Annotated in this window: 47 protein-coding genes and 4 pseudogenes (2 of these 51 running past the window's edge); 23 read left to right on the top strand and 28 right to left on the bottom strand. The window is 64.1% G+C overall.

The features are described 5' to 3' along the window. Positions 1–72: the 5' portion of a glycosyltransferase gene (locus J0X27_RS05630; RefSeq protein WP_207271424.1), read on the bottom strand. Its footprint begins 912 nt before the window's first position; the window shows 72 of its 984 coding nt (coding positions 1–72); it begins with the start codon at positions 70–72; the stop codon falls past the left edge of the window. Positions 73–236: 164 nt separating this feature from the next. Here J0X27_RS05630 and J0X27_RS17870 point away from each other — a divergent pair. Beyond that, a pseudogene (locus J0X27_RS17870) lies at positions 237–575 on the top strand (hypothetical protein); the annotation flags it as partial. Between the two features lie 48 nt (positions 576–623). Here J0X27_RS17870 and J0X27_RS18210 read toward each other — a convergent pair. The 5 genes and pseudogenes from J0X27_RS18210 to J0X27_RS05605 all read right to left on the bottom strand — a co-directional run. Then, positions 624–968 (bottom strand): annotated as a pseudogene (locus J0X27_RS18210) (DUF7282 domain-containing protein); the annotation flags it as partial. Between the two features lie 482 nt (positions 969–1,450). Then, positions 1,451–1,951 (bottom strand): helix-turn-helix transcriptional regulator, encoded by a 501-nt coding sequence (locus J0X27_RS05620; RefSeq protein ID WP_207271423.1) that lies wholly within the window; start codon positions 1,949–1,951, stop codon positions 1,451–1,453. Between the two features lie 387 nt (positions 1,952–2,338). Next, positions 2,339–3,322 carry an NAD-dependent epimerase/dehydratase family protein gene (locus tag J0X27_RS05615; protein ID WP_207271422.1) on the bottom strand — a complete coding sequence of 328 codons (984 nt, stop codon included), beginning with the start codon at positions 3,320–3,322 and terminating at the stop codon, positions 2,339–2,341. A gap of 168 nt (positions 3,323–3,490) precedes the next feature. Then, positions 3,491–4,801, bottom strand: coding sequence for a molybdopterin molybdotransferase MoeA (locus J0X27_RS05610; protein WP_207271421.1), 1,311 nt, complete (start codon positions 4,799–4,801; stop codon positions 3,491–3,493). 273 nt (positions 4,802–5,074) lie between these two features. Then, positions 5,075–5,413: a DUF7957 family protein gene (locus J0X27_RS05605; RefSeq protein WP_207271420.1), complete on the bottom strand. Its 339-nt coding sequence runs from the start codon at positions 5,411–5,413 to the stop codon at positions 5,075–5,077. A gap of 211 nt (positions 5,414–5,624) precedes the next feature. Here J0X27_RS05605 and J0X27_RS05600 point away from each other — a divergent pair, with 211 nt between their 5' ends. The 6 genes from J0X27_RS05600 (at position 5,625) to J0X27_RS05575 (ending at position 11,945) form a co-directional block, all read left to right on the top strand. Continuing rightward, the gene (locus J0X27_RS05600) at positions 5,625–5,987 is read left to right on the top strand and encodes an Hsp20/alpha crystallin family protein (protein WP_207271419.1); all 363 of its coding nucleotides are present in this window, start codon (positions 5,625–5,627) and stop codon (positions 5,985–5,987) included. Positions 5,988–6,063: 76 nt separating this feature from the next. Further along, a complete protein-coding gene (locus J0X27_RS05595) occupies positions 6,064–7,710 on the top strand; it encodes an ABC1 kinase family protein (protein ID WP_207271418.1) in 1,647 nt (548 codons plus the stop codon). 115 nt (positions 7,711–7,825) lie between these two features. Continuing rightward, positions 7,826–8,899, top strand: a complete 1,074-nt coding sequence (locus tag J0X27_RS05590; protein WP_207271417.1) for an enolase-like domain-containing protein — start codon at positions 7,826–7,828, stop codon at positions 8,897–8,899. A 181-nt stretch (positions 8,900–9,080) separates the two neighbouring features. After that, a complete protein-coding gene (locus J0X27_RS05585) occupies positions 9,081–9,455 on the top strand; it encodes a translation initiation factor IF-5A (protein WP_097378127.1) in 375 nt (124 codons plus the stop codon). Further along, positions 9,455–10,345 carry an agmatinase gene (gene speB, locus J0X27_RS05580; protein ID WP_207271416.1) on the top strand — a complete coding sequence of 297 codons (891 nt, stop codon included), beginning with the start codon at positions 9,455–9,457 and terminating at the stop codon, positions 10,343–10,345. Before J0X27_RS05585 ends, speB begins: the two co-directional genes overlap by 1 nt. A gap of 1,099 nt (positions 10,346–11,444) precedes the next feature. Continuing rightward, complete coding sequence (locus J0X27_RS05575; RefSeq protein WP_207271415.1) at positions 11,445–11,945, top strand: 8-oxo-dGTP diphosphatase; 501 nt, start codon at positions 11,445–11,447, stop codon at positions 11,943–11,945. A 42-nt stretch (positions 11,946–11,987) separates the two neighbouring features. Here J0X27_RS05575 and J0X27_RS05570 read toward each other — a convergent pair whose 3' ends face one another. Further along, complete coding sequence (locus J0X27_RS05570; RefSeq protein WP_207271414.1) at positions 11,988–12,962, bottom strand: quinone oxidoreductase family protein; 975 nt, start codon at positions 12,960–12,962, stop codon at positions 11,988–11,990. Positions 12,963–13,190: 228 nt separating this feature from the next. Between J0X27_RS05570 and proS the strand changes: the two genes are divergently transcribed. Then, positions 13,191–14,672: a proline--tRNA ligase gene (gene proS, locus J0X27_RS05565; protein ID WP_207271413.1), complete on the top strand. Its 1,482-nt coding sequence runs from the start codon at positions 13,191–13,193 to the stop codon at positions 14,670–14,672. A 514-nt stretch (positions 14,673–15,186) separates the two neighbouring features. Beyond that, positions 15,187–19,743, top strand: coding sequence for a glutamate synthase large subunit (gene gltB / locus J0X27_RS05560; protein ID WP_207271412.1), 4,557 nt, complete (start codon positions 15,187–15,189; stop codon positions 19,741–19,743). Positions 19,744–19,872: 129 nt separating this feature from the next. Here the strand turns inward: gltB and J0X27_RS05555 are convergent, their stop codons facing one another. The 3 genes from J0X27_RS05555 to J0X27_RS05545 form a co-directional block, all read right to left on the bottom strand. Next, positions 19,873–20,493: a peroxidase-related enzyme gene (locus tag J0X27_RS05555; protein WP_207271411.1), complete on the bottom strand. Its 621-nt coding sequence runs from the start codon at positions 20,491–20,493 to the stop codon at positions 19,873–19,875. 48 nt (positions 20,494–20,541) lie between these two features. Continuing rightward, the gene (locus J0X27_RS05550; protein WP_207271410.1) at positions 20,542–20,949 is read right to left on the bottom strand and encodes a GIY-YIG nuclease family protein; all 408 of its coding nucleotides are present in this window, start codon (positions 20,947–20,949) and stop codon (positions 20,542–20,544) included. Positions 20,950–21,021: 72 nt separating this feature from the next. Continuing rightward, entirely contained in the window at positions 21,022–22,017 is a 996-nt protein-coding gene (locus J0X27_RS05545) for an RAD55 family ATPase (protein WP_207271409.1), read from the bottom strand. Positions 22,018–22,194: 177 nt separating this feature from the next. Between J0X27_RS05545 and J0X27_RS05540 the strand changes: the two genes are divergently transcribed. After that, positions 22,195–23,184, top strand: coding sequence for an NAD-dependent epimerase/dehydratase family protein (locus J0X27_RS05540; RefSeq protein WP_207271408.1), 990 nt, complete (start codon positions 22,195–22,197; stop codon positions 23,182–23,184). Here the strand turns inward: J0X27_RS05540 and J0X27_RS05535 are convergent, their stop codons facing one another. Then, entirely contained in the window at positions 23,185–24,264 is a 1,080-nt protein-coding gene (locus J0X27_RS05535) for a M48 family metalloprotease (RefSeq protein ID WP_207271407.1), read from the bottom strand. It abuts the gene before it with no gap. 182 nt (positions 24,265–24,446) lie between these two features. On the opposite strand from J0X27_RS05535, the gene J0X27_RS05530 reads away from it, so the two are divergent. After that, on the top strand, positions 24,447–25,508 hold the full coding sequence (locus J0X27_RS05530; RefSeq protein WP_207271406.1) for an NAD(P)-dependent glycerol-1-phosphate dehydrogenase: 1,062 nt from the start codon (positions 24,447–24,449) through the stop codon (positions 25,506–25,508). A gap of 15 nt (positions 25,509–25,523) precedes the next feature. Here J0X27_RS05530 and J0X27_RS05525 read toward each other — a convergent pair whose 3' ends face one another. From J0X27_RS05525 to J0X27_RS05515, 3 genes are all read right to left on the bottom strand, one after another. After that, complete coding sequence (locus tag J0X27_RS05525) at positions 25,524–26,345, bottom strand: ABC transporter permease subunit (RefSeq protein WP_207271405.1); 822 nt, start codon at positions 26,343–26,345, stop codon at positions 25,524–25,526. Continuing rightward, on the bottom strand, positions 26,342–27,280 hold the full coding sequence (locus J0X27_RS05520) for an ABC transporter ATP-binding protein (protein WP_207271404.1): 939 nt from the start codon (positions 27,278–27,280) through the stop codon (positions 26,342–26,344). The genes J0X27_RS05525 and J0X27_RS05520 overlap by 4 nt, the downstream gene beginning before the upstream one ends. 75 nt (positions 27,281–27,355) lie before the next feature. Continuing rightward, positions 27,356–29,176 (bottom strand): S9 family peptidase, encoded by a 1,821-nt coding sequence (locus J0X27_RS05515; protein ID WP_207271403.1) that lies wholly within the window; start codon positions 29,174–29,176, stop codon positions 27,356–27,358. Between the two features lie 197 nt (positions 29,177–29,373). On the opposite strand from J0X27_RS05515, the gene J0X27_RS05510 reads away from it, so the two are divergent. The 3 genes from J0X27_RS05510 (at position 29,374) to J0X27_RS05500 (ending at position 31,663) form a co-directional block, all read left to right on the top strand. Next, positions 29,374–30,033, top strand: coding sequence for a hypothetical protein (locus J0X27_RS05510; RefSeq protein ID WP_207271402.1), 660 nt, complete (start codon positions 29,374–29,376; stop codon positions 30,031–30,033). Between the two features lie 94 nt (positions 30,034–30,127). Then, positions 30,128–31,189, top strand: coding sequence for a glycosyltransferase family 4 protein (locus tag J0X27_RS05505; protein WP_207271401.1), 1,062 nt, complete (start codon positions 30,128–30,130; stop codon positions 31,187–31,189). A gap of 66 nt (positions 31,190–31,255) precedes the next feature. Beyond that, positions 31,256–31,663: an HIT family protein gene (locus tag J0X27_RS05500; RefSeq protein ID WP_207271400.1), complete on the top strand. Its 408-nt coding sequence runs from the start codon at positions 31,256–31,258 to the stop codon at positions 31,661–31,663. Positions 31,664–31,723: 60 nt separating this feature from the next. Here the strand turns inward: J0X27_RS05500 and trpB are convergent, their stop codons facing one another. From trpB to J0X27_RS05480, 4 genes are all read right to left on the bottom strand, one after another. Next, positions 31,724–32,875 carry a tryptophan synthase subunit beta gene (gene trpB / locus J0X27_RS05495; protein WP_207271399.1) on the bottom strand — a complete coding sequence of 384 codons (1,152 nt, stop codon included), beginning with the start codon at positions 32,873–32,875 and terminating at the stop codon, positions 31,724–31,726. Positions 32,876–33,037: 162 nt separating this feature from the next. Then, on the bottom strand, positions 33,038–34,021 hold the full coding sequence (locus J0X27_RS05490; protein ID WP_207271398.1) for a YeiH family protein: 984 nt from the start codon (positions 34,019–34,021) through the stop codon (positions 33,038–33,040). Beyond that, on the bottom strand, positions 34,021–34,164 hold the full coding sequence (locus J0X27_RS05485) for a hypothetical protein (protein ID WP_207271397.1): 144 nt from the start codon (positions 34,162–34,164) through the stop codon (positions 34,021–34,023). Before J0X27_RS05485 ends, J0X27_RS05490 begins: the two co-directional genes overlap by 1 nt. 295 nt (positions 34,165–34,459) lie before the next feature. Then, positions 34,460–36,145, bottom strand: coding sequence for an NADH-quinone oxidoreductase subunit D (locus J0X27_RS05480; RefSeq protein WP_207271396.1), 1,686 nt, complete (start codon positions 36,143–36,145; stop codon positions 34,460–34,462). 181 nt (positions 36,146–36,326) lie between these two features. On the opposite strand from J0X27_RS05480, the gene J0X27_RS05475 reads away from it, so the two are divergent. Beyond that, a complete protein-coding gene (locus tag J0X27_RS05475; RefSeq protein WP_207271395.1) occupies positions 36,327–37,262 on the top strand; it encodes a phosphatase PAP2 family protein in 936 nt (311 codons plus the stop codon). 65 nt (positions 37,263–37,327) lie between these two features. On the opposite strand, the gene J0X27_RS05470 is transcribed toward J0X27_RS05475, so the two are convergent. After that, positions 37,328–38,392, bottom strand: a complete 1,065-nt coding sequence (locus tag J0X27_RS05470; protein ID WP_224214651.1) for a PAS domain S-box protein — start codon at positions 38,390–38,392, stop codon at positions 37,328–37,330. Positions 38,393–38,686: 294 nt separating this feature from the next. Then, a complete protein-coding gene (locus J0X27_RS05465; protein WP_207271394.1) occupies positions 38,687–39,466 on the bottom strand; it encodes a prolipoprotein diacylglyceryl transferase in 780 nt (259 codons plus the stop codon). A gap of 385 nt (positions 39,467–39,851) precedes the next feature. Here J0X27_RS05465 and J0X27_RS05460 point away from each other — a divergent pair, with 385 nt between their 5' ends. The 4 genes from J0X27_RS05460 (at position 39,852) to J0X27_RS05445 (ending at position 46,136) form a co-directional block, all read left to right on the top strand. Beyond that, entirely contained in the window at positions 39,852–41,438 is a 1,587-nt protein-coding gene (locus J0X27_RS05460) for a sulfatase (protein ID WP_207271393.1), read from the top strand. Positions 41,439–41,576: 138 nt separating this feature from the next. Beyond that, positions 41,577–41,867, top strand: a complete 291-nt coding sequence (locus J0X27_RS05455; protein WP_207271392.1) for an Hsp20/alpha crystallin family protein — start codon at positions 41,577–41,579, stop codon at positions 41,865–41,867. 178 nt (positions 41,868–42,045) lie between these two features. Further along, entirely contained in the window at positions 42,046–43,422 is a 1,377-nt protein-coding gene (locus tag J0X27_RS05450; protein WP_207271391.1) for a beta propeller repeat protein, read from the top strand. Positions 43,423–43,589: 167 nt separating this feature from the next. After that, complete coding sequence (locus J0X27_RS05445; protein WP_207271390.1) at positions 43,590–46,136, top strand: heavy metal translocating P-type ATPase; 2,547 nt, start codon at positions 43,590–43,592, stop codon at positions 46,134–46,136. Between the two features lie 21 nt (positions 46,137–46,157). On the opposite strand, the gene J0X27_RS05440 is transcribed toward J0X27_RS05445, so the two are convergent. Continuing rightward, positions 46,158–46,643, bottom strand: coding sequence for a deoxyuridine 5'-triphosphate nucleotidohydrolase (locus J0X27_RS05440; RefSeq protein ID WP_097378154.1), 486 nt, complete (start codon positions 46,641–46,643; stop codon positions 46,158–46,160). 277 nt (positions 46,644–46,920) lie between these two features. Between J0X27_RS05440 and J0X27_RS05435 the strand changes: the two genes are divergently transcribed. Then, positions 46,921–48,894, top strand: a complete 1,974-nt coding sequence (locus J0X27_RS05435) for an aconitate hydratase (RefSeq protein ID WP_207271389.1) — start codon at positions 46,921–46,923, stop codon at positions 48,892–48,894. Positions 48,895–49,067: 173 nt separating this feature from the next. Continuing rightward, positions 49,068–49,991, top strand: a complete 924-nt coding sequence (locus tag J0X27_RS05430; protein ID WP_207271388.1) for an LLM class oxidoreductase — start codon at positions 49,068–49,070, stop codon at positions 49,989–49,991. A 4-nt stretch (positions 49,992–49,995) separates the two neighbouring features. On the opposite strand, the pseudogene J0X27_RS05425 reads toward J0X27_RS05430, so the two are convergent. Next, positions 49,996–50,388 (bottom strand): annotated as a pseudogene (locus J0X27_RS05425) (hypothetical protein). A 58-nt stretch (positions 50,389–50,446) separates the two neighbouring features. Then, positions 50,447–50,797, bottom strand: a pseudogene (locus J0X27_RS05420) (MBL fold metallo-hydrolase RNA specificity domain-containing protein); the annotation flags it as partial. A gap of 1,015 nt (positions 50,798–51,812) precedes the next feature. Between J0X27_RS05420 and J0X27_RS05415 the strand changes: the two are divergent. Further along, positions 51,813–53,594 (top strand): ATP-binding protein, encoded by a 1,782-nt coding sequence (locus J0X27_RS05415; protein WP_207271387.1) that lies wholly within the window; start codon positions 51,813–51,815, stop codon positions 53,592–53,594. 126 nt (positions 53,595–53,720) lie between these two features. Then, positions 53,721–54,605 carry an IS1595 family transposase gene (locus J0X27_RS05410; protein WP_207271075.1) on the top strand — a complete coding sequence of 295 codons (885 nt, stop codon included), beginning with the start codon at positions 53,721–53,723 and terminating at the stop codon, positions 54,603–54,605. 97 nt (positions 54,606–54,702) lie between these two features. Here J0X27_RS05410 and J0X27_RS05405 read toward each other — a convergent pair whose 3' ends face one another. The 5 genes from J0X27_RS05405 to J0X27_RS05385 all read right to left on the bottom strand — a co-directional run. Next, positions 54,703–55,935, bottom strand: coding sequence for an MBL fold metallo-hydrolase (locus J0X27_RS05405; RefSeq protein ID WP_207271386.1), 1,233 nt, complete (start codon positions 55,933–55,935; stop codon positions 54,703–54,705). A gap of 112 nt (positions 55,936–56,047) precedes the next feature. Continuing rightward, positions 56,048–56,347 carry a hypothetical protein gene (locus J0X27_RS05400; protein ID WP_207271385.1) on the bottom strand — a complete coding sequence of 100 codons (300 nt, stop codon included), beginning with the start codon at positions 56,345–56,347 and terminating at the stop codon, positions 56,048–56,050. Positions 56,348–56,385: 38 nt separating this feature from the next. Continuing rightward, positions 56,386–56,730 carry a hypothetical protein gene (locus J0X27_RS05395; protein WP_207271384.1) on the bottom strand — a complete coding sequence of 115 codons (345 nt, stop codon included), beginning with the start codon at positions 56,728–56,730 and terminating at the stop codon, positions 56,386–56,388. After that, on the bottom strand, positions 56,730–56,969 hold the full coding sequence (locus J0X27_RS05390; protein WP_207271383.1) for a hypothetical protein: 240 nt from the start codon (positions 56,967–56,969) through the stop codon (positions 56,730–56,732). The genes J0X27_RS05395 and J0X27_RS05390 overlap by 1 nt, the downstream gene beginning before the upstream one ends. Before the next feature lie 471 nt (positions 56,970–57,440). Beyond that, positions 57,441–57,671 carry the end of a hypothetical protein gene (locus J0X27_RS05385; RefSeq protein WP_207271382.1) on the bottom strand. Its footprint extends 276 nt past the window's final position, so the window shows 231 of its 507 coding nt (coding positions 277–507); its start codon lies beyond the right edge, outside the window; it ends in the stop codon at positions 57,441–57,443.

Here is a 57,671-nt window from a genome sequence, read left to right as displayed (position 1 = left end):
CTCCTCGAGTGCGTCAACCTGCTGGGTCAGGAACGGGGCGTCCTCGTTCGTCGTCACCGTCAGAACGTGCATCTCGAGTCGTCCGCAGGGACGAGCCGGAGCCGTTTTGTTAGCCACCTCGCTCCGGGATTGTTCTTCACGTACAGCTAGACGTGTCTCTCGTAGCCGGTACTTTCCGACCGTGGTCCCCCGTAGCGATACGATTACAAAGGGTCGAGGGGGTGTAGGTGTGGCCGATGCGGATCCTCGTCCTGGCCAATACGCCCGCACACGTCCACCTGTACCGACACGCCGTCGACCGCCTCGAGCGGGCGGGACACGACGTGCTCGTGCTTACTCGGGAGTACGCCTGTACGACCGATCTCCTCGACTATTTCGGCGTTCCCTACCGGGTGTACGGCGACCACGAAACGGAGGGCTACTCGACGCTCGCGTTCGGCCGCGAACTGGGTGGCCAGTTCCTCTCGATCGGGCTCCAAGCGATCCGGTTCGATCCCGACGTCGTCTTCGGTCGCGGTCCCTACGCGGCCGTCGCCGGCACGCTCACGCGGACGCCGGTCGTGCTCGTCCTCGAGCGACTCGTCGAGCGTGATCTCGACGTTCTCGTAGGTGCCGGCTTCGAGATACTCCGAGGTCCCGATGACGCTCTCGAGGACGTTTCCTTCGAGAAGACTGCTATCGTGAATCGTCACGAAGCCTGGACTCGCCAGCGAGACGTTCTCGACGACGACCGTATCGTCCTCGATCGTCTGGTCGTTAAACGTCACGTACGCGCCTTGTGAGCCATCCGACTCGTTTTCGGAGTCGGCGTCGGGCTCCAGTTCAGCGTCCGTGTCGTCTGCCGTTTCAGCTACCTCCTGTTCGTCTGCCGTTTCCTCTGTCGATTCGTTGTCTGCGGTGTCGTACTCGTCCTCGCTGACGTCGCTGCTCTGATCGATGGTGTCGCCGGATGTCGCGGCTGCCACCATCGCCCCGCTCGAGCAAACGAGCATCAGCGCGGTAAGGACGACGAGTAACTGGTTGCGTGCGTTCATAGTTGCCCGTGTGGGCATCCGTCTCTGACGTGAGTAGCGCGGATAAACCGGGAGAACCATTACGTTGAGAAATCGAATACTACGACCCTTCGGTGACCGCTTCAGTGGTAGCTTCGACCACGGAAACCAACGATTGTTGACATGAACGAGCGGTCGCCGACCCCACCGGTCTCTCGACGACCGAGCGTGGACGTTGGCTCCGCTCTCGGGTCTCTGAGCGATCGACCACCGATCGGTGCCGCTCACGCGTCGGCTGTAGGATCGAACTACTCACGAGGGGCGGGCTGGGCATCCCCAGCCACCTTCGACCATGGGATATCGACGTGGGACGCCACCAGTCCCTTCCGACGCGTCGGCTACAGGCCGAACTCGAGACCCCCAGCCGGATTCGACTCCGTGCAGTTCTGGGACGTTCGCTAGTCGTCGTTTGCCTGCTCGGGCGATTTCGAAGCCGTCGGTTCGTATCCCGGGAGACAGACCAGGTTCTCCCGCCCGAGTCGAAGTTTCGTGATCTGGTCGTCCTCCTCGAGGTCGGCGAGCAGTCGGCTGACCTTCGCTTTCGACCAGTCGACGGAATCAACGATATTCGATTGCTTCATCCGGCCGCCGTTCTCGCTGAGGAGTTGCCGAATGCGCTCCCGATCGGTCACGAACTCCTCGCCGGGATGGTCGCTCTGGTTCGCGAACGAGGGCGGTTCCTCGTATCGATTCCGAGCGACGAGTAGCCCGCCGAGCACTGCGAGGGCGATCATCCCGGCGAGGGCCGCGACGTGGGCACTCCCCTCTCCCTGAAGCGGCCGCAGGGCCTCCGAGCCCAACCCGAACCGGGAACTCGCCGTAACCGCGGATGCGACCACACCGTCGGTCGACGATTCGAGCGCCTCGGTCGGAGTGAGACCCCACCATCCGATGCTCATGGCTGTGGAGCGGTCGTATACGCGTGGTTCATGTCCTGTACCCTCGTGAGCGCTCTACAAATCGTTTTTTATACCTCATGTTCTGTTACTCTCCAGACAGTATCTCACGCCGATCCGGCATTCCGTTTCACCGACGGATTTTCGGTGAGCTGTCCGCATACGGCAGACACTGACCGACAACCGGACCGCGACTCCAGCGCGTGGTCACTCACGGCGGAACACGTGCCGGACATGGTACCGCTACGCTTTGCTCGAGGAACCGAATAAACTCGAGCGGACGTTCGGAACGGCTAGCGCGGATTTGCCCCGGATTTAGCCAGTAAAAATACGTTGGCGTTACTCTCCCTCGATCGAACACGACGACGGGTGACAGTGCCTTCTACGCCACTACCCGAACCGTTCTTCGGGTTCCTCGAGCCCGGCACCGGCGGTTTCGTCGGTCGACCTCTCCCGTCGATCACCGACCAGCGATCGAACCCCCGACTCGAGACCGACGCGAGCGGTGAACCCGAGGTCGCGCGTCGCCTTCGACGTGTCCGCACTGCTGTGTCTGATGTCGCCGGCACGGGGTTCGCGATGGACGATCGGCGACGACGAGCCGGTCGCCGAGCGAATCGTCTCGGCGAGGGTCAGAATCGACGTTCGCTGGCCCGTGCCGATGTTGTACGCCTCGCCGACCGCGTCGGTCGTCGCCGCACGCATGTTCGCTCGGACCACGTCGCTGACGTGGACGAAGTCCCGGCTCTGCTGGCCGTCCCCCTCGATGGTGATCGGGTCGCCCGCCCGTGCCTGCTCGAGGAACGTCGAGATGACGCCGCTGTAGGGCCCTTGCTGGCGCGGACCGTAGACGTTGAAGTATCGCAGTGCGACGGTGGGGAGTCCGTACAGGTCCTCGTAGAGACGGGTGTACTGGTCGGTCGCGAGCTTCTGGACGCCGTAGGGTGTGGTCGGGTTCGTCGGTGCCGTTTCAGTGAGCGGGAGTTCCTCGGGGTGACCGTACACGGCTGCGCTCGAGGCGACGACGACCCGCGCGTCCTCCTGGCGGGCCTGCTCGAGGAGCAGCAGGCTCGCCTCGAGGTTCGTGCGATTGCTCTGTCGGGGTTCGTCGACGCTTCGCGAGACGCTGACGACGGCGGCGTGGTGGAAGATGACGTCGACCCCGCGGGCCGACTGCTGGAGAGCGATGGGGTCTCGAACGTCGCCGTCGATCACCGTCACGTCGTCGGGGAGGTGGGTTCGGTCACCGGTCGTGAAGCTATCGAGCACCCGGACCTCGTTGTGGGGAACGAGGGCATCGACGAGGTGGCTGCCGATAAACCCCGCACCGCCGGTCACGAGCACCGTCTCGTCGCGAATCGGAGGGGAATCCATCTCCCGTCTCGACGGGGTCCCCGCTGTTTAGTATCGGACACCTACCGCATCTCGTCGGCTGCTGGCTTCCCGTAATGCAGTGCTTACAGCTCCCGCGTCGGCCGATCCGGTCGACCGCCCCCGGCTCCCGGACGTCACGACCGGTCGGCCGCCACTGATCCAGCAGCGCTACGGTGTGTATTCCCAGTTCTCGACGGGAACCGTTTCACCCGCCGGAATCCCCTCGCGGTCGTCGTCGACGACCACCCAACCGTCCGCCAGCGCGACGCTCGAGAGCACGCCCGAGCCGCTCGCACGCGTCGGGATCGCCGTGTACGCCGGCCCGTCGGCCCCGGTTTCCCCCCGGCCATCGCGTGGCTCGAGCTGGACCCGCGCGAACGTCCGGGTCCCCGGTTCGCTCGGGAGCTTGCGCTCGAGGCGGGCCCGCGTCGTCGGGTGGGGTTCGGGGGTCGTTCCCTCGAGCCAGCGCAGGACCGGCCGGAGGAACTGGACGGCGTTGACGATACAGGCGACGGGGTAGCCCGGCAGCGCGAGCACGGGCGTGTCCTCGACGAGCCCGAGACAGACGGGATGGCCGGGTTTGAGCCCGACGCCGTGGACGAGCACCTCGCCGAGGTCGTCGATCACTTCCGGCAGCAGGTCGCGTTCGCCGACCGAGGAGCCGCCGGTGGTGACGACCACGTCCTTCGTCAAATCCCGCTGAATCGCCACGCGCAGTGACTCGGGATCGTCGGTGACCACGTCGCGGTAGGTCGCGCGAGCGCCCCACCGCTGGGCCAGCCGCGAGACCGTCAGCCCGTTCGTCTCGATCACCTCGCCGGGACCGGGATCCCCCGCGACGAGTTCCTCGCCGGTCGGGACGACGCCGACGGTCGGCTGCTGGGCGACCGCGACGCGGCCGTAGCCCGCCGACCGCAGCAAGCCGAGGTCCGACGGCCGAAGCCGGTGGCCCGCCTCGTAGAGCGCCTGCCCCTCCTCGACGTCTTCGCCGACGGGCGCGACGTTTTCCCCCTCTGCGACGGCGTCCTCGACCTCGAGTTCGCCCGCCGACTCGAGTTCGGTCACCCGTTCGATCATGACGACGGCGTCGGCCCCCGCCGGGAGCGCGCTGCCGGTGTGGACCCGCGCGGCCGTCCCGGGAGCGATACTGTCGGCGGTCGCGTGCTCGCCGTTGGCGGCGGGCTCGGCGATCCGCAACACTTCGGGCGACCGATCGCTGGCCCCGAACGTGTCCGCGGCCCGGACGGCGTAGCCGTCCATCGCCGCTCGCTGGTAGTGGGGGACGTCTCGAGCCGACGTGACCGGGGCGGCGAGGACGCGGCCGTCCGCGCGATCGACGTCGACGGTTTCGGTCCCGCAAGGGATGTCCGCGTCCGCTGCGTCCCCCGTCACTGCCTCCCTCAGAACGTGACGCGCCTCGTCGACCGGCGTCCGCACCTTGAACCCGGCCTCCGTGCGCTCGCGGTCGGCTCCTTCCATACGGTGACTCGAGTCGCCGGAGGGCAAAAACGTGGGGGAACCCGTCGTCGGATCGTGCTATTCGTGGGTGGGTCGGGCTGTCAGCCACCCGCTTTCTCGTCCCGACGAACGTTCTACAGGAGGCACAGTTACCGCAGTGACCGTCGCTATTCCCGGTACCTGTCAAGTGTGTGGTGAACGGAGAACATGCCGTCAGCAGGTTCGCGTCGCCGTTGGCTGACGGTTGAATACACTGCTTCGATTTCGCCAACCAACGAACGACACACCTGTTCCCTACTTCCTGAACTCGCGTTCGAGAAGTTCACCGGTCTCGGGATCGACTCGGTGTGTCCATCCTCGCCAGTCCCCCACCCAGAGCTCGCCGTCACGTAAACTGAGACTCATATACGGGTTGTCTTCGACGGACCCGAGAGGGCTTTCGGGAATCGTCCACCGTCTAGCGCCTGTCTTATCGATCCCGACTACGTTTCGATTGTGAGCTTCGTCCGGAGGGATACCGAGGCGAACGACGATCACGCTGTCACATTCGATAACGTCCTCGATCTCGTAGTCAAAGGTAACCTCGTTAGAGTCGCTAGCAAGTTTGTTATCCTCAATTGAGAGATCCGGCATATCACAGAGCGATACTCCCCAAATAAATGAGTACACCGGAAGAGGACTGCTCTGGATCGCCACCGATGTCGAACCAGGACCGCTCCGACCGACCGTCGACGGGGGCGACCCCCCTGTGGATATGGTATCGGTGACGGCTCACTCCCACTCACGGAGCCGACGGATCGCCGCGACCGCGGGGTTTTTCGTATCGGCGTTCGAACCTGTGTCCATGTCAGCGCTCCGCGACGCGTTGCGGGACCTCTCGGAGGACGTCTTCTTCGATCTGCTCGAGAGCGAGGAGGCGTATCTGCTCGTGCTCGACGTGCCCGGCGTCTCCGCCGAGTCCCTCGAGCTCGCGATCGAGGACGGGCGGATCTCCATCGATGCCACCCGGGAGAAAGAGCCCGGCGGCGACTACCGCTACCTCGAGGAGAACCGCTCGCTGTTTTTCGACGTCGACCTCCCGCTACCCGACGACGCGTCCGACGCAGGTGCCGAGGCGACGGTCGACCGGGGCGTCCTCGAGTTGACGCTTCCGAAACGCGGGGCCAGCGGGGAAACGACGATCGATATCGTCGACGAGGACTCCTAACACGGGGTGACCGAGGCTGGCTTCCCTCCGCGCGTACAAGCGATTCGTCATCGTCGCATGGCACTTCCTGCCGCTGTTGCTCTCCTACGCCCGCGACCGACGGCGGTTCCTCCTCTTTGGCCGGCCCCGACGGGTCGACCCCGAGACCCACCGCCACCGGGCCGAAGTACTGCTCGAGTCGCTGTTGACGCTTGGTCCGACGTTCATCAAACTCGGCCAGTTGCTGTCAACTCGCCCCGACGTCTTGCCACCGGCGTACATCGACGTGCTCGCGTCGTTGCAAGACGATGTGCCGCCAGCTCCCTGGTCGGAGGCCAAACGGGTGCTCGAGGACGAACTCGGTCCCGTCGACGAACGTTTCGCCGCCTTCGATACCGACCCGATAAGCGGCGCGAGTCTGGGGCAGGTCTATCGGGCGCGTCTCGACGCTGCGACCGAGCGCACGCGGGAACCGGCGGCGGACGAGGCCGGCCGTGACGTCGCGGTGAAGATCCGCCGGCCCGAGATCGAGGATCTCGTCCGGGCCGACCTGCGGGTCATCAAGTGGTCGCTCCCGATCTTGCTGTACTTCGTCGACGACGCCCGGTCGTTTTCCCTCGAGAATCTCGCCGAGGAGTTCTCGAAGACGATCCGCGAGGAGATGGACTACGAGCGCGAGGCCGAGATGCTCACCGAGATCAAGGCGAACTTCGCGGACGACGATCGGTTTCGCATCCCCAGCGTGATCGAGAGCCACTCGAGCCCGCGCGTGCTCACGATGGAGTACATCGAGGGGACGAAGATCAACGACCTCGAGGAACTCGATCGCAAGGGAATCGATCGGACGGAGATCGCGGAGAACTTGGAGCGGTCGTACCTGCAGATGATCATCGAGGACGGCGTCTTCCACGCGGATCCGCATCCGGGGAACCTCGCGGTGACCGACGACGGGAAAATCGTCTTCTACGACTTCGGGATGTCGGGGCGGGTCGACTCGTTCGTCCAGGAGAAGATCGTCGAGTTCTACATCGCCGTCGCCAATCAGGACATCGACGGCATCCTCGACGCGCTGGTCGAGATCGGCACGCTCAGTCCCGACGCCGATCGAGGAGTGATGGCCGAGGTGATGGAGATCGCCATCCAAGACGCCCGCGGCGAGGACGTCGAACAGTACCGGGTCAACCAGATCGTCGGCCAGGTCGAGGACTCGATCTACGAATTCCCCCTTCGCCTCCCGAAGAACCTCGCGCTCGTCCTTCGGGTCGCAACCGTCGTCGAAGGGGTCTGTGTCACTCTCGACGAGGACCTCGATTTCATCTCGACGGCGACCGATTACCTGACCGAACAGGGGTACCGCGAGGAGTCGATCCGAAAATACCTCGATCAGACCGGCCAACAGCTCCGCCGAACCGGCGAGTCGCTGACCCGGATCGCACCCAAAGCCGAGCGGGCACTCGACCGGCTCGATCGCGACGACCTCTACGTCCGGATCGGCGTCGAAGACGAACAGAACGTCTTCGAGGATCTCGCCAAGCGATTGGTCTACGGCATGCTACTCACCATGTCGCTGTTCTCGATGGGCGTCCTCTACGCCCTCGAGGCTCCCAGAGGATCGATCGTCGCCGCGGTCTTTTCGGTGATCGTCCTGGTCCAACTCTATCGCTCCTTCCGCGAACCCAAATCGCTCGGCGCGCGACCGCAGTTTACGCGCCAGAACCTGCGACAACGACGGCGCGAGGAGTGATACGGTCTCCCGTCCGTCAGTGCCGGTGGAATCGCGACCACACCTGCGGTCCCACCGGGACATGGGGACAGCAAACCGTATGAAACGTTTTTTCACTGGCACCCGATCACCAGCTATGGAGTACGACCGGCTCGCCGACCTGTCGCTGACGATCGACGACGTATCGACCGACCGCAGGGAACGGGAGACCTCGAGCGAGTTTACGCGCGTGACGACGACGGTTTCGCTCTCGGGCCCACCACCGGCCGACGAGCGAGTCACCGGACGGGGCGAAGACGTCACCTACGAAACCGAGGACCACGACCGGCTGGCGGAGACGGGACTACCCGACCTCACCGGCGAGTACACCGTCGACTCCTTTTCCGAACGGCTCGCGGCTCTCGATCTCTTTCCGGGCGGCGAACCCGATCGAGCGGCGTTTCGGAACTACCGCCGCTGGGCGCTCGAGAGCGCCGGGCTGGACCTCGCGCTCCGCCAGGCAGCGACCGACCTCGGGAGCGAACTCGGTCGCACCGTCGACCCCGTCCGGTTCGTCGCCAGCACCCGCCTCGGGGACCCGCCGACGACCGACCGGCTCGAGGCGTTACACGAGCGGGTCCCCGGCCTCGAGTTCAAACTCGACCCCACCCCGGAGTGGGACGAGGACCTCGTGGCGGCGATCGACGAGACGGTCGGGACGGATGCCGTCCGTATCCTCGATCTGAAAGGACAGTACGAGGGAACCGATGTCGACGTCCCGGCGGATCCGGCACTCTACGAACTCGTCGTCGACGCGTTCCCCGACGCCGTCATCGAAGATCCGGCACTTACCGACGAGACGCGACCGCTCTTCGAGGCGGAGTCTCTCCGCTCTCGCGTCTCCTGGGACGCCCCGATCCACGGTCTCGAAGACATCGAGGCGCTCCCCTGGGAGCCCGACTGGCTCAATATCAAACCGTCTCGCTTTGGCTCGCTCGAGTCGTTGCTCGAGACGATCGCCTACTGCGAGGAGCGGGACGTGCAGTTGTACGGCGGCGGCCAGTTCGAACTCGGCGTCGGCCGGGAGCAGATCCAGCTGCTGGCGTCGCTGTACTACCCCGGCGGCCCAAACGACGTCGCACCGCGGGCGTACAACGATCCCGACGTCGCAGACGGGGTCCCCGAGAGCCCGCTCGATCCCCCTGGGAACCCCGACGGATTCGGCTGGTAATCGCCCTGTTTGTCACCCGTCTCTCGCCGGTCGCGATTCGCGATGCGTGTGAAACGACCGAGAGCGTCCCGTCGGGATCGATCGACTCCCGTCGAGAGCCGGGTCCGCCGTTTCCCGGCGACGTGACACGTCGCCACGGCGTTCCAAACGGTTTATGGCCGTCGGTTGATTACGCCGGGACATGGCGAAACAGCAGACCGAAGTTCGCGAACTCCAGGAAGGGAGCTACGTCATGATCGACGATACCCCCTGTAAGATCAACGCCTACTCGACGGCCAAACCGGGCAAACACGGCAGTGCGAAGGCCCGCGTCGAGGCCGAAGGCGTCTTCGACGGCAAGAAGCGATCGCTCTCCCAGCCCGTCGACGCGAAGATCTGGGTTCCGATCATCGAGCGCAAACAGGGACAGGTCGTCTCGGTCGACGGCAACGACATGCAGGTCATGGACCTCGAGACCTACGAGACCATCACGATGCGCATCCCCGAGGACGCCGACGTCTCCCCCGACGAGAACATCGAATACCTCGAGATGGAAGATCAGCGAAAGATCGTCTAATGTTTCCCGGGGCGACCGACGAACGCGAACCGTCCGACACGCGAGGGCGCGAGTCCGACCGTGGAGGCGACACCGACGCGCGAGGCCGGACGGCCGACCGTGGAGGCGCGAACTTCGTGGTCGTCGGTGCGCCCCTGGACGCAACGACGACCTTTCAGCCGGGGACCCGATTCGGGCCCCAGCGGATTCGATCTTTTGCCGAACCGTTCGACGATTACGACCACCGGACGGACCAGCACTTCTCGGAACTGGGCGTCGTCGATCACGGCAACGTTCGCGCGTGGACCGACGTCGAGGCCTACCTCGAGTATCTCACGAGCACCCTGCGCGAGGTCGTCTGGAACGACGGCGTTCCGCTGACGCTGGGGGGCGAACACACCGTCTCGCTCGCGGGCGTCCGCGCGGTAGAACCCGAGGTGTTCGTCTGTACCGACGCCCACCTCGATCTGTACGACGCCTACGACGGCGAGGCGCTGTCCCACGCCGCCGTCACCCGGCGGATCCTCGAGGACGTCGACCCCGTCGAGGAGGCGATCGTCCTCGGTGCTCGCACCGGCAGCGAAGCCGAGTGGGAGCGGGCGGCCGACGACGACGTGACCGTCGTCCCGCCCGAGGACGTGCGTGCGTGGACGCCCGGCGACCGATTCACGGACCGCGAGGTCTACCTGAGCGTCGACATCGACGCTTCCGACCCCGGCTACGCGCCGGGAACCGGGACCAAAGAGCCGTTCGGACTCGAGCCCCGCGAACTCCGCGACGTGGTACGTGAGGTCGCACCCCAGGCCAGCGGGTTCGACGTGGTCGAGGTCAACGACCGCGACGACGGGCAGGCGGCCGCGCTGGCTGGAAAGTTGGTTCGCGAGTTCGTCTTTTCGCACGCCGACGGGTGACTCGCTGTTCCTGGAAAACGCTGCGGTGGCGCGCGCTGTGCCGCGGGTCGCTCATAAGCGATCCGCGGCCCGAAGCCGTGCGAGGGATGAGCGAGCGGTGCGAGGGGTGAACGACGTGAACCCCTCGAAAGCGAACGGCGACCATCGGGAGCCGTGAGCAGTGAGCGAATCGGCTGGGGAGGGTGTGGTAATTCCGTACAGCCAGGATACAGGCTCGAATGAGTGTTAGAGAGAGCACTATAGCAAACGCTGTCGACATATCACACTGAACCACGCGGTACATATCATATGCGAATCTAACCCTGGCACTTCTCTCAGCCACCGATGATATTGGCAGCCGTACTGAATACAGAGCGCGGCTACGACACGAGTCGAAGGTCGATCTACGAAGGGGAGTGAACGGTCAGTAGAGGGCAAGTGGTTAGTAGACAAGATATATGATGGAATAGTTAAAAACCCCACACAATGAACAATAAACCGGTCATCTTACGCCTTAATCTGATTATCGCACTTTTGCTTAGCAACCTTGTGCTGCTGCTGATCTTTCTTCTCCCTATGGAATTGTTACTTATCGGAGGAACTTTGATTCTCTTCCTCAGTCCTATAGTGGCTGTGCTAACAATCCGACGTCTTCGATAAGTTCGCACACTTACTTATCGGCATGTTCACTGTAGCAATGGCTGAAATCAATACCGTGGGAAGCGTTCTATGACACCCACACTGTGGTCTGCTATCGTAGCAACAGGGGATCGCCACGCCCTCCCCAACCGATTCGCTCACTGCTCACGGCTCCCGATGGTCGCCGTTCGCTTTCGAGGGGTTCACGTTGTTCACCCCTCGCACCGCTCGCTCATCCCTCGCACGGCATCGGCGGCCGCCCTCACTATCGTTCGGTCGCCCGACAGCGTGCGCCTCCGCGTGTCGATTGATCGATCGGTCGCAACAGGTAGCTTCCCTGTCTGCTAGTCCAGTCGGAGTGTGAGAGCCGACCCGAGACACTTCGAACTCGCTCTTTCGAAGTCACCACTCGCGTCCAGGATGGACCCGTTCGACTCGAGCAATAACCCACGTTTTTCCTCCTCCAAACGAACTGCTGACTATGATCGAGGCGACGCTGTGTTTCCCGCTTCGGGGCGACCCTACGAGGGCCGTCGAACCCGATCCCGAGGTCCTCCTGATCGAGAAACGCCGCGGACTCGGCGAAGGCTGGTACAACGGCCCCGGCGGCAAATGTGAACCCGGCGAGACGCCACGCGAATGTGCCATCCGCGAAACCCGCGAGGAGGTCGGCCTCGAGGTCCGGGACCTCGAGAAGGCGGGCGAACTCACGTTCCGCCTCGACGGCGAGACGCACACGTTCTGTCACGTCTATCGGACGCGCTCGTTTACCGGCGAACCGACCTCGTCCGAGGAGGCCCATCCGGAGTGGGTTTCGGTCGAAGACGTGCCCTACGACCAGATGTGGGAGGACGACCGACTGTGGCTGCCGGGGATCCTCGAGGGCAACACCGCGGTCGGCGAGTTCCGGTTCGAGGGCGGGGAACCGCTCGATGAGGCCGACTTCGTCGATCACGACCTCGAGTGGAACGTCTCGTTTTGATCGGTTTCTGCCGTCGGCCTCTCCGACGAGTAGTACGGCAGGTTACGGCTTCAGGACGATCTTCCCGGAGCTCTTCCGGTCCTCGATGTACTGGTGGGCCTCGGCTGCATCCTCGAGGTCGAACGACTGCCCGAGGATGATCTCGAGATCGCCGCTGGCGAACCCTTCGGTGAGTTCGGGGACGGACTTCATGACGCGGCTCGGGTCGCGGAACGAGGCCTGACCGAGGTGGAACCCTTTGACGGTCTTGTTCTCGAAGAGCAGCCGTCGGTTGCTGACTTCAGCAGGGACGCCGCTGGCGACGCCGTAGGTGACCATGCGGCCGAAGTGGGCCATTGCGTCGAGGCTACGATCGAAGACGTCGTCGCCGACGCTCTCGAGGACGAGGTCGACGCCCTGGCCGTCGGTCTCCTCGTCGACGACCTCGCGGAAGTCCGTCTCTGTGTAGTTGATCGGGTGGTCACAGCCCAGCTCAGCCGCGAGGTCGAGCTTCTCTTGCGTGCTCGCGGTGCCGAAGACCTCTGCGCCGGCGTTCGACGCGATCTGGACGGCGGCGGTTCCGACCCCGCCGGCTGCGGCCTGGATCAGGACGGATTCGCCCTGCTCGAGGCCGCCCCACTCGAAGAGACAGGCGTGGGCGGTGAGGAACTGGACGGGGAAGCCGGCGGCCTCGTCGAAACTCATCGCGTCGGGGACGGGGAAGAGCAACTCCGCGTCGGCGGTGACGTACTCGGCGTAGCCGCCGCCGTCGAGCATCGCGACGACGCGGTCGCCTTCCGAGAACTCGTCGACGCCGTCGCCGATCGCGTCGACCGTTCCCGCGGCTTCCATGCCGGGTACGTAAGGTGCCTCGGGGCCGTCGGGATACTGGCCCTCGCGTTGCATGATGTCCGCGAAGTTGATGCCGGCCGCTTCGATGTCGATTCGGACCTCGCCGGCGTCCGGTTCGGGCGTGGGGACGTCGACGACCGAGAGTTCGTCGCTACCACCGTAGGCGTCGACTTCGATTGCCTTCATATCAACAGTACACACGCCGCTCACGCGTATAAATGTGCGAAAACCGGGGGAAACTATTGTGCGGTTTTGAATTCACTGCTGTATCCCTCGAGCGGGCATCGCTCGGGGCACGGGCCACCTCTATTCCCGCTGTCCGCCCCTGGCCGACGCGGCTAGTGCCACGCGAGTACGTCGGGACCCAACCGCCCTTCGCATGGTTTAAGCCCGCGCTGCCTGCATGTCGACATAATGAGCGACGAGAGTCAAGAACTCGGCATCACCGAGTCGAAATCGCACAAGCCCGGCGAGTGGTACGCCGAGGTCGTCCAGAAGGCGAATCTCGCTGACTACGCCCCGATGGGTGGGTTCATCGTCACGAAACCGCGTGGCTACGCGCTCTGGGAGGCCATCCAGGACGCACTCGACGGCTGGTTCAAAGACACCGGCGTCGACAACGTCTACTTCCCGATGTTCATCCCCGAGAGCTTTCTCGAGCGCGAGAAGGACATCGTCGAAGGGTTCGATCCCGAGGTCGCGTGGGTGACCCAGGGCGGTCACGACGAACTCGAGGAACGACTGGCCGTCCGGCCGACCAGCGAGTCGATCATCGCGCCGTTCATGGCCGACTGGACGCGAAGCCACCGCGACCTGCCGATGCGGCTCAACCAGTGGTGTTCGGTCGTCCGCTGGGAAGCGACGGAGACGAAGCCGTTCTTCCGGACGAAGGAGTTCATGTGGCAGGAGGGTCACACCGCCCACGCGAGCAACGAGGGTGCGTGGGAGGAGGTCTGGACTCGACTGGGCCAGTACGAGAAGGTCTACGAGGACGTGCTGGCGATTCCGGTGCTGCGGGGTAAGAAGCCCGAACACGACAAGTTCCCCGGCGCGGACACCACGACGACCGTCGAGGCGCTGATGCCCGACGGGAAGTCCGTGCAGGGCGCGACCAGCCACAACCTCGGTCAGAGCTTCGCCGAGGCGTTCGACATCACGTTCGCCGACGAGAACGAGGACGAACAGACGGCCTACACCACCTCGTGGGGCCTCTCCTGGCGCGCGCTGGGGGCGCTCATCATGACCCACTCCGACGATCAGGGGCTCGTCCTCCCACCGACGGTCGCGCCCACGCAGGTCGTCATCGTCCCCATCTGGCAGGAAGACACCAAAGAGGAGGTCCTCGAGTACTCCGAAGAAATCGCCGACGACCTCGAGACGGCCGGGTTCCGCGTCGAACTCGACGACCGCGACGAGCGCAATCCCGGCTTCAAGTTCAACGAACACGAACTCAACGGCGTGCCACTCCGACTCGAGATCGGCCCCTACGAGGTCGACGACGAGGAAGTTACCCTCGTCCACCGACCGGACAACGAGGAGGCCGTCGAGGACCGCGACGGCATCGTCGACGCCGTCGACGAGCACCTCGAGGAGATCTTCGACAAGCTCTACGATGCGGCCGAAGAGAACCTGGAAGACAACGTCCGGGAAGCCCACAGCCCCGAGGAGATCCTCGGGACGATCGGCAAACACGGCGGCTACGTGAAGACGCCGTGGTGTGGCGACGAGGCCTGCGAGGAGGTCATCAAGGAAAAGATCGCCGCCGAGATCGTCATGCAACCCCTGGCCGACGAGGGCGGGCAGACGGCGGGGGAGGTCCCCGAACCCGACCACGACGAGTGTGGCGTCTGTGGCGATCCTGCCGACGAGATCGCGTACTTCGCGAAATCCTATTGACGTACTCACCGACCTCTAGTAGCCCCTGAAACGATTGACACACTGATCGCAACGCCGTCGTTCGGTCAGGTGTGCAATGATTTGCAGGGGCTACTATAGCGACCCCACATCGAAGAGCCGGTTACGGGAGTTCTGTCCTGACTTCGTTGGGACCCGACTCGAGCCGGATCGACTGGCAAATTACGTGAGTGTCTCCCACTCGAACCTAATTGTTTAACCCGAGGTACCTTACGGGCGGAAAGTGTTTGGATGGATGTGGTGTTCACTCTGGTGGGTGAACACTACGTGCCTCTGACATTCCCCGCTGCCGGAAGCCGTTCTTTCCGGATCGGGGTTTTGAGTGCCACGTAACCGATACGTTTCCGGCTGAAATTCGGGAGGAGTGGCGACGCCGTCGAGCCGTGATAGTAGTGGGTAAGGACCTCCACCACTCCTTATATTAGTATATATGTGTTAATAATACGCTTAGTCATAATGGATTAGCCTCTTATAGTCGTTTCCACTAGGGGTGTGTATGTCACAGCCACATATAGCGTCATCCACCGAGCGTTCACAGGGTCTCGCCGACCCTGCTGACGCGCGGTCGAACTGCGGTGTCGGTGTCGTCATGGACCTCGATGGGGATGGGGGTCACGACATCGTCGCCGACGGACTCGAACTACTGCGCAACCTCGAGCACCGTGGGACGACCGGTGCGGAGAAAAACACCGGCGACGGAGCGGGGATCATGCTCCAGACGCCCGATTCGTTCTTCGAAAGCGTTCTCGACGTCTCCCTTCCCGACACCTATGCCGTCGGCTCGTTTTTCCTCCCACAGGACGACGAGGCACGCGACGCCCTCGTCTCGCTCGTCGAGGACACCTTCGACACCTACGATCTCGACGTCCTCGAGTGGCGGGACGTTCCGACGAACAACGACGACCTCGGGCAGACGGCCGTCGACTCCGAACCCGATGTCTACCAGGTCGTCGTCACGCCCGCGGACGACATCTCCGGCGAGGACTTCGATCGCCGGCTCTACGTCGCTCGACGTGCCCTCGAGAACGCCGTCGAGGACGCCGACATCCCGAACAAAGAGCGCTTCTACGTCGTCTCGCTGGACGCGAAGACGATCGTCTACAAGGGGTTGTTGAAGGGCGTGCAGGTCCCCACGTACTACCCCGATCTCACCGACGAGCGGATGGCATCGAACTTCGTGATGGTCCACGAGCGGTTCTCGACGAACACGCTCGGTGCCTGGCATCTGGCTCATCCCTACCGGAACATCATCCACAACGGCGAGTTCAACACGATTCAGGGCAACATCAACTGGATGCGCGCCCGCGAGACCGACATCGAGAGCGACGTCCTCTCCGACCTCGAGGCGGTCAAACCGATCATCGACGACCCCGAGCAGTCCGACACGGCGAGCGTCGACAACGCCCTCGAACTGCTGATGCAGGACGGGCGGGACCTCGAGCACGCGCTCCGAATGCTCGTCCCCGAGGCCTGGCGCGGCGACGACGCGATGGACGCCGACCGCAAGGACTGGTACGACTTCCACGCTTCGCTCGTCGAGCCGTGGGACGGGCCCGCACTCGTCGCGGCGACCGACGGCGAACGCGTCGGTGCCGTCCTCGATCGGAACGGGCTGCGTCCCTGCCGGTACGACGTGACGACGGACAACCGACTGATCATGGCCAGCGAGGCCGGCGCGCTCGAGACCGATCCCCAGACCATCGAGGAACGTGGTCGCCTCCAGCCCGGCCAACTCTTCCTCGCCGATCCCAACGAGGGACGGGTCATTCCCGACGAGGAAGTCTTCGACGACCTCACGGACGACCGCTACGGCGAGTGGGTCGACCAGGAGCAGGTCCACCTCGACGACATTCGGACCACGAACGACCGCGCGCCCCAGAACGCGGTCGCGGGGCTCCGGGACTACCAGGCCGCCTTCGGCTACACCCACGACGAACTCGAGAACCTGATCGAGCCGATGACCCAGAAGGGGAAAGACCCCGTCGGCTCGATGGGCGACGACACGCCGCTGTCGGTCCTGACCGAGTTCAACCGCCCGCTGTTTTCCTACTTCAAACAGTTGTTCGCACAGGTTACCAACCCGCCGTTAGACTACATCCGCGAGGAACTGGTCACCTCGATGGAGTCGCGACTGGGCTTCCAGCGCAACTTACTCGACGAGTCGCCCGAACACGCCCGCCAGCTCGTGCTGGACTCGCCAATCCTGACCGACGCCGAACTCGAGTCGGTTCGTGACTGTTCGGCAAACGACATCACGGCCACGACGATCGACATCACCTACGAGCCCGAGAGCGACGAACTCGGCACCGACCTCGAGGCGGCGATCGAACGCGTCCGCGAGGACACCGTCGACGCGATCGAATCGGGCACCGACGTGATCGTCCTCTCGGACCGCGGCGTCGACGAGGATCGGGTCGCGATCCCGAGCCTCCTGGCGACCGGGGCCGTCCACCACCACCTCGTCCGCAACGGGCTGCGCAACCACGTCGGGCTCGTCGTCGAGTCCGCCGACCCGCGGACCGTCCACCACTTCGCGACCCTGGTCGGCTACGGCGCGGGCGCGGTCAATCCGTACCTGGCCTACCAGACGATCGCGGACATCACCGCCGGCCCCGACGGTGCCGACACCGAGGTCGCGATCGACGCCTACGTCGGCGCGCTCGAGGACGGCCTCCTGAAGATCATGGCCAAGATGGGGATCTCGACGGTCGAGAGCTACCAGGGGGCGCAGATCTTCGAGGCCGTCGGTCTCGAGTCGGATCTCGTCGAAGAGTACTTCGAGGGGACCGAAAACCGAACCGAGGGGATCGGCCTCGCCGAGATCGAGGAGGACCTCCGCGAGCGCCACGCGACCGCGTTCGGCGACGACGGCGCGGAATCCGATCTCGACCGCCACGGCGAGTTCGAATACCGGTCGGGCGGGATCCACCACCAGTGGAACCCCGACACCGTCGGCGCACTCCAGCAGGCGGTCCGCTCGAACGACTACGAGCGATACCAGGAGTTCGCGGCAAAGATAAACGATCAACAGCAGAACCTCCAGACCCTGCGCGGATTACTCGAGTTCGACTCCGATCGCGACCCGGTCCCGATCGAGGAGGTCGAACCGATCAAGGACATCGTCGAGCGCTTTTCGACCGCGGCGATGTCGCTTGGCTCGCTCTCGCCGGAGGCCCACGAGAACAACTCGATCGCGATGAACCGGATCGGTGCCAAGAGCAACTCGGGCGAGGGCGGCGAACCGCCCGAGCGGTTCAACACCGAACGCGAATGTAACGTCAAGCAGGTGGCGTCGGGCCGCTTCGGCGTCACCTCGACGTATCTCTCGAACGCGGACGAGCTACAGATCAAGATGGCGCAGGGATCCAAGCCCGGCGAGGGCGGTCACCTCCCCGGGTCGAAGGTCAACGAGATGATCGCCCACGTCCGCAAGTCGACGCCCGGCGTGGGGCTCATCTCGCCGCCGCCGCTGCACGACATCTACTCGATCGAGGACTTGAAGCAGCTGATCTTCGATCTCAAAGCCGCAAACGAGGAGGCAGACATCAACGTCAAGCTCGTTTCCGAGGCCGGCATCGGTACGGTCGCCGCGGGCGTCGCGAAGGCAAACGCCGACGTGGTCCACATCTCGGGCCACGACGGCGGGACCGGTGCCTCGCCGCGAACCTCCATCAAGAGCGCTGGTCTCCCCTGGGAACTGGGCCTCGCCGAAGCGAATCAGATGCTCTGTGCGACCGGCCTCCGCGACCGCATCCGCGTCTCGGCAGACGGCGGGATGAAGACCGGGCGCGACGTTGCCGTCGCCGCCCTGCTCGGTGCCGAAGAGTACATCTTCGGGACCGCCTCGCTCGTCACCGGCGGCTGCGTGATGGCCCGGCAGTGTCACAAGAACACCTGCCCGGTCGGCGTCGCCACCCAGCGTGAAGACCTGCGCAAGCGCTACCCCGGCGAGCCCGATCACGTCATCAACTACATGACGTTCATCGCGCAGGAACTGCGCGAGATCATGGCCGAACTCGGCTTCGAGACCGTCGACGAGATGATCGGCCGGGTCGGCGTCTTGGAACAGCGCACCGACGTCGACCACCCGAAGGCCCGCAACGTCGACCTCTCGGAAGTGCTGGCCGACCCCGGCAGCGACGTCCGCCGCAAGATCCGCGAGCAGGACCACGAACTCGAGGACCAACTCGATCGCGACCTCATCGAGGCTGCGGCCGACGCCATCGAGGAGCAGGAACCGGTCTCGCTCGAAACGGACGTCACCAACGTCGACCGCACCGTCGGCGCGATGCTCTCGAACCGCATCACCAGCCGCTACGGCGAACCCGGCCTCCCCGAGGACACCATCACGGTCGACCTCGAGGGGACCGCCGGACAGAGCTTCGGCGCGTTCCTCGCCAGCGGCGTCTCGATGCACCTCGATGGCAGTGCCAACGACTACGTCGGCAAGGGCCTGTCGGGCGGGAAACTCACGATTCGGACGCCCGAGACCGCGGCCTACGACCCGACCGAGAACGTCTCGATCGGCAACGTGGCCCTCTACGGCGCGACCGACGGCCAGCTGTACGTCAACGGCGTCGCCGGCGAGCGCTTCGCGGTGCGCAACTCCGGTGCCACGGCCGTCGTCGAGGGCGTCGGCGACCACGGCTGTGAGTACATGACCGGCGGCGTCGTCGCCGTCCTCGGCGAGACCGGCACGAACTTCGCCGCCGGCATGTCCGGTGGCGTCGCTTACGTCTACGACCCCGACGACGAGTTCGCGGCCAAGGCCAACACCGGCATGGTCTCGCTCCACGACGAACTCGAGGAGAAAGACGAGCGGATGCTTCGCCGGCTCGTCGAGAACCACGTCGCCTACACCGGCTCCGAGCGGGGCGAACTCCTGCTCGAGAACTGGGAGCGTGCCCTCGAGGCCTTCGTGAAGGTCATGCCCGAGGCCTACTACGAGGCGATCACCGAGCAAGGGAGCGACGACGTCCGCAACGAACTGCCGGGCGCACCCGAGACGCCCGTCGAAGCCGAATCCACCACGTTCGCGGCGAGCGACGACTGACGGTCGTTCGCCTCGAGCGGGCGGCGATCCACGTCCATCCGTTTTTGCGTCGACACTCGATAGCGAAATCGGTCACGAGCCGCTCGGCTGCCGAAGCCCGAACTGCGGGGGCCGGGTAGAACCCACTCGTCACTCGCGACCGAGCGTGTGGAACTCGTCGTTGGGCCGCATCTCGGCGAAGGTGGCCATCCGATTGCTCATGTTGTAGTAGGCGGTCACGGCTGCGATGTCCCAGATCGCCTCCTCGCTGAAGCCGGCCTCCCGCAGCGCCTCGAGGTCGGATTCCTCGATCTCGGTCGGCCGTTCGGTGAGCGTGACCGCGACGTCGAGCATCGTCCGGTGGGCCGCGTTGATATCCGCGGTTCGGTAGTTCGCGATCAGCTGATCCGCGAGCGTCGGGTCCTCGGCGTAGATCCGTACGAGTGCGCCGTGGGCGACGTTGCAGTAGTAACAGTGATTGACGCCCGAAACCGCGACGACGATCATCTCGATCTCCTCGCGCTCGAGGGCCGTGTCCTCGACGAGTGCGTCGTGATACTGGAAAAAGGCCCGGAAGTGCGAGGGTTTGTACGCGAACGCGGAGAAGACGTTCGGCGTGAACCCGGCGCGGTCGGTCTCTGCTTCGATCCGTTCGCGGAGGTCCTCGGGGAGGTCGTCGAACGCGGGGACGGGAAACCGGCCCATCGCGTCGTCGCTGAGTTCCGGTGTGTCGTCGGCCGTCGACTCGGATTCGGGTTCTGACTTACCCATAGCGACCGTTTCACAAGCATCCGTAATAATTCAGGTGGCGGGTCGAGGCTACTCGACGACACCGCCGGCATCGACCGCCGCCTCGAGAACGGTCTCGGCGTTCGGGACCGCGAGGAGGTGTGACTCGCACTCACAGTCCGAGGCCCCGAACCCGGGAACCGACTCGCCGGGGAGCGAGCCCGCGAGTTCACACTCCCGATCGGCGTTGGGGAACGTGATCGCGGTCTCGAGTTGCGTCGCGGCGTGACCGAGCAGGTAATCGACGTGCCAGTGACGGGTCTCGCGGTCGCCGGCGGCGAGTTCGCGGTGGCGATCGACGCGGCTGAAGCCGCCGGGGCCGAAGGCGCTGCCGACGTACGCGTACGCGCCGGCGGCGAACTCCCGCTCGCCTATCGCACCGACCTGGATGGACGTCGACCGGTTCACGTCGATCACGAGGACGTACGTGCCGCTCATACCGGCTGGTCGGGAGAGCGGCGACAAAAACGGGGTGGTTCCGCCCGCGGCCTGCAATGCAGGCGTGGACCACTAGCGCGGACGGTTCGGCCGTGACGGATCGGTTCCGAGATCGTAGACCTGTCGGGCGTCCGTATTCGGTCCGAACGCGAACAACCCGCGGGCGGGTTCGTGCTCGTAGGTGACCCACTGCGGGAGGAACTGCGCTCCGACCAGTTTGCGAACGGCGAGCTGTTTGAGCCGAGCCGACGGGGTCAACTGATCGGTCAGCCGGAGATCGACGATGCCGTCGAAGACGTACTCCGCGGGAGCGTCCTCGTCCGCCGCCGTCGCGGCGGCGACGATCGGGACGAACCGGGCCTTGGAGACCGTCGCTCGGATCTCCGTGACGAAGTCCCGGACCAGTTGCCCCTGGAGCAACGACTCGAGTTCGTCCAGCGAGTCGATCGTGACCAGCCCGGTTTCGGTCATCTCGAGGTCGTCGAGCGCGCCGTACAGGCTGTTCGCCACCTCGTGACGGTCGCTCGGATCGCGCACGTCGACGATGGCGTCGGCGGCGGCCTCGCCGAGGAACGCCGACCAGTCGTTTCGCTTCTCGAGGAAGTCCTCGGGGTCGTCGAGTCGATACGTGAAACAGTCGATGATCCGCAGTCGGTCGTTTTCCAGCGCCGGCAGGACGTTCCAGCCGTTCGCGTAGAACCGCTCGAGCGTCGCCGTCGGCGGATTCGCGACGGAAACGACGACGGCGGGCTCGCCCCGCTCGAGGGCGCGCCAGGCGAGTTCGATCCCCAGTTCGGCGCGACGGGTCCCCTCCTCACCCGAGAGCAAGAGCAACGAGTCGGCCGGGATGCCGTTCGGGAGCAGCGAGTCCAGGGGTTCGACGCCGCTGCGGATCCGCTTGTAGGCGTCGGGATCGGCCATCGTCGACTCGTCGGCGGCGTCGCGGCAGGCGACCGAACAGTATCGGCCCTCGTCGCTCGCTTCGGGGTCGCCCGGAATCGGATACTGACAGTGGTCGCACTCGAGTGGATACTCGGCAGTGCGATCCGTCCAGAGCTGCGTTGACATACCGACCCCGTCTACGAGGAACGGCATCAAAGAACCCTCCCCTGAACGGTGTGGCTCCTGGGACGCGACCCGACCGCGACCACCTCGCGAGCCGGTGGCCGGTTTGGCCGCCGACTCGTCGTCGATCGTGATCCGTCGGTTCGCCACAGTTTTCCCCCCGAGGGCTGTCGGTTACGTATGGACAGCGCACTCGTTATCGGCGGCACTCGCTTTATCGGCCGCCACCTCGTCGACGATCTGCTCGACCACGAGTACGACGTGACGATCTTCAATCGGGGGACCCACGACGACCCCTTCGCGGACGACGACCGCGTCGACCACGTCGAGGGCGATCGGACGAACGACACGGCACTCGAAGCAGCTGCGACGACGGTCGATCCCGACGCCGTCTTCGACTGCGTGGCCTACTACCCCAAGGACGTCCGCGCCGCGACCAGGATCTTCGGGGAGTGTGAGAGCTACGTCTCCGTCTCGAGCGGAGCCGCGTACGGTCGCGAGGAGATCCCAAAACGGGAAACCGAGACGCCACTCGAGCCCTGTACGGCCGAGCAGGCGACCGACGACTCCGCCGAAACCTACGGCAATCGCAAAGCCGAGTGTGATCGAGCGGTGTTCGCGGCAGCCGAGGACGGGGTCCGTGCCATGGCGGTCCGACCGCCGATCGTCTACGGTCCTCACGACTACACCGAGCGCCTGGACTGGTGGATCGACCGCGTGAACCGGTTCGACCGCGTCGTGGTCCCCGGCGACGGGACGAACGTCTGGCACCGCGTGTACGTCGACGACGTCGCCAGCGCGCTGCGGATCGTCGCCGAACAGGGTGTGGCCGGCGAGGCCTACAACGTCGGCGACCGGCGGCTGGTCACGCTCGAGGAGATGGTCGAGTTGATCGCCGAGTCGCTCGCCACCACGGTCGACGTCGTCCACGCCGGTCCGCGAGAGCTCGCGGCCGGCGAGATCGAACTCGACGACTACCCCCTCTATCGGGAGTATCCCCACGTCCTCTCGACGGCGAAACTCGCCGCGCTGGGCTGGGAATCGACGCCGCTCGAGGAGGCGATGGAGCGGGCGGTCGACGACCATCTCGAGAGCGACCGGGACGGGAACGAGAACGGACCGGACCGCGAGGCCGAAGAGCGCGTCCTCGGGATCCTCGAAACGCTCTGATCAGGTATCGCGAAGGCGCTCGAGCCGTCGCGCCGTCGACGGCCTCGACGCGAGCCGTTCGTGGAGTCGTCCGCGATCGTCGGCCAGATCCGCGGTGGCCTCGTACGCGCTCGCGAGATCGTCGGCACCGACCGACTGAGCGGCGCGACGGTCAGCAGCGAACTCACAGCGCTGGAGGTGCCAGGACAGGAGCGGCCAGACGATGGCCAGCGCGAGGAGCGCGACGAGCATCGATCGCCAGACGGTCAGGGTCAGGACCACTCCGAACAGCAGGGACACGACGAGTGCTCGGCGCTCGAGGAGTCGGAGGTCGTCGGCCGCGTTCGCCCGTGTACACAGTGCCGTCAGTTCGCCGTCGTCGAGGGCGTCGAACGCGTGGTCGGTGGCGTACAACCGCCGGTTCCGGAACGATCCCCCGAGGTAGAGGTCGGCCGTTTCGGTCTCCTCGCCGGGAACGACGCCCGCGAGCGGTGCCGTCAGGTCGGCCCGGTCGGCGGCGGCCTCGAGTCGTCGTCGCTGGTCGGCCGTCGGCTCGACGAGCTTCTGTGAGAGTTGCACGCTGTACTGTGACCAGACGTAGACCCAGACCAGGAGCGCGGCGAACAGGATCGGAATCAGGAACGGACTCGGATCCGATAGCCTGAAGAGGACGATCAGCGGGGCGATCGTACCGAGACAGAGCACCGCCATCGCGACGAGGTACTTTGCGAGACGACCGACCGCAGTTGCAGCCGATATCTCGAGGCCGCGCCGCTCGCGGGCGTACGGAAAGACGCCGAGGTACGTGACGAGGACCGCGACGATCGTTCCGATCGCCGTCGGGACCCAGGCGAGGGGAGCCGCCAGTCTACCGGCCAGCGCCGGATGGATCGACGAGAGGGCCGTCTCGGTTGCGTCGACGAGGCCGGCTAGTGTGAGGCCGACGACGGCCGTGAGGCCGACGAGGGACAGCAATCGGTACGTCCCGCGCGATCGATGATCGTCGCCATGGCTGCGGCCCATCGTGTACGAGCCGTACAGTCGGCCCGCGAGGTGGCCGACGACGAGCAAGCCGAGCCAGAACGCGACTGCCGCGATCATATTCGCCGGATACAGTTGGAAATTTTATAACCTATCGCATTCACCACGGCGGAAGCGGACGGCTCAGCGACGCGCTCGGGTATCGATCGCGTCGATCACATCGGGACCGATCACGGCGGGTTCGCGTCGATCGACGCGCCGACGAGGAAAAACACATGTCCCGGGGGTGTGTCAGGTCCGGTATGTTCGAGAAGTCGACGTGGATCCGTCTCCCGCGAAACGTCGTGGTCGGCCACGGCGTTCGCAGCGAGGTCGTCGACGTAGTCGACGATCTCCACTTACAGGGGCGGCCGCTGTTCGTCACGAGTCCGACGCCCCGAACCGTCGCTGCCGACCCCATCGCGGCCGACTTCGAAGCCGCGGGGATCGACCCAGCGATCGTCACGATCGAGAAAGCGACCTTCGACGCCGTCGAACGGGTGATCGAGGTCGCCGAGGCCGAGGCAGTCTCCTACCTCGTCGGCATCGGCGGTGGGAAGGCAATCGACATCGCGAAGATGGCCAGCCACCACCTCGATATGGGGTTTCTCTCGGTGCCGACGGCGGCGAGCCACGACGGGATCGTCAGCAATCGCGGCTCGGTTCCGGACGGGGATTCCCGTCACAGCGTCGCCGCGGAACCGCCGCTGGCGGTCGTCGCCGACACCGGAATCCTCGCCGACGCCCCCTGGGAGCTGACGACCGCCGGCTGTGCCGACATCATTTCGAACTACACTGCCGTCATGGACTGGCGACTCGCCCAGCGATTGAAAGACGTCGAGTACTCCGAGTACGCCGCCGCGCTCTCGGAGATGACCGCCGAAATCCTCGTCGACAACGCCGACCTCATCCGACCGGGGCTCGAGGAATCGGCCTGGGTCGTGACCAAGGCGCTGATGTCCTCCGGCGTCGCGATGAGCATCGCGGGATCCTCTCGACCGGCCAGCGGTGCCGAACACCTCTTCTCGCATCAACTCGACCGCTTAGCACCCGGAACGGCCCTCCACGGCCACCAGGTCGGCGTCGGCTCGATCATGACCGCCTACCTCCACGGGGGCGACCGCGGTATCTGGCGCGACATTCGGGACGCACTGGCGAGTATCGACGCGCCGACGACCGCGGCGGAACTGGGAATCGACGACGAGACCGTAGTGGAGGCCTTGACGACCTGCCACCGGATCCGCGACCGCTACACGATCCTCGGCGACGGGATGAACGAGCGGGCCGCTCGAGACGTGGCGACGAAAACCGGCGTCATCGATTGAATCACCGTCGGGGTCTCAGCTCAGGTCGGCCCGCTCGAACCGCCAGAGACCGAGTACCATCGGGACGACGATCCAGCCAAGCAGGATGGCGACCATCATCTCTCCCTCGAGGAACCACGGCACGTCCGATTGAACGGCACGGAAACTGTCGGGAAAGACCAAATTGGTGGCGTTGACGTACGAGGCTGTCGGACTGAGCACCGACTGAACGAACATGATCTGGTTGCCGGCGATATCGAGGCCCGCGAGGTCGTTGAGCACGTAGTTGATCGCGAGGCGAAGTGGGCCAAACAGGTTCAAGACGTTCGTCACGAAGAAGAAGCCGATCGCACCCCCCATTGCGCGCGACCGGGACGCCGTCGCGGCCGAGATACCGATCGCGACGGCGACGTACGTCAGCGCGTAGAGGACGGTCAGTACCGCGACCCCGACGAAGGTCCCGATCTCGAGTGATGAGTACCAGCGGACTGCGAGCCCGGCGCTGAGGAGGAACGCGGCGAGGATCGAGATCGTGACGACCGCCGCCCGGGTCAGATACTTGCCGAAAACGACGTCCCGGCGGCTGTTCGGAATCGACAGGAGGTACTTGATGCCGCCGGACTCGCGTTCGCCGGCGATCGCCAGATACGCCGAGACGAGGGCGATCAGCGGAATGAACATCGCACCGATGCCGGTGAGGTTCCGCAGCGGGGTCTTGATGTCGGGGTTCGACACGTTGGTTTGCCCGAAGTAGATCATCAGTATCATGAAGAAGGCATAGAGCCCGGCGACGAACCAGACGATCTTGGATCGCCGGACGTCGAGGAAGTCCTTCCGCGCGACGTCGAGCGTGCTCATGCCGTCACCTCCGGGGCCGGGACCGTCTCCTCGCGCTCGCCGTTCGTGTACGTGTTGAACAGTTGCTCGAGCGAGACGTCCTCGGAGACGATGTCGCGGACGGCAGTCGCCGATGCGACGCGTTCGACGACGTCGACCTTGACCGCGGGATCGGCACAGGTCGCGGTGATCGTCGTTCCATCGACGCTGACCGATCGAACCCCCTCGAGTCGCTCCAGCTCGAGGCCGTCGGGAACGGCCTCGACCTCGAGCGTGATCGGTGCGCCGAGATCCAGTTCGCCCTGGAGGTCGTCGGGCGTGCCGGTCGCGACCAGTCGCCCCTCGTTCATGATGCCGATGCGGTCACAGATCGCTTCGACCTCCCCGAGGATGTGACTCGAGAAGAAGACGGACGTTCCGCGATCGGCCTCCTCGGTGATGATCTCGCGCATCTCCTGCATTCCTGTCGGATCCAGCCCCGAAGAGGGTTCGTCGAGGATCAGCAGGTCGGGATCGCCGACCAGCGCCATGCCAAAGCCAAGCCGCTGGGTCATCCCCTTCGAGTATCCCCCGGCAGCGCGATCACCGTCGCCGGCGAGGCCGACCCGCTCGAGGAGGGCGTCGGGGTCGTCGTCGGCACCTTTCGTGTCGATGACCCACTGGAGGTGTTCGCGTGCGGTGAGTCGATCGTAGACGCTCGCTCCTTCGGGGAGGACGCCGATACGGTGGCGAATCTCGTCGGTATCGGCCTGTACGTCGAGTTCGAGCACCGATGCAGTCCCGTGGGTCGGCCGGACGAAATCGAGAAGCATGTTGATCGTCGTCGACTTCCCGGCCCCGTTCGGGCCCAGAAAGCCGAACACTTCGCCGTTCTCGACGGTGAGATCGAGGTCGTCGACAGCGAGGACGGACTCGCCGTAGCGCTTGGTGAGTCCGGTCGTCTGAATGGCGGCCATACCCGACACTCCACGACCCCTTCATGTATACTTTTTGTAGTTATTCAACTAACTAGTTCGTCGATCGGCGGTCGATCAAACGTGCTCGTCGAGGAAATCCGCGATCGCGGAGTACGCCTCGATGCGGTTCTCGAGTTTCGAGAAGCCATGGCCCTCGTCCTCGAAGATCAGTTTCCGCATGGGGACGCCTTGCTCGGCCGCTTTCTCGGCGATCTGTTCGGCTTCGCCGACCGGGACACGGGGGTCGTTCTCGCCGTGGAGGACGAACAGCGGTGCCTCGATGTTCTCGACGTTATTGATCGGTGAAACGTCTTCGAGGAACTCGCGGTCCTCGGCGAGGCTCCCGTACTCGGCTTCTCGCAACTCGCGCCGCCAGTCGCCCGTGTTCTCGAGGAAGGTGACGAAGTTGGCGATGCCGACGACGTCGATGCCGGCGGCCCACAGATCGGGGTACTCGGTCAGCGCGGCAAGCACCATGAACCCGCCGTAGGAGCCGCCCTTGGCGGCGATCCGGTCGGGATCGATCGCGGGGTGGTCCCGCAGCCACTCGACGCAGGATTCGATATCCGCCACCGAGTCCATCCGGTTCTCGACGTCGTCCAGCGCCGCGTAGTCCGCGCCGTAGCCCGACGAGCCCCGGACGTTGGGTTCGAAGTAGGCGTAGCCCCGGTCGAGGAAGTACTGCTTGACGCTCGAGAACGAGGGGCGGCGCTGGCTCTCGGGGCCGCCGTGGATGTCGACGATGACGGGCGTCTCGCCCTCGGTATACTCGTCCGGGAGGGTGAGAAAGCCCGGCACATCGAGTCCGTCAAAGCTCTCGACGGTGACGAGATCGGAGCCGTCGAACGATTCGCGGGGGATGCCCGCAGTCGGCGCGTCCGTCCAGCGCTCGGTTGCGCCCGTCTCGATGTCGACCACGAAGACGTTCGTGTTGACCGTGTCGCCGGTCGTCGAGAGGGCGAACCGTTCGGCGTCGGGGTCGAAACTCACGCCGCCGGAGACCCCGCCCGGCAGGTCCGGTTCGGGGAACGTCTCGAACGACGTGGGGTCGTCGGGATCGAACTCCCCGACGGTCAGATCGGTGTAGCCCTCGACGTTTCGCGAGTAGACGAACCGCCCGGTCTCGTCGTCGAGTGCGATCCCGTCGACGTTCCAGCCATCGCCGTCGATTACGGTCTCGAGGTCGCCGCTCTCGAGGTCGAGATAGGCCAGATACAGCGTGTCGGCCTCGCCGTCGTCGGTGACCAGATAGATCCCCGTGCCGTCGGGAGCCCAGCTTGCGCTCTGATAGCGGACGTCGCCCTCGTGGGGCGTGAGATGCTCGAGGTTACCCTCGTCGGCTGCGAGGTCGAGCACGTACAGGTCCTGATCGAAGTTGGAGTACGCCTGCGAGACGAGCAGCCGGGAGTCGTCGGGCCTCCAGCCCGACAGCGAGAGCCAGCCGTCGCCCTCGTAGACGAGCCGTGCGTCGTCTCCCGTCTCGTCGCGACCCTGCACGTAGACGTCGAAGACGGACTCGTCGCGACGGTTCGAGGTGAAGGCGAACCGCTCGCCGTCGTGGCTCCAGCCGCCCCACCGGTGTTTGGCCGTGGGCATCGTCGTTACGTTCTCGATCTCGCCCGTTTCGGCGTCGAGGCGGAACAGCTGTGCGCGCTCGTTGCCGCCCTCGTCCATCCCGAAGATCAGTTCCGGCCGCTCGGGCGACCACGAGGCGAAGGTCACCCGTTCGTCGTAGAAGGTCCGCTGCTCGGGCCAGGCACGGGCCGACTCGAGGGTCCAGACCTGTGCGGTGCCGGTCGTATCCATCAGGAAGGAGAGCCGCTCACCGTCGGGGCCAAAGGAAGCGCCGTACGCGCTCCGAACGTTCAGATAGCGCTCGATGTCGTAGCTGCTCATGCCAGAGCCGTACGGACTCGACGGCGTAGTCGTTTCGGTCGCCAGTGGGGTGCGTGGAGGCGAGTAGGTGCCGGTTACGCCCGATCGGCCGTCCGTCTCGGGACTCGAGCGGAGGCGAGTCGTAGCCCCGTCGTCGGAACGGCACGGTCGGCGATGGCTGTGCTTAACAAAGCGACCGAATCTGGCAGGGACGGTCAATGGAAGGCGAAACCGACGCGTCCTCGGTCGGGACCGTCCTCGTGACGACCGTCCTCATCCTCGCGGTCTTCGGGCTAACCGTTGTGGCCGTCGGTCCGGAACTGTTCGTGGCCGACTCGCTCGACGAGCCCGAGACCGAGAGTGACGCCGAACCGCTCGAGACGACGGCTGGTGACGGCTCCGGAGACGATGGTGTCGCTCCCGGGAGCAACGAATCGGACGCGAATTCGACCGCCGGAAACGAAACCGAGAGCACTGACGACGGGCCGGCCGACGAATCCGAGAGCGACGGTGGGTTCCCGTTCGATACCGACGATGAGGAGGACGCTGACGACGACACGGACGGAGACGAGTCCGAGGGGAGCGACGAGGAAACGGACGACGATCCGTTCGGCACGGATGAGGGCGAGGATGGACCGGACGAGGGCGACGACGAACCGGATGACGGCGAGAATGGATCGGACGAGGGCGACGACGAACCGGATGACGGCGAGGATGGACCGGACGAGGACGACGGCGAACCGGATGACGGCGAGGATGACGAAGGCACTACCGACGGCGAATCCGATGCCGACTCGGACGATACCGACGATAGCGTTTTCGATGGCGTCGATTCGTTCCTCGAGGAGCGCGGTCTCGACGACGCGACCGACGACTGAACGAGGGCACTCGTCACGAGGCGACGACGACGTTGCGCCGGCACGCTGCGAGAAAAAAGTGATTTTATAGCCCACGACTGCGTGGCGGCCGAGTATGCGCGTCGCGTTCGTCTCGTTGAAGACGGATCACCACCACGATACTGAGACGAACCAGCGGTTCCGGACCGTTCTCGAGTTGCTGGCGGAACGCGGCCACGACGTCCACTGGTACTGTAGCGGGTTCTGGGCCGGCGAGGAGACCACGTTCGAAGACGGCGAAATCACCTATCACGCGGTTTCGACCGGCCCAGAAGCCCGGAGTTCGTTTCTCTGTCGACTCCCGTTCGTCCTGGCAGCTGCGGGCCCGGACGTGGTCCACGTCGGCGCACGCCCGCCGAGTCAAGTTCTCGCGGCCAGCTGGGGCGCGACGCTCGCTCGAGTGCCCCTCGTCCTCGAGTGGTACGGCGACGGCGGCGTGACCGAGACGCGGTGGACGCGGTTCGCGACCGGGCGACCGGATCGGATCGTCACTCCCTCGGAGCTCGTCGGGACGTGGATCCGCGAACTCGGGGCCGATGGCGACGTCGTCGAGACCGTTCCGAATCCGATCGACTGCGACCGAATACGAGACGTGGAGCCCGGCGACGCGGTCGACGTGATCTACGCCCGACGGCTCGACGAGGGTGCCAACCTCGAGAGCCTGCTGTTGGCCCTCGCCGAACACCGCGACCGCGAGTGGGAGGCGACGGTCGTCGGCGACGGCCCCGAACGGGACGCCTACGAGGAACTCGCGAGCGACCTCCGGATCGCGGATCGCGTGACGTTCGTCGGCGACCTCGATCTCGAGGAACGGGTCGCGGCGTATCGCGGGGCCCACGTCTTCGTCCAGACGGCCGACCACTGCGTCTTCCCAACGGAGATGCTGTGGGCGATCGCGGCGGGCTGTGTCGGCATCGTCGAGTACCACACGAACTCGAGTGCCCACGAACTCGTCGAGGGGTGGGATCGGGGATTCCGGACCACCAGCGAGGCGGAACTGGCCGAGGCGATCGTCGCCGCGGGCGACCTCGAACACCGCGAGTACGACGATACCTTCGCCGACTACGACCGGTCGGCGGTGGCAGACCGGTATCTCGAGCACTACCGCAAGCTACGGGCGGAGTACGGGTTTCTATAGTCACGCCGATCCAGCGCCGGCTTCGAGTAGGGTTACCTATATGTTCGATCGCAAGAAAAGGCGGCTATGGACGACTGTGAGTTCTGTCGGATCGTCGCCGGTGAGCGACCGGCCCACGTTCTCTACGAAGACGAGCGAACCGTCGCGTTTCTCGACGAGAACCCCGCCGTGACGGGACACACCCTCGTCGTTCCCACGCTCCACGAAGAGGGACTCGTCACGACCGACGAATCGACCTCTATGGCGGTCTTCGAGACGGTTCGGACCGTCGGGAACGCACTGAAGGCGGCGCTCGAGCCGACCGGCTTCAGCGTCTTTCATACCTCCGGTCCCCTGGTCGGGACCGTCGACCACGCACACGTCCATCTCGTGCCGCGCTTTGCCGACGACGACGTGACGCTGTCGCTGTCACGCGATCGGCTCGATCCCGACGAGGGGACGCGACTGCGGGACCGCGTTCGAACACAGCTGTGACCGCGTTCTCACGTTCCGGCTCCCGGACGATCGCTCTCGGAACCGGTCGATCCGACGATCTCAGAGATCGAACTTCGCGGCTGCGGTCTCCATGTCCTTGTCGCCGCGTCCCGAGAGATTCACGAGGATGGTGTCGTGCTCGCCGTCCTCCGCGAGTTGGATCGCTCGAGCGATCCCGTGGCTGGACTCGAGAGCGGGGATGATCCCCTCGGTCTCGCTCAGTTCGCGGAAGGCCGCGAGCGCCTCGTCGTCGGTAACGCCCTGATACTCACAGCGACCGACGGCCCGATACATCGCGTGTTCGGGGCCGACACCGGGGTAGTCCAGCCCCGCGGAGACGGAGTAGACCTCGACGTCGTCGTCGATGACGCGCGTTTTCATCCCGTGGATGACGTCGTCGGTACCCTTCGCGAGCGGGGCGGCGTGTCGACTCGAGTTCGATCCTTTGCCGCCGCCTTCGGCACCGTAGAAGTCGACGGGGTCGTCCCGGAACGCGTGGAAGAGGCCGATCGCGTTCGAGCCGCCGCCGACGCAGGCGACGGCGGCGTCGGGCAGGTCGCCCGTCCGCTCCTGTATCTGCTCGCGGGCCTCGCGACCGATGACGCTCTGGAAGTCCCGGACCATCCGCGGGAACGGGTCGGGACCGACGACGCTGCCCACCAGATAGTGGGTGTCGTCGACGTTCTCGGCGAAGTCCTCGAGCGCCGCGTCGACGGCGTCGGCCAGGCCCTCGTCACCGCGGGTGACCTCGTTGACCTCGGCACCCATGAGTCGCATCCGGAAGACGTTCATCTCCTGGCGTTCGACGTCTTTCCGCCCCATGTAAATCTCCGTCTCGAGGTCGAGCAGGGCACCGACCATCGCGGTCGCGGTACCGTGCTGGCCGGCCCCCGTTTCGGCGATCAGCCGCTCCCGACCGGCCCGCTTCGCGAGCAGGGCCTGCCCGAGACAGTTGTTGATCTTGTGGGCCCCGCCGTGGAGCAGATCCTCCCGCTTGAGGTAGATCTCCGCGTCGTAACGCTCGCTCAGGTTGCGCGCGTAGTACAGCGGCGTCGGTCGACCGGCGAACTCCTCGAGCAATCCCCGTAACTCGGTCTGGAACGACTCGGTCTTCGCGACGTCGTCGTAGGCCGTCGCCAGTTCCTCGAGTGGCTCTCGAAGCGGTTTTGGGACGTGCCGACCGCCGTATCCCTCGAACTCTCCGTTGGACATATGCCGGTTGGTTGCGCACTCATCGTCAAGTAAGTTCCGTGCTCTGGATCGCGGGTGAGCGCGATTCGGTCGGGACGGGCCGAAAGTATTACCGGTATCGTCGACGACTCGTTTCGCTTCGGGTCGACCCACGAGACCGGATCGAGCGGACCGGCGACGAACTCAAAACAGGAGCGAGAGGATCGTCAACGAGAGCAGGCTTCCGACGAGCAACGCCAGCAGCACGACGAACGCGGGCACGACGCCGGTATTCCGCACGTCGGCGAGGCGGATTTCGGTTCCGAGTCCGACGAACGCCAGCAGGAACAGCCAGTTGTACGCGTTTTCGATCGAGGCCTGCTGGGCCGACGAGAAGACGCCGAGACTCGAGAGCGCGGCGAGAGCGAGAAAGCCGAGCACGAATTTCGGGAACTCCGCCCAGAGGGTTCGGACGGACGCGGTGGTTCCGTCTCCGCTCCCCGCGTAGTAGCTCGCGTATCCGAGGACGACGACGCCGATCAGGGCGTTTCGCGAGAGTTTCGTCATCGTCGCCCACTGGCCGGCCACGTCGGAGTAGGCAAAGCCCACTGCGACGGCCGGTCCGGTCGAGAACATGCTGACCCCGGCCCACGTCCCGAAGACCGCGCCGGACAGGTCGAGCAGGTCGCCGACGATCGGGTAGACGACGATCGTAATCGCATCGAACAGCAGGACCGTCGCCGCCGCGTAGGCGACTTCCTCTTCCCGTGCCCGGACGGCACCGGCGACCGCGACGACCGCCGAGACGCCACAGATGCTCGCACCGGCGGCGAGTAGCGTCCCTAGCCGTTCGGACAGTCCGAAGACGTTTCGCGCGAGGAGTTCGACGACGGCGAGCGTGCTCCCGGTGATCGCTATCACGACGAGGAAGACGGGACCACCGACCTCGAGGACGGTCGCGGTCGATATCGACGCCCCCATGAGGACGATACCGGTCCCCAGCCACAGTTTGTGCGTCGCGACGCCGGGTTCGAGTTCGTCCGGGAAACCGACGGCGTTCGTGACGACGACGCCCAACGCGATGGCGACGAGCAAGTGATTGACGCCGACGACGCGCGCGAGCGATCGGGCCACCACGGCACCGACACAGAGAGCGACGAACCCCGGAAGCAGCCGGCGAACGCCCATTACCAGGGAATCGGCACGCCGAAGACGCTGTGGAGTGTGACGATCGTTGCACCGACGACCACGCTCTTCCAGTCGCGCTCGAGCGCTGCCCAGCGAGCCCTGACGGCACCGGCCCGTGGCCACCTACTGATCGACGTCGACATACCTTCGAGTCCGGACACGCGACAGTTAACAGTTGTCTCTCCCGTCGGAGATAGCGGAGTATATTTCTCCTACTCGCGACGGGTGGCCGTTCACCGTCGGAACTGGTCTCCCCACGGGAGCCACTCGAGAACCCCCCGCCCGCGACCGTTCGGCCGGTCAGCAGCCGCGATCGACCACCCTGGCTCATACTGTCGGACAGAAGTCAATACGAAGTCGATCGCGAATTTGCGGCCGTCCCCACCAGCGACGGCCGCAGCGGAGCGACCGATCTTCACGTCGTTCTGTCCAACAGTATCAGCGATCGACGCTCCCCAGCACGATGTCGAGACTGCCAAGCGACGCGATCAGATCGGCGACGTACTCTCCTTCCGCCATCTCCGGGAGCGCCGAGAGGTTATGGAAACACGGACTCCGGATCTTGAACCGGGCGGGCGAGTTCGACCCGTCCGCACGGATGTAGATCCCGAGTTCTCCCTTCGCACTCTCGACGGCGCGGTAGGTCTCGGTTCCGGCGTCCGGTTTGAGCGTTCGGGGGACGTTGCTCTGGACCGTCCGCTCGTCCTCGGGCCACTCCTCAAGTAAGTCGAGACACTGCTCGATGATCTTCGCGGACTCCTCGACCTCGCGGAGGCGAACGAGGACCCGTGCGTGGTTGTCACAGCCGTCCTCGACCACGACGTTCCACTCGAGGTTCTCGTAGTAGCCGTAGGGGTCGTCCCGACGGATGTCGTAGTCGATGCCCGACCCGCGGGCGACGGGGCCCGTACAGCCGTAGTCCTTGGCGACCGCTGGCTCGAGCACTCCGGTATCGATCGTCCGGATCTGGAAGATCTCGTTGCCGGTCAGCAGGTCGTGGTACTCGTCGACCTTGGCGGGGAGTTCGTCGAGGAAATCGCGGCACTTCTCGACGAACTCCTCGCGGGGTTCGGGCAGGTCCCAGCAGACCCCGCCCAGCCGGAAGAAGTAGAACATCATCCGCTGGCCGGTGAGGTCCTCGAGGATGTCCTGGACGACTTCGCGGTCGCGCATGCCGTATTGGAAGATGGCCGTGAAGTCGCCGTAGACGTCCAAGGCGAACGTCGAGACCGCGAGGAAGTGGCCGAGCATGCGGCCGAACTCGGTCGCCATCGTCCGCAGGACCTGTGCGTACTCGGGGACCTCGATGTCGGCGACGTCCTCGATCGCGCGGGCGACCGCCCACTCGTTAGGCAAGTTCGCCGTGTAATCCCAGCGGTTCGAGTAGGGGATGATCTGGTGACGATAGGTCCCTTGCTGGCACATCTGCTCCTCACAACGGTGGAGATAGCCGATATCGGGTTCGACGTCGGCGACCGACTCGCCGTCCAGCACCGTCTCGAGGTGGAGGACGCCGTGGGTCGCCGGGTGGTGGGGACCGATGTTGAGGAGCATCGTATCGGACTCGTCGTCGTGGCCGTCGGCCTGGAGCGGGTTCGCGTGTTCGGCGTAATGGACGAGCTGTGGCTTGTTCTGGTCGTAGTCCAGCGCGAGCGGGTGGCCCTGCCACGGCTCGGGGAGGAGGATCCGACGGAGGTCGGGATGCTCCTCGTACTCGATCCCGACGAGATCGTAGGCCTCGCGCTCGTGCCAGTCGGCCGTCCGGAAGACGGGTTCGGCGGACTCACAGACGGGCTCGTCGATCGGAACGGGCACGATCAACGTCACCTCGTGGCTCCGCCGGTCGTACTTCGTCATGTGGACGAGCGACTCGTAGCGATCCTCGTACTGCTGGGGCGTGAGACACGAGAGGTGGTCGAACCCCGCCTCGTCGCGCAGGAGGGCGACCACCTCCTGGACGTCGTTCGGTCGGATCACGAAGGCGGGCGCGTTCTCGTGGTCGTCCCGTCCGATCGCGTACTCGTCGAGGAGCGCCTCGAGTTGTCCCTCGTCGACGCCGTCCTCGCGGCGGTGGTCGTACTCCGGATCAATGCGCTCGCGCTCGGGTTCCGATGGGTTACTCATGTGGGTCCCCTCGACGCCGACCGATGGCGCGTTCCAGTAGCCTACAGGTGACGCGGAAATGAGGGTTTTCCCGAGCGAACGAGACTCTCGTCGACAGTGGAACGATGCTACCGGCCGGTCGACGGCCGATCGCCCGGCCGAGCGGAATCGTTTATGTGTCTCGTCGGACCTAGCATGGGGTATGACTCGAGGGCTCGGCTGGTTCGACGCGTTCCGCGAGGTCGTTCCCGAGTGGGCCGTCGTCGTGCTCGGGCTGGTGACTCAGCTGGGCGACGTGTGGTTTCTGGGCGTCCTCGTCGGGACGCTCTACTGGATCGAAACCGACGACCGGGACGATATCGCCGCCGTCGCCGGGCTCTTGCTGGCGGGCCTCTCGCTCATCACGGCGCTGAAACACGTCTTCGCGCTCCCGCGACCGGAGCGCGTCCTCGTAGAGGTCGAGGCGCTGCCGGCGGCCGTCCACCCGCTGTACGAAGCTACTGCGACGGCGACCGGCTACGGGTTCCCGAGCGGCCACGCCCTGATGTCGACGATCGTCTACCTGAGCCTGGCCGAGTACAGCGACGTCAGCACGCGTCGGCGGCGATTCCTCGGTGCCGCCGGGCTCGTGACTGCCGTCTCCCTCTCTCGAGTCGGTCTCGGCGTCCACTACCTCGTCGACGTCGTCGCGGGTGTCGCCGTCGGACTCGTCTTCCTCCTCCTCGCGTGGGGGCTCCTGAACCGCTATCCGACCCACCGCGGGACGCTCGGGTTCGGTCTCGCAGTCGGCATCGCCGCCGCTGCCCTCGTGACGAGCCGCACGGACCCCGACGCGGTTCTCCTCGTTGGCGCGTCGCTTGGCGCGTTCGCGGGCTGGCAGCTCGCGCTCCTCGCTCGAGGGCTGGACGCGGGCCAGGGGCCGATCCGAGCCGATCGCCGGCTCGCCGTCAGGGCCGTCGCCGCGGGACTCGTGATCGTCTCCCTCGTCGGTGCCACCGCCTACTACTGGCCCGTCTCGCTTCTCGCCGGGAGCGGCGCACTCGGCGTGACCGTCGCGGTGCTCGTTCCGGTCCCCGAACTGTACCACACCGAGCGCGTCCGGCGTCTCCGGCAGCGATCGCTATCCGGGTCGCAGTAGGCTCTGAAACGAGTTCCACACTACTCGCCGCCCTGTCGCGTTCGGTGTGTAGTGACGTTCAGTGGCTACTCTATTGGCGGCTGGTCCGTCTGTGGCAGCGCGATCTGAACGACGTTCCCGCGAGGTGTCTTCGCTTCGAACGAGAGTTCGCCGCCAAGCGAATCGACGCACCACTTCATTACCCACAACCCGACGCCAGAGCCGTGGTACGTACTTTTCATCACCGTCTCATCATCTAGCACCTCGATTTCCATATCCGGAATCGGCGGTCCATTATCCATGATTCGTACCACACCAAACCCGTTCTCCGGGTCTTCGGTTACTGTCAACGTCACTGTTGGCGTCTCGCTATCGTTATGGGTGACTGCGTTCTCGATCCCATGCTCGATCGCGTACCGTAATCCTTCGTCGGCGGTTACCCAGATATCCGACGGACCGGTAACTGAGATGTCGACCGCTGTGTTTTCCGATAGCGTTTCGCTAGCACATGTTTCGACGACCGTCCGAAGATTCGTGGGTTCTCGCTCCGTTGTCCCAGGTTCGACGATTCTTTCGATCTGGTCTAGCGAATCACTGAGCGTGCCGACCTCCGATGCGATATTTAAAATAGTGTCCACTTCCTCCTGCAGTTGATCGTTTTGGATGGCTGTTTTGATCCTGTCAGCGTATCCGATGAGGAGATTCATATCGTTCCGGAGATTGTGACGGATGACACGATTCAAGAGCTGAATCAGTTGTTCGCGGGTTTTGTACTCGGTAATATCGTTGATTTCGGCGATAATACACTTCGTTCCACCAATCGTCGTTCGTGTCAGGTGGACGCTGATCCACCGGTACTCTCCGTTTTTCCGTTTGACTTTCCATTCAAACGTTTGTGGATCGCCACGAGCGGCAGTCCGAATTCGGTCGACGGCCTCCTTTTTCGTGAATTGCGACGAGGGCGCAGTATACTCCTCGATAGACATCGTCCGAAGTTCGCTCTTGGAGTATCCGTACAATTGCTCTACCCGCTCGTTCATGTCGATTATTTCTCCTGTTTCTGGGTCGTGTACTGTAATTCCGACCGTCATCCCATCGAATATCCCGGGTACACTCACATTCTGCCCAACCATACTGGTCTCTACTCTCATCAGGATTCTCCGGTAGTAATAACCTTATCAAATATGTTCGATTTTCGTTTACTAACGAGTCACAACTCGGCGTCCTGTCCGTCTCTACGTGACCGTGAACTCAACTCGCTCTGGGCATGGCTTTTAACCGAGTGCTACGACGTCGAAAACCCCTCGAGAGTTTCGTAGTAGCCATCGAACCGGTAGCTGACGGGACTTCCTCGAGTCGGCCCCTCGAGACGAATCGGACCGGCCGTCCCGTCTCTCTCGACCGACGACTGGTGGGACCCCCGGGTCCGTGCTCGTGCTGACGGATTAGCGGTCGCTTTCGTCGGAGTCGTCGGCCCTTGTCGCGTCTTCCTCGTCCGTTTCGGCCTCGGACTCGCCCTCGTCGGGCGGCTCGACCTTCTTCTCCGAGGCGTCCTCCGCGGGGCTCGCCTCGGGTTCCGTGTCCGCGGTCTGGGTTGGCTGGGCCTGTGTGGGGTCGGGCCCCGTCGCCTCGCTGGTCTCGTCGGCCATCGCCGTGTCGGAGACGTCGACCGCGACGTCGTCGGTCTCGGTCTCGCGCCGGGGTTCCGTTTCCTCCTCGCCGAGATCCGGCCGCGATCGGGACTCGTCGGCTTCCGGGTCGTCCGTGAACTCGACTCGAGAGCCCGACTCCGCCGCGTCGTCGACTCCCGGGTCCGCCGAAACCTCGCCGTCGGGTCCGATCTCGGATTCACGACCGGAATCGACGCGGGTGGCGGCGGCAGCGGCCTCGTCCGACGTTTCTTTCCCCTCGGTTCCGCTCTCGATGTCCCCGCCGTCGTCGGCCGCGGACTCGCCGCTCGAGCGACGGTTGTGAAGCCCGAATCCCATCAGTCCGCTGCCGGCGATCCCCAACGGAATCGCACGTGGTCGGTTCCTGGCCAGTGCCCGAACGGCGGCTGCCAACAGGAGTCCGCCACCGAGCAGCGCCAGCGTCCCGCTCGCGAGCGCGTCGGACGCTGCTGGTGCGACTCGCCCGGCCGGTTCGGTCAGTTCCGCGGCGTCCTCGAGGTCCGCGGGGTCGTCCATCGAGACGTCCGTCGACGCGTCGTGATCGTGGTGTGTCATCGAAAACCCTCCGAGCGACGGTGCTGGTGGCTGCCGGCACTGGGAAACCGGGTGTCCGGTCTCGCTGCCGGTCGGGCCACTCGCGTCCGCTCGTGGAGCGTACGCGGGCCGGCCGGATGAACGTTGGACTGGCAGATGAATACCCGTTCCCGAACCGGTGACTGAGACGGGCTGCTGTCCCGAGTGACCGGCCCACCCACGGACGGATCGCGGGGGTCGCCGGTACTGACTGCCAGCGGTCCGTCTGACGACCGCCGTTCTCGGATCGATATCGGTCAGTGTCGACGCGGACGGTTTTTCCGGCGAAAACCGGCGCGCGCTTCGATTAGGGCCTGCATACTCCGGGCCGGTGACCTTCCCTGTCTGCCGTTGAAGTAGTCTATCCATGTCTGACGCTAACGGACGTGAGGACGAGTCACATCGTACTGTGCGGAACGTCGTTTTCGTGGTTCTCGATACGGCCCGGGCGAAAAGCGTCGGGGTGCAGCGGTTTGCGGACGGCCGACCGATGACTCCCGATCACGTCGGACTGCAATCTGTCCCCCGTGACCGAACCGGCTCGAGTACCCGTCCCGTCAGCACACGGTCGACGCCGACGCTGACGCGACTCGCCGAGGAGGGAACCGCGTTCGAGAACGCGTTCGCGACCGCGCCCTGGACGCTGCCCTCTCACGCGTCGTTTTTTACCGGTACCTATTCCTCCGAACACGGCACGCACGGCGGGCACACCTATCTCGACGACGACCTCCGGACGGTCCCCGAAGCCTTCGCCGACGCGGGATTCGAGACGGTCGGCGTCTCGAACAACACCTGGATCACCGAGGAGTTCGGCTTCGATCGCGGATTCGAGACCCTTCGCAAGGGCTGGCAGTACGTCCAGTCCGACGCCGACATGGGTGCGGTCGTCCGCGGCGAGGATCTCCGGGAGAAACTCGTCGCGACCCGCAGCCGACTCTTCGACGGGAATCCGATCGTCAACGCCGCGAACATCCTCTACAGCGAACTGTTCCAGCCGGCGGGGGACGACGGTTCCAGCCGGTCGACGGCCTGGATCGACGGCTGGCTCGCGGACAGGGACGACGACCAACCGTTCTTTCTGTTCTGTAACTTCATCGAACCCCACGTCCAGTACGACCCGCCGAAGGCGTACGCCGAACGGTTCCTCCCCGACGGTGCCAGTTACGAGGCTGCGACCGCTATCAGGCAGGATCCCCGCGCATACGACTGCGGCGACTACGACATCTCCGACCACGAGTTCGCCCTCCTCAGGGGGCTCTACCGGGCCGAACTCGCCTACGTCGATCACCAGATCGGCCGGCTTCGGGCCACGCTCGAGGCCCGCGACGAGTGGGAAGACACCCTGTTCGTCGTCTGTGGCGATCACGGCGAGCACGTCGGCGAGCACGGGTTTTTCGGCCACCAGTACAACCTCTACGACACGCTGCTCAACGTCCCGCTGGTCTGTCACGGCGGCCCCTTTACCGACGGCGACACACGCAACGAGCTCGTCAGCTTGCTCGATCTTCCCGCGACGCTGCTCGAGACCGCCGGTATCGACGACCCCGAGCTACGCGACCAGTGGTCGAGTCGGTCGCTTCACCCCGAGTCGGACGCGGAGCCACGCGAGGCCGTCTTCGCCGAGTACGTCGCCCCTCAGCCCTCGATCGAGCGTCTCGAGGCGCGGTTCGGCGAGGTTCCGGACCGGGTCAGAGAATTCGACCGCCGGCTGCGGGCGGTCCGTACGCGCGAGCACAAGTACGTCCGCGGCGACGACGGCTTCGAGCGCCTGCACCACGTCCCGACCGATCCGTTCGAGCACACCGATCGCAGCGAGGAAGAGCCCGTGCGGGTCCGGGCGCTACGGCGGCGACTCGAGGAGCGATTCGACCCCCTCGCCGAGAGCGGCGCGTCGGGCGAGGTGGAGATGCAGGAGGGAACGAAGGAGCGACTGGCCGATCTCGGATATCTGTGAGGGAGTCGACCGATTGGGGTCGACGGGGTCGTCGGCGCTCGCGAGCAACGAACCCGGCGAGAAAGACGACGAAAACCACATATCAAACGTACAACTGTCCAGCCGGGGAGTTTCCACTCGTCGTGGAAACGTGGATGCATGGCTGTCCCGCCGTCCTCGGAAGCAGCGTCGTTTCCCGTTCCCACGCAGTTCGTGTACGAGGGACGGGCCGATCGGTTTCGCGCCGCCGTCGATGTCGCTCCCGCGACTATCGACGACGTGACGGTCGAAGTCGGCCCGCGTCGCCTTCGGATCGCGGTCGACCGGCCCGACGGCGTCGCCGAACGAACCGTCACGCCTCTCCCTCCCGACCTCGTCTTCGGCGACGAGCGAACCGCGGTCTACAACAACGGCGTACTCAGCGTCTCGCTCGAGACGCACCGGCGGTGAGACGGCGGTACTCGTCTCGCTCGAGTTCGAACGAGTCGGCGAATCGCACGGCGTCGGTCGATCGACGAGCCACGGGACACTCGCGCGTGGCGATCGATCGGCCGATCCGGCGGACGTGCCTGCAGTACGTTTTTGCTCGCTACTCCGATAGGGTGATGCGAATCTCGGGAGTCGACCAATGGCCACCCACTCGCGTTCCGGCGACGGATTCGTCTCGTTTTTTCGCAGCTATACGAAGACGTGGATCCACGCGGTCGCGACGGCCGGCCTGACCGCGTTCGGAACGCTGACGATCTTCCATCGCGGGTTCATCGTCCTCGCACTCGCCTCCTACGTCGTTCCGCCGATCGTTCTGTACGTTCGGGGTCGGTCGGATCGAGCCGACGGCGAGTCCACGGCGGAGCGAGACGCTGCTCCCGCGGCCGACCGAGACGGTGACGGATCCACCGCCGATCGGGAGGCTGACGGACCGACGGTCGACCGAGCGCGTGACGTGACAGCTGCCGGGCGAACGAGGGACGGGGAGACCGGACCCCTCGAGCACGCCAGTAGCGGGGGCGGCCAGACCGAGAGCAGTGCTGAGGCCGACGCCAGCGGCGAGGTCGTGGGGAGCGGCGAGACCGACGCCGACCGGGCGAGCGAGGACGAGCGCACCCGCCGCTGGCGTCTCGTCGACGTTCCCACCGAGGCGACGCTCCGTGACGTCTGCGTGACCGAGAGCGGCGCGGTCCACGCCGTGGGCGAGGACGGCCTGGTCCTCACCGGCGATCCTGCCGACGGTGACGGGGCCGACCTCGAGTGGTCGATCACCCTCGCGGACGGGCCGGCCGCCGAGGGCGACGAACTCAACGGCGTCGACGCGACCGACGGCGGCCGAGCGGTCTGGATCGCGGGCGACAGCGGTTCGGTCGGTCGACTCGAGGCCGAGACGGGGCTTCACACGGACTACACGGCACCTGCGGAGATCACCGACAACTGGCTTGGCGTCGCTGTCGGGGGACCAAGCGGCGACGAGACGGTCCTGCTGATCAACGGCTCCGGCGCGGTACTCCGCGGTCGATACGGGGACGGCGAGTGCTCGTGGGACGAGCCGGTCACACCCGGCAGCGGTTCGAGTCTGAGCGGGATCGCCCTCGCGGACGCGTCGGTCGGCTACTGCTGTGATACGAACGACGCCGTCTTCGAGACGACCGACGGCGGCGAGTCGTTCGATCGCGTCGGGCTGGGGGACGCCAGTGGGACCCTCGAGACCCCCGCGACGCTTGGACTGGGCGACTGCCTCGTGAGCGCGGACGACGGGATCGTCCACCGCTACGGCGGGTCGACGTGGACGCCCGAACGAGTCGGTGAGGAGGCCATCTGTGGCCTCGCTCGCCGTGAGGGAGAGACGATCGCCTGCGACGCCAACGGCGCGATCTACGAGCGCCCCGCGGCGGCCGGCTGGACGGTCGTCGACGTGCGCGTCCCGGAGCCGCTACTGGCCGTTTCGATCGGGACTGCCGGCGAGCGGGCGGTCGCGGTTGGTGAAGAGGGGACCGTCGTCGAACGACGCTGAGACGGTTTGGCTGTCATGGGTCCGGCACACCGCCACAGCGGATCGGGGCTGGGCCGGCACTGGCCGACAGGTGTCCGTCTGAGCGTGGACGCCCCCGAGCGGAGACGCCGGGCGACGAATCGGTCGGATCGGCCACTGTTATTGCCGTCGAACACGCAGTGGCTCCTGTGAGTAATCGACGCGCGGGGAACGACCGACGCGACTGCTGTCGGCTCTGCGGGACGGCGCTCCCGGAGCGCACCGACGAGACGGCGTCGGACGGCTTTTGTTCGACCGGCTGTCGCGATATCGCCGCCGAATACGGGACGGGCGGCGACGACGCTGCCGACCGGAGCGATAGCGAGCGAGGCGAGGCGGCTTCGCAGCCTCGGATACGCGAACGGCACAGCCGTGAGCGAGGCCGACGGCCGACTGAGGAACCCGACGGACCCGCGGCCAGCCGAACGTTCTTCCGGGTCGACGGGATGCACTCGGCGACCTGCGAGGCGTTCCTCGAGTCCGTCGCCGAGGATCGCGACGGCGTGACCGACGCCGAGGCGAGTTACGTCACCGAGACGGTCCGGGTCGATCACGACCCCGACCGGATCTCGGCGGACGCGCTCGAAGACGTGCTGAGTCGACTCGGCTACACGGCGTACCTCCGAGCGGACGCGACCGCCGACGACGAGACCGGGGGGACCCGGCGCTCGCGCGAGATGTCCGGGCTCCGGAAGCGCCGCTCGGAAGACATGCTCGAGATGCGGTACGTGGTGGGGGTCGTCTTCGGATCCTTCCTCTTGCTCCCGTTCGTGGCGGTTCTCTATCCGATGTTCCTGACCTCCTTTACCGACTGGGGAGCCATCGCACACTTCGAGGACGCGTTTACGGGCTTCAGCGGGCCGCTCTATCTGCCCCTGTTTCTCGTGATGACGGGGGCGATCGTCTACCTGACCGGCGGTCCCCTCCTGCGGGGTGCGTACGTCAGCCTGAAACTTCGCCGACCGACGACGGACCTGCTCGCGGCGCTGACGGTACTCAGTGCGTACGGCTTCAGCATCGTCGTCTCCGGACTCGGGCGCAACGATCTGTACTTCGATCTGACGATCGTCGTGGCCGCGGTCGTGATGGGCGCGACCTACTACGAGGCGACGATCAAACGCCGCGCGACCGACCGGCTCACCGACCTCACCGTCTCGCAGGTCGATACGGCCCGGCTGTACGCCTCGGACGGATCGACGACGGATATCCCCGTCGCCGACCTCGAGACCGGCGATCGCGTCCTCGTCCGGGAGGGCGAACGGATCCCCGTCGACGGGACGCTGGCGGACGGCGAGTGTACGGTCGACGAGGCCGTGGTGACCGGGGAATCGCTCCCGGTCACGAAACGGGAGGGGGACGACCTGGTCGGGGGATCGGTCGTGACGACCGATGCGGCGGTCGTCGACGTCGGCGAACGCACGACCAGCAGCATCGATCGGCTCACGCGGGTCGTCTGGAACGTCCAGAGCGCGGACCACGGCGTCACCCGCCGCGGTGACGACGCCGCGGGGACCATCGTCCCGCTCGTCCTCGTCGCTGCCGTCCTCGTCGGTGGTGGGTCGTTCGTCGCCGGGGAGACCGGAGTGACCGCCTCGCTGGCCGTCCTCATGACGCTCATGGTGGCGAGCCCGTGGGCGCTTGGGTTCGCCACGTCGTACTCCGTCGCCGCGAGCCTGCAGGCCGCCCTCGAGCGCGGGATCGTCGTCTTCGACGAGACGGTCTTCGAACGCCTTCGTGCAGTCGACGTCGTCGTCTTCGACAAGACCGGCACGCTCACGACCGGCGACATGACCGTTCGCGAGGTCGACGCGCCCGACGATCTCTTGGCGGCCGCCGTCGCCCTCGAGCGGCGTGCGGCCCATCCGGCGGCGGCGGCGATCACCGAAGCCTTCGCCCCCGATTCCGCGGCAGATGGGGAGGCGACTCGAGCGGACGGCGGGTCCACGACGGTCGACACGGCGGTCGAGGAGTTCCGAACCCACGCGACCGGCGTCGAGGGGACCGTCGACGGCCGGACGGTGCTGGTCGGTCATCCCGACCTCTTCCGGGAGCGAGACTGGACGCTCGAGGGCGACCTCGAGGCGCGGATCGACCGCGCGCGGGCGGCCGGACGGCTCCCGGTCGTCGTCGGACGAGACGGGACCGCGGAGGGAGTCGTGATCGTCGGCGACGAGCCCCGCGAAGGGTGGGACGAGACGATCGCGGCGCTGGACGAGTCCGGAACCGATATCGTCGTTCTGACCGGCGACGACCGAACGGCCGCCGAGGTGTTCGAACGCCATTCCGGCGTGGACGACGTCTTCGCCGGCGTGCCGCCGAACGGGAAGACGGCGGCCGTAGAGCGATTGCGAGCGGATAATCGAGTGGCGATGGTCGGAGACGGGACGAACGATGCACCGGCCCTCGCCGCCGCCGATCTGGGGATCTCGCTGGGTAGCGGGACGGCGCTCGCGGCCGACGCGGCGGATATCGCGATCGTCGACGACGACCTCGTGGCGGTCGAGGACGCGTTCGCCCTGGCAGGGGCTGCACGCGATCGGCTCCGGCAGAACCTCGCCCTGGCGTTCGTCTACAACGCGATCGCGATTCCCGCCGCCGTACTCGGGGCCGTCAACCCGCTCGTCACTACCGTCGCCGTCGTCGCCAGCACCTTCCTGATCGTTGGAAACGCGGAACGCTCGCTCGTCGAGGACTGATCGCTGCGAGCGGGCGGCCGTCTACGACTCGAGGTTCTCGCCCTGATAGCTGCCGTCGTAGACCTCCTCGTGGTCGGCTTCGGCGAAGACCAGCTGGGCGATCCGGGCCCCACGCTCGAGTTCGATGTCGTGGTGGACCTGCAACAGGCCCTCCCCGCGACCCTCGTAGCCGGCGTCCCACACCGCCGTATTGAGCATACAGGAGTTGCGCATGAGCGACGAGCGAGGATAGACGAACCCGACGTGTCCGTTCGGAATCGCGATCCGTTCGCCGTAGCGGACGACGTAGGAGCCCTCGGGCAGGTAGTAAGTGTCGGGATGCTTCTGCTCGAGTTCCTCGAGCGGGCGGGCGATCCGGTCGCCGATCTCCTTGCCGTCCCGGCCGATGCGGCCCGGTTCGAGCTGCTCGAAGACGACGTCCGCGGTGAGATCAACCCCGTTTGGCTGGATCTGTGCGTCGGTCGTCGGCGAGACGTGGTCGGCAACGAAGGCACCGGAGCGGAACATGACGTTGTCTGTCCACCCAACGCCGCGGCGACGAGAAAAGCGTATCCGTTCGAATCGCCCCACCAGTTCGGTACCGTTCGACACGCACTCGTTGCGCGGGACCGGTCGGCACCCCGATCGAAGCGACGTATGGGGTGGAACGGTTCCCAACGGTGAACGAACGGTCACTCGTTGGGCGATACTCACTCGATACCCTCCGCTTTGGACCCCTGACGGCGGTCGCCGCTCGCAGAAACACGCTGGATTTATCAGGACGGAAAGCCCAGTTCTGGGTGCTATGGGACAGACTCTCACCGAAAAGATTCTCGACGACCACCTCGTCGAGGGCGAACTCGAGACCGGCGAGGAAATCGGGATCGAGATCGATCAGGTACTTACGCAGGACACGACCGGGACCATGGTCTGGCTCCAGTTCGAAGCGATGGGGCTAGACGAGGTCCAGACCGAGATCGCAGCGCAGTACTGCGACCACCAGACTTATCAGTTCGACTTTAAGAATACCGACGACCACCGTTTCCTCCGCTCTGCAGCCGGTAAATACGGCGCTCACTTCTCCCGACCCGGTAACGGTATCTGCCACAACGTCCACCGCGAGAACTTCGCGGCCCCCGGCAAGACGCTGCTGGGTTCGGACAGCCACACGCCCACGCCCGGCGGCCTCGGCGAACTCGCCATCGGCGCTGGCGGGATCGACGTCACCGTCGCCATGGGCGGCGCTCCCTACTACATCGAGATGCCCGAAGTCGTCAACGTCCGCCTCGAGGGCGAGCTCCCCGAGTGGGCCACCGCGAAAGACATCATCCTCGAGATGCTCCGTCGCCTCTCGGTCAAGGGCGGCGTCGGCAAGATCCTCGAGTACACCGGTCCGGGCGTCGAAACCCTGACCGCACCCGAGCGGATGACCATCACCAACATGGGCACCGAGCTCGGCGCGACCACGTCGATCTTCCCGACCGACGAGCAGACCGAGGATTACCTCCAGCGCGTCGGCCGCGGCGACGAGTACGTCGAGCTCCAGCCCGACGACGACGCCGACTACGACGACGAGATCGTCGTCGACCTCTCCGACCTCGAGCCGCTGATCGCACAGCCCTCGATGCCGGACAAGGTCGTTCCCGTCAGCGAAGTCGAAGGCGAATCCGTCGAGCAGGTCATCGTCGGCTCCTGTACGAACGGCGGCTACGAGGACATCCTCCCCGTCGCCAAGATGCTCGAGGGCCGCGAAACCTCGATGGAGACCGAGACGATCGTCGCACCCGGCTCCAAGCAGGCCTCCGAGATGCTCGCCCGCGAGGGCTGGGTCGCGGAGATGATGGCCGCCGGCGTCAACTTCTCCGAGGCGACGTGTGGTGCCTGTATCGGCATCGGTCACGTGCCGTCCTCGGATTCGGTCTCGCTGCGTACCTTCAACCGCAACTTCGAGGGTCGCTCGGGCATCGAAGACGACAACGTCTACCTCTGTTCGCCGGAAGTCGCCGCCGCAGCGTCGCTCAAAGGCGAAATCGTCGACCCGCGCAACCTGGCAGACGAACTCGGCGATCTCGAGGCCCCCGGCGTCGAGCTCCCCGACGAGTACGACGGATCGAAGACCGACCTCATCGCACCCGACGAAGCCGTCGACGACGAGCTCATCAAGGGCCCGAACATCGGCGACGTCCCGCTCAAGGACCAGCTCGATACCGACATCGAGGGTGAGGCGCTCCTGAAGATGGAGGACAACATCACGACCGACCACATCATCCCTGCGACGCAGGACATCCTGATGTACCGGTCGAACGTCCCTAAACTGAGCGAGTTCACCCTCAGCCGCGTCGATGACACCTTCGCCCAGCGTGCACTGGATGCCGACGGCGGCTTCCTCGTCGCCGGCGAGAACTACGGGCAGGGCTCCTCGCGAGAACACGCCGCTCTCTGTCCGATGTACCTCGGTATCGAGGGTGTCCTCGCACAGAGCTTCGCACGCATCCACCGTGCGAACCTCTTCAACTTCGGGATCGTCCCGCTGACGATCGACGAGGACACCTACGAGAACATCGACCAGGGCGACAACGTCGAGATCGTCGACGACGTCTACGACGCCGTCACCAGCGGACAGGAGGAGTTCACCGTCCGCATCAACGGCGAAGACGAGTACACGGCGACGCTGGACGCCTCCGAGCGCGAACGCGCAATCCTCGCCGCCGGTGGCAAGCTCGCCTGGACGAAAGAGCAGGCCGAAGGCGGCAGCGGCGCAGCGCCCGCCGACGACTGATCGGACACCGACGACTCGGCAGCCGGTTCCAATTTTCGTTTTTTCGTTCGTCGGCGAGTGACGATGCTCTCGAGCCGGCGCTCGTTTCAACCACTCCGCCGTCGGGCATCGCTACCGGCAACGACGGGCGGACAACGCCACCGTCATACCGCTCCGTCCGATAGCACGATCGAATGCCTGCCGGTGGACACGCGAACGCTGGCTATCGACGCCTGTTCGATCACGACGGCCTGACCTTCGGTGTCGGCTTCCCGCTCACGGGAGCGAACCGCTCGACGCCGACCGTCGCGGACGAACTACACCTCGCACAGCACGCCGAGTCGGTCGGGTTCGACGGGCTCTGGGCCCGCGACGTCCCGACCTACTGGCCGAAGTTCGGCGATTCGGGCCAGACGTTCGACACCTGGCCGTGGCTCTCCCACGTCGCCGCCCACACCGACGACATCGCGCTGGGGACCTCGAGCATCGTCCTCACGCTCCGCCATCCACTCCACGTCGCGAAATCCGCGGCGACGGTCGATCGACTCTCCGACGGGCGGCTCGTCCTCGGCGTCGCCTCCGGCGACCGCGATCCGGAGTACCCCGCCTTCGACGTCGACCGCGAGGACCGCGGCGCGCTGTTTCGCGAGTCCGTCGACGCCCTCCGGACGATCTGGCGCGAGGAGTTCCCGAACCTCGAGGGCCGGTGGGGGAGCCTCGAGGGCGACCTCGACGTGGTTCCCAAACCGACGACCGAGACGCTGCCCCTCCTTCCGACCGGCCACGCCCGCCAGTCCCGCGAGTGGATCGCCGAGCACGGCGACGGCTGGCTGTTCTATCACCTGCCCGAACGGACGCTCGAGGACTATCTTACGGACTGGCGCGAGACCGCCGGCGAGAAACCGTTTACCATCGCCGTCCGAGTCGAACTGGCCGACGACCCGACGGCCGAACCGGAGCCACTCCACCTCGGATTCCACGCCGGGGTCGAGTGGTTCCGGGAGTATTTCGCTCGACTCGAGTCGTACGGACTCGATCACGCGATTATCGGCCTGCAAAACGACGACCGAGAGGCGGCGCTGTCGACGTTCGCCGACGAGATCATCGACCCCCTCTAGCCGCTCACCTCGCGGCGATCGCCTCCCCCTCTCGGTGGGAACGGTCCCGCAGCTGTTGTTTCCGGCGACGCTCGGTCACGTGATCGACGCCGTCCGCCAGTTCGTCCCTGACGATGTCCTCGAAGGCGTCAACCTCCTCGAGGAACGTCCCCGAGAACTCCTCGACGAGTTCGAACGTCCACTGGTCGCTGATCGCGCCCGCGGGGAGGTGGTCGTCCCGGAGTTCGTTCGCCCACTCCTCGTGGCCGGCCTCGCGGAGACGATCTTCGGCCTCGCCGATCCGATCCATCGCGTGGCCGAGTTCGTGGTGGAACTCGAGCAAAGTGCCGGAAGCGCGGTAGACGTGCTCGATCCCCTACTGGAGCTCGTGGAGGGCCGCCCGTTCGGCGTCGCTCAGTGGAGATCGGCGGCTCGGCGGAAAACGGTCGGCGTTGCTCGTGCCGGATGGGGCCCGATCAGAGCTCGAGGCGGTCGCCGAGTTCCGGGGCGGTCGCATCGAAGCCGTCGGCGCGCAGTTCGTCGGCGAACGCCTCACAGCGGTCGCCGTGATTGACGAGGACTCGCGTGTCTCCGTAGGACTCGAGGAACGCGTCGAGCCCCTCCCGGTCCGCGTGCGCGGAGAAGTCGTACTGCTCGACCTGGGCACTGACCGGCATCATTCGGCCGTCGATCTCGGCGCTGCCGGTCTCGAGGAGATCGCGACCGGGCGTCCCCTCGACCTGATAGCCGGTCATGGCGATCTTGTTCGTCGGATGGGCGCGGATCGCGGGCACGTAGGTCATCGCGGGGCCGCCGTGGAGCATCGGAAACGAAGATGTGCAAGTGGTCTTGCTCCCCGGAAACTACGCGGCCGTTATGCTATACTGAGTTTTGATACCCCCTTCGCGCCAATCGGATTCGAGCTCGTCGCACATGTAGCGACTCCCAAAACCCCATGAAAATAGGACCATCACAGATATAACAAATCATTTGTGTTATTTTGAATATGTATTATCCGCGTCGGGTTATAGGTTGAAGTCCGAAAAACCATGATGAATTTCTATGCCAGAAGTGACGGTTTACTAGTAAATCTATCCTCTCCATAGGGTTCTTATGTATTTGAGGGAACCAATGATCAGGTCACTAGCCGACCAAAACACTTAATGCCACATGGGACATATTGTTACTCTTCGGTCGATACACGAGTGAACAAGGGAAAGAGAGAGAATTGATATGATTTCCGACACTCAAATCATAGGGGTTCTCTGATCTCCAGATATGCAGTTTAGAACATAGCAGATGGTTCATATCGTCTATTTCCCCTTTCACTTCTTGTCTGGGTGTTCGACGAGTAAGTGGGTAGGTCCACTACTTTCTGAGGTTTTCGTTCGCTCATTATATGTTCCTCCGCAAAGGTCATAATATAATATATCAGATGAATACTTATGATTCGGATTTGGTACCTTTATCCCCAAACCCCGTTATCATGGCTCCTTGGGGCCTGAAACCCATAATTTCAAAATGTAAAATTGCCAAGGTTTATATATCGGCCGAACATACTCAGAAGTACGAACGATGAGGAGATGAAAGGTAAGTCCACCCAAACCCGCGGACCGTGACTTTGGAAGGGACCGGTGAGCGGTCGGGTGGCGCCCAAGAGAGCGCACGTATGCGCCCGGACTTGAGCGAGTTGCATCTGGGTGTATGCGTCGGAGCGCTATAACTTTTCGCACTCACAGCAGCAGCACTCTGCACGCTGTTGCAGCGAGAAGTAGAAGCGCGATACCGTTCTTCACGATCGGCACAGAGTCGAAGTCATCTGCCTAGAGTGAAAACTCCACTATGAACGAAATCAAACTCACACCGACGAAAGACGCATACACCGCGATTAAAGCGGACGTCGATGAGAACGCAGCGGTCAAGGAACTCATCGATAACAGTATCGATAACGGACGCCGACAGAACCGAGACAGCGTTACGGTCAAAGTCCGGTACGAAACGGACAGTAACGGCACGCCCGCGCTAATCATTGAGGATGACAGCGGCGGTCTGAAGCCCGAAGAACTGAGCATGGTCTTCGCACTGGGGGAAAGTGAGAAGGACGACATCGAGGGAAGCATCGGTGCCTTCGGCATCGGAGCGAAGAAGGCCTTGATGTGCCTCGGAAACGAGTTCACAATCCGCAGTCGTCATACCGATGCCAGTACCGGGTACGAGTACACGGTCGGACAGTCCTGGCTCGCGGACAGCGACGAGTGGACCGTTCCTGTAGACGAAGTCGAACTCGAATCGGGCACGACCGAGATCGAGATCCGTGACCTGAACTTCGACTGGACCGACGTGCGTGGTCGTCTCGAAGACGACCTGAGCCAGACGTACGAACTACACCTCCGAGGGAAGACGTCGGTTACTCTCCGATTGCTCTTCCCTGACGAGGAGACCAGCGGACTGGAACCGCTTCACCCGCCCGCGCGCCCGTCATACAGCTACGCGCCGTGGGACGGGCTTTACCCTCGTCGATACGACGGCATCATCCTCGAACCTGACCACGTGTCGACGCCGGTTCACATGAGCGTCGAAGTGGGTCTACTGTCGACTGGGGACGGGGACGAAGCTGGCATCGACTGGGTATGCCAAGAACGCGTCGTCGAACGAGCGAACCGGGACGCGGTGAGCGGTTTCGACGAGGAGCTTCCCCAGTTCGACCTGAGCAAGCAAAAGCGCCTGAAGGGACGAGTCGAACTCTACACCGAGGGCGACGCGTCCGAGATGCCCTGGAACTCTGACAAATCGCGCATCCACGCTCGTCACCCGGTGACTGAAGCCGCTCGGGACGTACTCCGGAAGGTCGTCAAACGCTACATGCGCGCGGGCTACGGTGAAGTAGAGCCTGCGTTCTTCGAACCGTACACTGACGACAGTCGCTACGCGGCCAACGGTGGTGACATCGCAGTCGTAGACCTGAGTGAGACTTACCGACGGATGCGCCAGGGCAAAATCACGCAGGTCCAGATCAACGACAAGCCCACGAAGGGGTTCCCGAAGGTCACCGACATGCAGGACACTGCGTCTGCGCACGCTCAGCTCGGCATCAAATACGAATACCTCGACTGGGTGGAACCGTGGATGCGACCCACGTACCACGCGCTCACTGAGGCGAAGCGTGCGAAGTTCGGTTGCTTCGACTCTCTAGAGGAACTTCAGAGTCGTCCCCCGGACTTCACCCAGGAGGGGCGTAGCGGAGAATCCGAGCGCAAGCGTCTCTCGGAGATGGCACGTGACCATATCAATGAGGGTGTTCGTTACACTGACCTCGCCGAGTGGGAGCGTCCGCGCTACCTCCTCGAACTAAATGAGGCGTCCGACAATCGCGACATCGACATCGAATCGCTCGAACCCGTCGACACCCTTCCGGACGGTGACGACGAGGAGGAAGAAGACGAAGAATCGGTCGAAACGGCGCACATCTCGTTCGCAGAGTTCACAGACGACGAACTCGCACTTCTGAACGAGCATCTCGGCGAGGTCAAGGAATACTCGCCTGAAAAACGGAAGGAGGTGCTACTCGACCACTTCCGCCGACTCAACATGGCCGGCGTCCGATTCGAAGCACGCGCCGACTAACGGCGATACAAGACTACTTTCCTATTTTACGTAGAACGCTCATCCGTAGGAGATTGTTGATACTGCTGAGCGGTCGCTGTGAAGTCAAAGAGGACAAGGGCACCGCGTCAGCGGTGCCCGACACGAATGATTCCACTCGATGTGTTTGGGTCGGAATCGGTCGCAGCGGACCTGTTGCAGCAGGTTCGCTGGCGTGACGGTGTTACCTGTCCCCGCTGCCGTTCTGACCGAACGGTCAGAAACGGCAGCTACAGAGAGTTCCAACGGTATCTCTGTAAGGATTGCGACCGCACGTTCAACGACAAGACGGGCACGATTTTCGCTCACTCGAAGGTTGTACTCCGCCGGTGGCTGTTCTCGATCTACGCGTTTCTCCGGTTTAACACGAGTCTCCGACAACTCCAGTGCGAAATCGAGGTCACACACAAAACGATGCACCGGCGCATCGAGCGCTTCGCCAGAGCGCTCGATGCGCCTTCTCTCGATCTTGTCGGCCCGGTCGAAATCGATGAAGTGTACGTTTCTGCCGGGAAGAAAGGCCGCGAGCGCGACCAGGAGTCGCGCTCGCGTGGCCTGTCCACGCGTGGGCGAGGTTCATACGACGGCGACAAGCCACCCGTGTTCATTCTCGCTGATCGCGGCACAGGACAGCGGTACGTAATCCCAGCGAAAGCCGCCAACGAGTCGACGATTCGACTCCTCTTGGCAGACCGCCAAGAGGAGTCGTTGACTGTCTATACTGACGGCTTTCGAGCGTACGAGCCACTCGAAGCGGACGACGCATTCACCCGTGAATACGTCGTCCACGGTGACGGTGAATACGCCGACGAAGAGGTCCACGTCAATACCTGCGAGAGCCACGCGTCGCTGACGCGACGGTGGCTCTCGCCGCATCGAGGTATCTCGAAAGATAAGCTGACACAGTATCTCAGAGCGTTCCAGCTTCGCCGAGAACTATATCGAAAACCGGGACGAGACGCACTCAAACACGCTATTCGAGCAACACTCTGAAATCAACAATGAACTACGCAAGAGCGTACGTAGAATAGATATAGTGACACTATAGCAGCTGCTGTCTATATTTTTATATTATATGGGACATTATATATTAAATAACGTGTATGGAGCCGAGTTGCGGAGCCGTGGCTTCAAAGCCATCTGCTTGGAGGTCAGATGCAAATTGGTCACACTTGTCACCATGGTTTACTAAGATTGATGATCCCTCATACGATTTCAAGAAATCCAGAAGGCTATCGCGATCAGCGTGCGCAGAAAAGTCATATTGTTCGACTTGGGCACTAACAGGCATCACGCGGCCGTCGATCTCGGCGCTCCCCGTCTCGAGTAAATCGCGACCGGGTGTGCCTTCAACCTGATAGCCAGTCATCGTGACCTTGTTCACCGGATTGGATCGGATTTCGGGAATATAGGTCATAGCGGGGCCACCAGACAGCATTCCACTGGTGGTAATGATCGCTGCTTTCTGGTCGGTGATTCGCTTTCGCTGGCCGTTTCGCCCGGTGACGAACCGAGCGTGGGATTTTGCTCGTCGAAACGCATCTGCGTCGCGAACGAACTCGGGATACTGCTGAAGCATCTCGGTTACCTGCTTTCCCATTCCGTCGACGTAACAGGGGATGTCGTACGCGTCACAGATGAGCATCATCTCTTGCGTTCGTCCGATCGCGAATGCAGGGACGACGACCGTACCGCCCTCCCAGAGTGTCGTCTCGATGCTCTCAGCGAATCGTTCTTCCACCACGGATCGGTCCTCATGCTCAACATCGGAGTAGGTACTCTCGCAGAGCACGACGTCAGCCTCGGGTCGCGCAGTCGTCCCTGAAACCAAACGCTGGTCGTCAGTATGGAAGTCTCCCGTGTAGAGCAACCGTGTATCCCCATCGTCAACGAGTACGTGAGCACTTCCTGGGATGTGTCCTGCATTATAGAATGTCACGTCATAGCCAGCCGCTTCGAAGGTTTCCTGATACCCGTGCGTTTTCGACACCTGTGTAACGCGCTTGAGATCGTTCTCAGTAAACGGGCAATTGTATGATCCCCCGTGTAGCTTGAGCGTGTCTCGCGCAAGCGTCAGCGTTAGCTCGTACGTCGGGGGTGTCCAATGAATCGGCGGCCGTTCGTCACCGGAAAGCAGGGACGGTATCGTACCAACATGATCGAGATGCCCGTGCGAAACAACGACTGCATCCGGGTTCGGTGTTTGCACCGGGAATTGAGGAGGATTGTCCGTCAACATCCCAAAATCGAGTAGAAGAGAATCGTCCACGAGAATGGCGCTTCGGCCGATCTCGCGTGCTCCGCCAAGAAACTGAATCTCCATTATCGGATTTATACTCGCCAACCGCTTTTCTTCGTCGATTTACCCGAAGCTATCTGTAGAGGTAACCAACATCAATAAAACGGGTTTACAGAAGTTTCTCAGGTAGCAGTAATCAAGGGCGGTGTTCGAACTCTAAGGATTCGCTCAACTGTGGCGTTTCACTTAGGCTTTCGTCGCCCTCGTTATACTCGAGAGTACGATCGACGAGGAGCATATCTTCCTGTGCAGCAAGCTTTAGCACCGGAGAGATGTCTGGTATCTGTTCGCGGGGATCAGCAGACCAGCGAATGACTACAGTTGGATCTTCGAACAGTTCGTCAAGTGGTCGATCGTAATCTGATAGAGGGTTCCCGACGACTTCGAATCGGTCAAATACGTGATCGATGGTGGAAGCAAAATCCTTGAAACTCATGCTGGGTTGTATTTTAGTAACAGAGAAGTTCACTGGGGTCAGTAGAGCACATTTGGGTCAGAAACGTCTGAGAATACTGAACCCCCACTCTTCCGGAGAGCGGTGATCGCATCGTCTATCAGATCATCCTCTGATACGACCACAGCGCCGTACAGCATGTCATTTGCATTGTCGAGAGCGTTACAGCCGTCATTCCGGAAAATAGATTCGGGATAATGTACTGAACCGAGCTTGATCACCGATTTCGACCCCTGCTTGTGACGACTTGCACTGCCATGCCGCGTTCCGAGGAGAACGACCGGATTGTCGATGTGGACTCCAAACTCATCGACATCAAGATGAATGTCGGAAAGTTCGTAGAGTCCGACGGGTGTTGCGAGCATTAGACACCTCCGAAATGCTGTTCGTAGACCTCATCGAGGGCTTCAGCCATTTGGAGATACGCTTCGTGATGTTCGCCCGGACCAATCCTGTTGTACCCTGCATCGGTCTCGATGGCTCCCGTTGAGTCCAGAACCGGCAGGTAAATGTCCAGCATCAGACCTTCCAAGATCGACACGCTAACGTCTCTGTCATACTCTTCGTCACGGAGCGTTTCGCGAGTGAGTTCTTCGAGGGACACTGGTTCATCAGCGTCTGCAAGAACCCGGAGAATAATTCGGTGTTCAGAATCTCCTAGTATGGAGTAAATTTTTGTCTTTCGAGGTTTGTGCTGCCTATTTTCCAGTGTAGGTGGTTGCGAGGTTTGCGTCATAGTTGACGGTTAAAGTGGACGGGTGATCTCGAAAAGCCCACTATTGTTCCAGGTCGTTAGTGGAGCGAAGTAGCATTAACAGCGACGCCCACAGTCACCCTCCAACGCTATAGCCCCTCTACCCCCACTACAATACGGAATATAGCAATTCAAAACTGGTCTCGCCCACAGGGTGCTTAGAAGAATTCACCACGGAAATGAACTAAACGTGCTGAACCCTTCGAAATTCTCTGAGGTGACCCTGTTGTAGTCAGCAGATTCAGTTAGAAACGGAAAATATCATACCCCCAGTTGATAGTCACCTAATATATAACCGCTCCGTTCAGCAACTACGCGTGCTTATCGGACAGGCTTCCGGAGATAACCTGCATCCTCAACCTGTTGGAGGAGAGTCTCCAGACGCTGTTTCTTGTCGCCACGGCCCTTGAGGCTCGCAACTGTTCCCCCAAGGGTTCCGCCTATCTCTCGTGCCTCCTCATACTTCGGATCTCCGGGACCCAGAACAGTATATTCCGAGAACTGGAGCCCCTTCTTTTTGCTCTCACTATCTCCAACTCGGTCCAAGAGGCG

This window comes from Natrinema longum, from assembly GCF_017352095.1.
GTDB classification, from domain to species: Archaea; Halobacteriota; Halobacteria; order Halobacteriales; family Natrialbaceae; genus Natrinema; species Natrinema longum.
The sequence above is the reverse complement of the archived record's forward strand: the minus strand, read 5'-3'. Positions and strand labels throughout refer to the sequence as shown.

Excerpts from the sequence above, each read along its gene's own strand:
- J0X27_RS05545 (WP_207271409.1), bottom strand. The coding sequence starts at position 22,017 with ATGTCAACGCAGCTCTGGACGGATCGCACTGCCGAGTATCCACTCGAG.
- J0X27_RS05435 (WP_207271389.1), top strand. The coding sequence starts at position 46,921 with ATGGGACAGACTCTCACCGAAAAGATTCTCGACGACCACCTCGTCGAG.
- J0X27_RS05530 (WP_207271406.1), top strand. The coding sequence starts at position 24,447 with ATGTTCGAGAAGTCGACGTGGATCCGTCTCCCGCGAAACGTCGTGGTC.
- speB (WP_207271416.1), top strand. The coding sequence starts at position 9,455 with ATGTTTCCCGGGGCGACCGACGAACGCGAACCGTCCGACACGCGAGGG.
- J0X27_RS05550 (WP_207271410.1), bottom strand. The coding sequence starts at position 20,949 with ATGAGCGGCACGTACGTCCTCGTGATCGACGTGAACCGGTCGACGTCC.
- J0X27_RS05475 (WP_207271395.1), top strand. The coding sequence starts at position 36,327 with ATGACTCGAGGGCTCGGCTGGTTCGACGCGTTCCGCGAGGTCGTTCCC.
- trpB (WP_207271399.1), bottom strand. The coding sequence starts at position 32,875 with ATGTCCAACGGAGAGTTCGAGGGATACGGCGGTCGGCACGTCCCAAAA.
- gltB (WP_207271412.1), top strand. The coding sequence starts at position 15,187 with ATGTCACAGCCACATATAGCGTCATCCACCGAGCGTTCACAGGGTCTC.
- J0X27_RS05430 (WP_207271388.1), top strand. The coding sequence starts at position 49,068 with ATGCCTGCCGGTGGACACGCGAACGCTGGCTATCGACGCCTGTTCGAT.
- J0X27_RS05555 (WP_207271411.1), bottom strand. The coding sequence starts at position 20,493 with ATGGGTAAGTCAGAACCCGAATCCGAGTCGACGGCCGACGACACACCG.
- J0X27_RS05410 (WP_207271075.1), top strand. The coding sequence starts at position 53,721 with ATGATTCCACTCGATGTGTTTGGGTCGGAATCGGTCGCAGCGGACCTG.
- J0X27_RS05485 (WP_207271397.1), bottom strand. The coding sequence starts at position 34,164 with ATGTCGACGTCGATCAGTAGGTGGCCACGGGCCGGTGCCGTCAGGGCT.
- J0X27_RS05605 (WP_207271420.1), bottom strand. The coding sequence starts at position 5,413 with ATGCCGGATCTCTCAATTGAGGATAACAAACTTGCTAGCGACTCTAAC.
- J0X27_RS05535 (WP_207271407.1), bottom strand. The coding sequence starts at position 24,264 with ATGATCGCGGCAGTCGCGTTCTGGCTCGGCTTGCTCGTCGTCGGCCAC.
- J0X27_RS05520 (WP_207271404.1), bottom strand. The coding sequence starts at position 27,280 with ATGGCCGCCATTCAGACGACCGGACTCACCAAGCGCTACGGCGAGTCC.
- J0X27_RS05510 (WP_207271402.1), top strand. The coding sequence starts at position 29,374 with ATGGAAGGCGAAACCGACGCGTCCTCGGTCGGGACCGTCCTCGTGACG.
- J0X27_RS05610 (WP_207271421.1), bottom strand. The coding sequence starts at position 4,801 with ATGGAAGGAGCCGACCGCGAGCGCACGGAGGCCGGGTTCAAGGTGCGG.
- J0X27_RS05460 (WP_207271393.1), top strand. The coding sequence starts at position 39,852 with ATGTCTGACGCTAACGGACGTGAGGACGAGTCACATCGTACTGTGCGG.
- J0X27_RS05500 (WP_207271400.1), top strand. The coding sequence starts at position 31,256 with ATGGACGACTGTGAGTTCTGTCGGATCGTCGCCGGTGAGCGACCGGCC.
- J0X27_RS05540 (WP_207271408.1), top strand. The coding sequence starts at position 22,195 with ATGGACAGCGCACTCGTTATCGGCGGCACTCGCTTTATCGGCCGCCAC.
- J0X27_RS05440 (WP_097378154.1), bottom strand. The coding sequence starts at position 46,643 with ATGTTCCGCTCCGGTGCCTTCGTTGCCGACCACGTCTCGCCGACGACC.
- J0X27_RS05470 (WP_224214651.1), bottom strand. The coding sequence starts at position 38,392 with ATGAGAGTAGAGACCAGTATGGTTGGGCAGAATGTGAGTGTACCCGGG.
- J0X27_RS05620 (WP_207271423.1), bottom strand. The coding sequence starts at position 1,951 with ATGAGCATCGGATGGTGGGGTCTCACTCCGACCGAGGCGCTCGAATCG.
- J0X27_RS05450 (WP_207271391.1), top strand. The coding sequence starts at position 42,046 with ATGGCCACCCACTCGCGTTCCGGCGACGGATTCGTCTCGTTTTTTCGC.
- J0X27_RS05585 (WP_097378127.1), top strand. The coding sequence starts at position 9,081 with ATGGCGAAACAGCAGACCGAAGTTCGCGAACTCCAGGAAGGGAGCTAC.
- J0X27_RS05405 (WP_207271386.1), bottom strand. The coding sequence starts at position 55,935 with ATGGAGATTCAGTTTCTTGGCGGAGCACGCGAGATCGGCCGAAGCGCC.
- J0X27_RS05415 (WP_207271387.1), top strand. The coding sequence starts at position 51,813 with ATGAACGAAATCAAACTCACACCGACGAAAGACGCATACACCGCGATT.
- J0X27_RS05490 (WP_207271398.1), bottom strand. The coding sequence starts at position 34,021 with ATGGGCGTTCGCCGGCTGCTTCCGGGGTTCGTCGCTCTCTGTGTCGGT.
- J0X27_RS05455 (WP_207271392.1), top strand. The coding sequence starts at position 41,577 with ATGGCTGTCCCGCCGTCCTCGGAAGCAGCGTCGTTTCCCGTTCCCACG.
- J0X27_RS05570 (WP_207271414.1), bottom strand. The coding sequence starts at position 12,962 with ATGAAGGCAATCGAAGTCGACGCCTACGGTGGTAGCGACGAACTCTCG.
- J0X27_RS05505 (WP_207271401.1), top strand. The coding sequence starts at position 30,128 with ATGCGCGTCGCGTTCGTCTCGTTGAAGACGGATCACCACCACGATACT.
- J0X27_RS05465 (WP_207271394.1), bottom strand. The coding sequence starts at position 39,466 with ATGACACACCACGATCACGACGCGTCGACGGACGTCTCGATGGACGAC.
- J0X27_RS05515 (WP_207271403.1), bottom strand. The coding sequence starts at position 29,176 with ATGAGCAGCTACGACATCGAGCGCTATCTGAACGTTCGGAGCGCGTAC.
- J0X27_RS05575 (WP_207271415.1), top strand. The coding sequence starts at position 11,445 with ATGATCGAGGCGACGCTGTGTTTCCCGCTTCGGGGCGACCCTACGAGG.
- J0X27_RS05600 (WP_207271419.1), top strand. The coding sequence starts at position 5,625 with ATGTCAGCGCTCCGCGACGCGTTGCGGGACCTCTCGGAGGACGTCTTC.
- J0X27_RS05395 (WP_207271384.1), bottom strand. The coding sequence starts at position 56,730 with ATGCTCGCAACACCCGTCGGACTCTACGAACTTTCCGACATTCATCTT.
- J0X27_RS05525 (WP_207271405.1), bottom strand. The coding sequence starts at position 26,345 with ATGAGCACGCTCGACGTCGCGCGGAAGGACTTCCTCGACGTCCGGCGA.
- J0X27_RS05590 (WP_207271417.1), top strand. The coding sequence starts at position 7,826 with ATGGAGTACGACCGGCTCGCCGACCTGTCGCTGACGATCGACGACGTA.
- proS (WP_207271413.1), top strand. The coding sequence starts at position 13,191 with ATGAGCGACGAGAGTCAAGAACTCGGCATCACCGAGTCGAAATCGCAC.
- J0X27_RS05480 (WP_207271396.1), bottom strand. The coding sequence starts at position 36,145 with ATGAGTAACCCATCGGAACCCGAGCGCGAGCGCATTGATCCGGAGTAC.
- J0X27_RS05615 (WP_207271422.1), bottom strand. The coding sequence starts at position 3,322 with ATGGATTCCCCTCCGATTCGCGACGAGACGGTGCTCGTGACCGGCGGT.
- J0X27_RS05400 (WP_207271385.1), bottom strand. The coding sequence starts at position 56,347 with ATGAGTTTCAAGGATTTTGCTTCCACCATCGATCACGTATTTGACCGA.